General features: G+C 61.9%; 57 protein-coding genes (2 of these 57 running past the window's edge). 25 read left to right on the forward strand and 32 right to left on the reverse strand.

Going from position 1 to position 57,029, the window contains the following annotated elements:
- Positions 1–408, forward strand: partial view of a glycerol-3-phosphate 1-O-acyltransferase PlsB gene (gene plsB / locus ISS99_RS07190; protein WP_204630916.1) — the 3' portion only. 2,262 nt of this gene lie to the left of the window's left edge; the window shows 408 of its 2,670 coding nt (coding positions 2,263–2,670); its start codon lies beyond the left edge, outside the window; it ends in the stop codon at positions 406–408.
- Positions 409–477: 69 nt separating this feature from the next.
- On the opposite strand, the gene ISS99_RS07195 is transcribed toward plsB, so the two are convergent.
- Both ISS99_RS07195 and ISS99_RS07200 read right to left on the reverse strand, forming a co-directional pair.
- On the reverse strand, positions 478–1,506 hold the full coding sequence (locus ISS99_RS07195) for a hypothetical protein (RefSeq protein ID WP_204630917.1): 1,029 nt from the start codon (positions 1,504–1,506) through the stop codon (positions 478–480).
- A 425-nt stretch (positions 1,507–1,931) separates the two neighbouring features.
- Positions 1,932–4,646: a S8 family serine peptidase gene (locus ISS99_RS07200; RefSeq protein ID WP_204630918.1), complete on the reverse strand. Its 2,715-nt coding sequence runs from the start codon at positions 4,644–4,646 to the stop codon at positions 1,932–1,934.
- 7 nt (positions 4,647–4,653) lie between these two features.
- Here ISS99_RS07200 and ISS99_RS07205 point away from each other — a divergent pair, with 7 nt between their 5' ends.
- A complete protein-coding gene (locus ISS99_RS07205; RefSeq protein ID WP_204630919.1) occupies positions 4,654–4,914 on the forward strand; it encodes a hypothetical protein in 261 nt (86 codons plus the stop codon).
- A 593-nt stretch (positions 4,915–5,507) separates the two neighbouring features.
- Here ISS99_RS07205 and ISS99_RS07210 read toward each other — a convergent pair.
- The 6 genes from ISS99_RS07210 to ISS99_RS07235 form a co-directional block, all read right to left on the reverse strand.
- Positions 5,508–8,204 (reverse strand): S8 family serine peptidase, encoded by a 2,697-nt coding sequence (locus ISS99_RS07210; RefSeq protein ID WP_239537795.1) that lies wholly within the window; start codon positions 8,202–8,204, stop codon positions 5,508–5,510.
- On the reverse strand, positions 8,194–8,538 hold the full coding sequence (locus ISS99_RS07215) for a hypothetical protein (RefSeq protein WP_204630921.1): 345 nt from the start codon (positions 8,536–8,538) through the stop codon (positions 8,194–8,196). The genes ISS99_RS07210 and ISS99_RS07215 overlap by 11 nt, the downstream gene beginning before the upstream one ends.
- A gap of 594 nt (positions 8,539–9,132) precedes the next feature.
- On the reverse strand, positions 9,133–10,065 hold the full coding sequence (locus ISS99_RS07220; RefSeq protein WP_204630922.1) for a c-type cytochrome: 933 nt from the start codon (positions 10,063–10,065) through the stop codon (positions 9,133–9,135).
- Complete coding sequence (locus tag ISS99_RS07225) at positions 10,062–10,721, reverse strand: c-type cytochrome (RefSeq protein WP_204630923.1); 660 nt, start codon at positions 10,719–10,721, stop codon at positions 10,062–10,064. The genes ISS99_RS07220 and ISS99_RS07225 overlap by 4 nt, the downstream gene beginning before the upstream one ends.
- Positions 10,718–11,668, reverse strand: a complete 951-nt coding sequence (locus tag ISS99_RS07230) for a substrate-binding domain-containing protein (protein WP_204630924.1) — start codon at positions 11,666–11,668, stop codon at positions 10,718–10,720. Before ISS99_RS07230 ends, ISS99_RS07225 begins: the two co-directional genes overlap by 4 nt.
- A 15-nt stretch (positions 11,669–11,683) precedes the next feature.
- Positions 11,684–12,223 (reverse strand): DsrE family protein, encoded by a 540-nt coding sequence (locus tag ISS99_RS07235; protein ID WP_204630925.1) that lies wholly within the window; start codon positions 12,221–12,223, stop codon positions 11,684–11,686.
- A gap of 137 nt (positions 12,224–12,360) precedes the next feature.
- On the opposite strand from ISS99_RS07235, the gene ubiE reads away from it, so the two are divergent.
- Positions 12,361–13,110, forward strand: coding sequence for a bifunctional demethylmenaquinone methyltransferase/2-methoxy-6-polyprenyl-1,4-benzoquinol methylase UbiE (ubiE, locus tag ISS99_RS07240; protein ID WP_204631007.1), 750 nt, complete (start codon positions 12,361–12,363; stop codon positions 13,108–13,110).
- 83 nt (positions 13,111–13,193) lie between these two features.
- On the opposite strand, the gene ISS99_RS07245 is transcribed toward ubiE, so the two are convergent.
- From ISS99_RS07245 to ISS99_RS07255, 3 genes are read right to left on the reverse strand one after another with little or no spacing between them, the layout of a single operon-like run.
- Entirely contained in the window at positions 13,194–13,889 is a 696-nt protein-coding gene (locus tag ISS99_RS07245; RefSeq protein WP_204630926.1) for a glutathione S-transferase family protein, read from the reverse strand.
- A gap of 28 nt (positions 13,890–13,917) precedes the next feature.
- Positions 13,918–14,214: a cupin domain-containing protein gene (locus ISS99_RS07250; protein ID WP_204630927.1), complete on the reverse strand. Its 297-nt coding sequence runs from the start codon at positions 14,212–14,214 to the stop codon at positions 13,918–13,920.
- Positions 14,211–15,140, reverse strand: coding sequence for a DMT family transporter (locus tag ISS99_RS07255; protein WP_204630928.1), 930 nt, complete (start codon positions 15,138–15,140; stop codon positions 14,211–14,213). Before ISS99_RS07255 ends, ISS99_RS07250 begins: the two co-directional genes overlap by 4 nt.
- A gap of 116 nt (positions 15,141–15,256) precedes the next feature.
- On the opposite strand from ISS99_RS07255, the gene ISS99_RS07260 reads away from it, so the two are divergent.
- Entirely contained in the window at positions 15,257–15,763 is a 507-nt protein-coding gene (locus ISS99_RS07260; RefSeq protein ID WP_204630929.1) for an Lrp/AsnC family transcriptional regulator, read from the forward strand.
- Between the two features lie 54 nt (positions 15,764–15,817).
- On the opposite strand, the gene ISS99_RS07265 is transcribed toward ISS99_RS07260, so the two are convergent.
- Positions 15,818–17,578, reverse strand: coding sequence for a DUF3300 domain-containing protein (locus ISS99_RS07265; RefSeq protein ID WP_204630930.1), 1,761 nt, complete (start codon positions 17,576–17,578; stop codon positions 15,818–15,820).
- Positions 17,579–17,882: 304 nt separating this feature from the next.
- On the opposite strand from ISS99_RS07265, the gene pip reads away from it, so the two are divergent.
- The 6 genes from pip (at position 17,883) to ISS99_RS07295 (ending at position 24,399) form a co-directional block, all read left to right on the forward strand.
- Positions 17,883–18,833, forward strand: coding sequence for a prolyl aminopeptidase (gene pip, locus ISS99_RS07270; protein ID WP_204630931.1), 951 nt, complete (start codon positions 17,883–17,885; stop codon positions 18,831–18,833).
- Positions 18,834–18,920: 87 nt separating this feature from the next.
- On the forward strand, positions 18,921–20,213 hold the full coding sequence (locus ISS99_RS07275) for an SDR family oxidoreductase (protein ID WP_204630932.1): 1,293 nt from the start codon (positions 18,921–18,923) through the stop codon (positions 20,211–20,213).
- Complete coding sequence (locus ISS99_RS07280) at positions 20,210–20,686, forward strand: DUF2269 family protein (protein ID WP_204630933.1); 477 nt, start codon at positions 20,210–20,212, stop codon at positions 20,684–20,686. Before ISS99_RS07275 ends, ISS99_RS07280 begins: the two co-directional genes overlap by 4 nt.
- Positions 20,687–20,758: 72 nt before the next feature.
- Positions 20,759–21,400, forward strand: a complete 642-nt coding sequence (locus ISS99_RS07285; protein ID WP_204630934.1) for a glutathione S-transferase family protein — start codon at positions 20,759–20,761, stop codon at positions 21,398–21,400.
- A gap of 75 nt (positions 21,401–21,475) precedes the next feature.
- Positions 21,476–23,332, forward strand: coding sequence for a M1 family metallopeptidase (locus ISS99_RS07290; protein ID WP_204630935.1), 1,857 nt, complete (start codon positions 21,476–21,478; stop codon positions 23,330–23,332).
- 77 nt (positions 23,333–23,409) lie between these two features.
- Positions 23,410–24,399, forward strand: coding sequence for an alpha/beta fold hydrolase (locus ISS99_RS07295; RefSeq protein ID WP_239537765.1), 990 nt, complete (start codon positions 23,410–23,412; stop codon positions 24,397–24,399).
- A 71-nt stretch (positions 24,400–24,470) separates the two neighbouring features.
- Here the strand turns inward: ISS99_RS07295 and ISS99_RS07300 are convergent, their stop codons facing one another.
- From ISS99_RS07300 to ttcA, 5 genes are all read right to left on the reverse strand, one after another.
- The gene (locus ISS99_RS07300; RefSeq protein ID WP_204630936.1) at positions 24,471–25,049 is read right to left on the reverse strand and encodes a methyltransferase family protein; all 579 of its coding nucleotides are present in this window, start codon (positions 25,047–25,049) and stop codon (positions 24,471–24,473) included.
- A 71-nt stretch (positions 25,050–25,120) separates the two neighbouring features.
- On the reverse strand, positions 25,121–25,888 hold the full coding sequence (locus ISS99_RS07305; RefSeq protein ID WP_239537766.1) for a M48 family metallopeptidase: 768 nt from the start codon (positions 25,886–25,888) through the stop codon (positions 25,121–25,123).
- 180 nt (positions 25,889–26,068) lie between these two features.
- Positions 26,069–26,977, reverse strand: coding sequence for a recombination-associated protein RdgC (locus ISS99_RS07310; RefSeq protein WP_204630937.1), 909 nt, complete (start codon positions 26,975–26,977; stop codon positions 26,069–26,071).
- Positions 26,978–27,131: 154 nt separating this feature from the next.
- Entirely contained in the window at positions 27,132–28,331 is a 1,200-nt protein-coding gene (locus ISS99_RS07315) for an amino acid aminotransferase (RefSeq protein ID WP_204630938.1), read from the reverse strand.
- A 52-nt stretch (positions 28,332–28,383) separates the two neighbouring features.
- Positions 28,384–29,265: a tRNA 2-thiocytidine(32) synthetase TtcA gene (gene ttcA / locus ISS99_RS07320; protein WP_204630939.1), complete on the reverse strand. Its 882-nt coding sequence runs from the start codon at positions 29,263–29,265 to the stop codon at positions 28,384–28,386.
- A 106-nt stretch (positions 29,266–29,371) separates the two neighbouring features.
- Here ttcA and ISS99_RS07325 point away from each other — a divergent pair, with 106 nt between their 5' ends.
- Both ISS99_RS07325 and ISS99_RS07330 read left to right on the forward strand, forming a co-directional pair.
- Positions 29,372–29,578, forward strand: a complete 207-nt coding sequence (locus ISS99_RS07325) for a YdcH family protein (RefSeq protein WP_204631010.1) — start codon at positions 29,372–29,374, stop codon at positions 29,576–29,578.
- Between the two features lie 63 nt (positions 29,579–29,641).
- Entirely contained in the window at positions 29,642–30,259 is a 618-nt protein-coding gene (locus ISS99_RS07330) for a GNAT family N-acetyltransferase (protein ID WP_204630940.1), read from the forward strand.
- Here ISS99_RS07330 and pssA read toward each other — a convergent pair.
- Positions 30,243–31,640 carry a CDP-diacylglycerol--serine O-phosphatidyltransferase gene (gene pssA / locus ISS99_RS07335; RefSeq protein WP_204630941.1) on the reverse strand — a complete coding sequence of 466 codons (1,398 nt, stop codon included), beginning with the start codon at positions 31,638–31,640 and terminating at the stop codon, positions 30,243–30,245. The two genes, ISS99_RS07330 and pssA, sit on opposite strands and share 17 nt — an antisense overlap.
- Positions 31,641–31,715: 75 nt before the next feature.
- Positions 31,716–32,219 (reverse strand): MarR family transcriptional regulator, encoded by a 504-nt coding sequence (locus ISS99_RS07340; RefSeq protein WP_204630942.1) that lies wholly within the window; start codon positions 32,217–32,219, stop codon positions 31,716–31,718.
- 586 nt (positions 32,220–32,805) lie between these two features.
- Between ISS99_RS07340 and ISS99_RS07345 the strand changes: the two genes are divergently transcribed.
- From ISS99_RS07345 to ilvA, 11 genes are all read left to right on the forward strand, one after another.
- Positions 32,806–34,455, forward strand: a complete 1,650-nt coding sequence (locus ISS99_RS07345) for a 2-isopropylmalate synthase (RefSeq protein WP_204630943.1) — start codon at positions 32,806–32,808, stop codon at positions 34,453–34,455.
- Positions 34,452–35,387, forward strand: a complete 936-nt coding sequence (locus ISS99_RS07350) for a branched-chain amino acid transaminase (RefSeq protein WP_204630944.1) — start codon at positions 34,452–34,454, stop codon at positions 35,385–35,387. The genes ISS99_RS07345 and ISS99_RS07350 overlap by 4 nt, the downstream gene beginning before the upstream one ends.
- Positions 35,384–36,796 carry a 3-isopropylmalate dehydratase large subunit gene (leuC, locus tag ISS99_RS07355; RefSeq protein ID WP_204630945.1) on the forward strand — a complete coding sequence of 471 codons (1,413 nt, stop codon included), beginning with the start codon at positions 35,384–35,386 and terminating at the stop codon, positions 36,794–36,796. Before ISS99_RS07350 ends, leuC begins: the two co-directional genes overlap by 4 nt.
- Positions 36,793–37,377: a 3-isopropylmalate dehydratase small subunit gene (leuD, locus tag ISS99_RS07360; protein ID WP_204630946.1), complete on the forward strand. Its 585-nt coding sequence runs from the start codon at positions 36,793–36,795 to the stop codon at positions 37,375–37,377. The genes leuC and leuD overlap by 4 nt, the downstream gene beginning before the upstream one ends.
- On the forward strand, positions 37,374–38,465 hold the full coding sequence (leuB, locus tag ISS99_RS07365) for a 3-isopropylmalate dehydrogenase (protein ID WP_204630947.1): 1,092 nt from the start codon (positions 37,374–37,376) through the stop codon (positions 38,463–38,465). Before leuD ends, leuB begins: the two co-directional genes overlap by 4 nt.
- An 11-nt stretch (positions 38,466–38,476) precedes the next feature.
- A complete protein-coding gene (gene ilvD / locus ISS99_RS07370; protein ID WP_204630948.1) occupies positions 38,477–40,189 on the forward strand; it encodes a dihydroxy-acid dehydratase in 1,713 nt (570 codons plus the stop codon).
- Positions 40,186–41,199 (forward strand): ketol-acid reductoisomerase, encoded by a 1,014-nt coding sequence (ilvC, locus tag ISS99_RS07375; protein WP_204630949.1) that lies wholly within the window; start codon positions 40,186–40,188, stop codon positions 41,197–41,199. The genes ilvD and ilvC overlap by 4 nt, the downstream gene beginning before the upstream one ends.
- A 75-nt stretch (positions 41,200–41,274) precedes the next feature.
- Complete coding sequence (locus ISS99_RS07380) at positions 41,275–41,589, forward strand: VOC family protein (RefSeq protein WP_204630950.1); 315 nt, start codon at positions 41,275–41,277, stop codon at positions 41,587–41,589.
- An 82-nt stretch (positions 41,590–41,671) separates the two neighbouring features.
- On the forward strand, positions 41,672–43,540 hold the full coding sequence (gene ilvB / locus ISS99_RS07385; protein WP_204630951.1) for a biosynthetic-type acetolactate synthase large subunit: 1,869 nt from the start codon (positions 41,672–41,674) through the stop codon (positions 43,538–43,540).
- A 30-nt stretch (positions 43,541–43,570) separates the two neighbouring features.
- Positions 43,571–43,810, forward strand: coding sequence for an acetolactate synthase small subunit (ilvN, locus tag ISS99_RS07390; protein WP_204630952.1), 240 nt, complete (start codon positions 43,571–43,573; stop codon positions 43,808–43,810).
- Entirely contained in the window at positions 43,807–45,372 is a 1,566-nt protein-coding gene (gene ilvA / locus ISS99_RS07395; protein ID WP_204630953.1) for a threonine ammonia-lyase, biosynthetic, read from the forward strand. Before ilvN ends, ilvA begins: the two co-directional genes overlap by 4 nt.
- A gap of 103 nt (positions 45,373–45,475) precedes the next feature.
- Here ilvA and ISS99_RS07400 read toward each other — a convergent pair whose 3' ends face one another.
- A complete protein-coding gene (locus ISS99_RS07400; protein ID WP_204630954.1) occupies positions 45,476–45,862 on the reverse strand; it encodes a VOC family protein in 387 nt (128 codons plus the stop codon).
- Positions 45,863–45,990: 128 nt separating this feature from the next.
- Between ISS99_RS07400 and ubiA the strand changes: the two genes are divergently transcribed.
- Complete coding sequence (gene ubiA / locus ISS99_RS07405) at positions 45,991–47,010, forward strand: 4-hydroxybenzoate octaprenyltransferase (RefSeq protein ID WP_204630955.1); 1,020 nt, start codon at positions 45,991–45,993, stop codon at positions 47,008–47,010.
- Between the two features lie 106 nt (positions 47,011–47,116).
- Here the strand turns inward: ubiA and ISS99_RS07410 are convergent, their stop codons facing one another.
- From ISS99_RS07410 to ISS99_RS07435, 6 genes are all read right to left on the reverse strand, one after another.
- Positions 47,117–47,554 (reverse strand): hypothetical protein, encoded by a 438-nt coding sequence (locus tag ISS99_RS07410; protein WP_204630956.1) that lies wholly within the window; start codon positions 47,552–47,554, stop codon positions 47,117–47,119.
- A 263-nt stretch (positions 47,555–47,817) separates the two neighbouring features.
- Positions 47,818–48,480 (reverse strand): DUF799 domain-containing protein, encoded by a 663-nt coding sequence (locus ISS99_RS07415; protein WP_204630957.1) that lies wholly within the window; start codon positions 48,478–48,480, stop codon positions 47,818–47,820.
- Positions 48,477–48,893, reverse strand: a complete 417-nt coding sequence (locus ISS99_RS07420; RefSeq protein ID WP_338081584.1) for a DUF4810 domain-containing protein — start codon at positions 48,891–48,893, stop codon at positions 48,477–48,479. Before ISS99_RS07420 ends, ISS99_RS07415 begins: the two co-directional genes overlap by 4 nt.
- The gene (locus ISS99_RS07425) at positions 48,875–49,522 is read right to left on the reverse strand and encodes a CsgG/HfaB family protein (protein WP_204630958.1); all 648 of its coding nucleotides are present in this window, start codon (positions 49,520–49,522) and stop codon (positions 48,875–48,877) included. The genes ISS99_RS07420 and ISS99_RS07425 overlap by 19 nt, the downstream gene beginning before the upstream one ends.
- Before the next feature lie 240 nt (positions 49,523–49,762).
- Entirely contained in the window at positions 49,763–50,038 is a 276-nt protein-coding gene (locus tag ISS99_RS07430; RefSeq protein ID WP_204630959.1) for an XAC0095 family protein, read from the reverse strand.
- Positions 50,039–50,144: 106 nt separating this feature from the next.
- Positions 50,145–50,477 (reverse strand): hypothetical protein, encoded by a 333-nt coding sequence (locus ISS99_RS07435; protein WP_204630960.1) that lies wholly within the window; start codon positions 50,475–50,477, stop codon positions 50,145–50,147.
- 416 nt (positions 50,478–50,893) lie between these two features.
- Here ISS99_RS07435 and ISS99_RS07440 point away from each other — a divergent pair, with 416 nt between their 5' ends.
- Positions 50,894–51,139: a hypothetical protein gene (locus ISS99_RS07440; RefSeq protein WP_204630961.1), complete on the forward strand. Its 246-nt coding sequence runs from the start codon at positions 50,894–50,896 to the stop codon at positions 51,137–51,139.
- Between the two features lie 283 nt (positions 51,140–51,422).
- Here the strand turns inward: ISS99_RS07440 and ISS99_RS07445 are convergent, their stop codons facing one another.
- The 6 genes from ISS99_RS07445 to ISS99_RS07470 all read right to left on the reverse strand — a co-directional run.
- Positions 51,423–51,851 (reverse strand): hypothetical protein, encoded by a 429-nt coding sequence (locus ISS99_RS07445; protein ID WP_204630962.1) that lies wholly within the window; start codon positions 51,849–51,851, stop codon positions 51,423–51,425.
- Between the two features lie 156 nt (positions 51,852–52,007).
- The gene (locus ISS99_RS07450; RefSeq protein WP_204630963.1) at positions 52,008–52,256 is read right to left on the reverse strand and encodes a hypothetical protein; all 249 of its coding nucleotides are present in this window, start codon (positions 52,254–52,256) and stop codon (positions 52,008–52,010) included.
- Positions 52,257–52,491: 235 nt separating this feature from the next.
- Positions 52,492–52,806 carry a hypothetical protein gene (locus ISS99_RS07455; protein WP_204630964.1) on the reverse strand — a complete coding sequence of 105 codons (315 nt, stop codon included), beginning with the start codon at positions 52,804–52,806 and terminating at the stop codon, positions 52,492–52,494.
- 586 nt (positions 52,807–53,392) lie between these two features.
- Positions 53,393–53,932: a hypothetical protein gene (locus ISS99_RS07460; RefSeq protein WP_204630965.1), complete on the reverse strand. Its 540-nt coding sequence runs from the start codon at positions 53,930–53,932 to the stop codon at positions 53,393–53,395.
- Positions 53,914–54,768, reverse strand: coding sequence for a hypothetical protein (locus tag ISS99_RS07465; protein ID WP_204630966.1), 855 nt, complete (start codon positions 54,766–54,768; stop codon positions 53,914–53,916). Before ISS99_RS07465 ends, ISS99_RS07460 begins: the two co-directional genes overlap by 19 nt.
- Positions 54,768–57,029, reverse strand: partial view of a hemagglutinin repeat-containing protein gene (locus tag ISS99_RS07470; protein WP_204630967.1) — the end only. 7,143 nt of this gene lie beyond the right edge of the window; only the last 2,262 of its 9,405 coding nucleotides appear in the window; its start codon lies beyond the right edge, outside the window; its stop codon occupies positions 54,768–54,770. The genes ISS99_RS07465 and ISS99_RS07470 overlap by 1 nt, the downstream gene beginning before the upstream one ends.

Raw genomic sequence — 57,029 nt, forward strand, 5'->3', positions numbered from 1 at the left:
GCGCAACGCCTGAGCCTGCTCAGCGAACCTTCCGCACCGGAGTTCTTTGACAAGGCGCTGTTCCGCGGCTTCATTCAGAAGCTGCGCGAAGGCCGCGTGGTGTGGACCGACGACAACGGCAAGCTCGACTACGACAGCGCACTGGAAGGCATGGTGCGCGACGCGCGTGTCATCCTGGCGCGCGAAATGCGCCACTCCATCCTGAAGATCACGGGCGGCGATCCGGAGAAGGAATCCGCACGCCCTGCCGCCAAGCAAGCCGAAGCCGCGCAATCGCCCGAACCGGATCCTTCCGCCGAACAAGGCGAATTGCCGCTCAATACCAGCGAAGAGCTACACGAGCGGCACGTGATCGTCGAGCATCGCGAACACGATCACGTGGCAGCCGATCACGACAAGCACGTATGACATCCGGGACGACAGCCTTCCGGCTCTCGTCCCGCCATGCAAGAAGAGGCCGTCCCTGGCCTCCTTCCGTCAATAAAAGACCGTTACGTCCGTCGGCGACGCGGCAGTCTGATAGCTGCATTGCACGTCTGACGAAGGTGCATCGACCTCGCCGGCAAACGGCGGGGAAGCGATCAGGTTTCCGTTGATGTCAGTGACCGATATGTCATAGAAATCCACCGATGTACTCGCTGGAAATTGCGAGCAATCGCTGATGTTGTACGCCTCCAGCACCCCGCCGAACACCCAGTACAGCGGATCGTAGGCATCGGTCTGGTAAGCCAGGCTTTGATTGTTGGTCAGGTCGATGGACGTCACCGTGGCGCTGTTGTTGTCGCATGGATCCTGCGAACAGGTCGAAGCCACGATGCCTTCGATGGTGTCGCCCGTGCTCACGTTGAATGGACCGTTGTAATAGTCCTGGCCGTTGAGGCAGCAGTTCCAGTTGGTCATGTGCCAGCCTTCGCCGAAATTGCCCCAGTCCAGCACGGGCTGGAGAATGGTGGCATTGCTGTCGGTATCGGACTGCTCCAAGCCATTGAAGAAGAAGTTGATGGCGTCGCCCGGATTGCTCGGTGCCGACGGCACCACCCAATACGAAGTGATATTGCCGATGGCGACATTGCTCTCGTAGTTCGCATCGTCAACCCAGCCGTTGACGGCCTGGGCAGCGCGGCGACGCAGCGACTGAAACGCGGGCCGGGTGACCGCGCCGTTCGGATCGATCCGCGTGCCGTCTTTCGTGTAGCGCGGCTGCGTGCACGGAGCTACGGTGCGGTGGCTGCCATCTGCCGCTTGAATGCTGCCGTCGTGACGCAGACTTTCTCCCGGCAACAAGTGATGCACACAGGCGGCGGGGAAAAATCCCTGCGGCGTGACGACATAATCGGCGGGCACGTCCGCCGGTCGCGCATTGGCGTCCAAAGATGCCACGGTGCGCAGTTGCGGCGCGGATGCATCGGCCGCTTGCGCCGTGATAGCGGTCGTGCCCAGCAAAACCAGGGCAGCAACCATCAAGCCGCCCATCCACGGGCGGCGTTTATGCTTGAACGAAGCCATAGATCGCGTACTCCTAATCTCTGAAAGATGGAAGCGCGCTCCCTCGCTGACGAAGAGCCTTTCTTCGCAGGCGTCGCGGATATAAAGCCCCAAGTATCGGCCCTCTCCAACGCGTCCCCCGGACACGTGCTTTGCATGCAAAGCACGCGCAATGTCGCCACCGCATCGTGCAGCGAATGTGAAGCATCAGAGGTCGATTTGAATTGTGCGAAGCTCCTCACAGAGGCCTTTCAGATGCGCACAAACACCCTTTCATCACGTGACGAAGTCGTCATCGCGGCGCGATGATCGCGAGAAGATTATTGCGCTGCCGGACGGAACGAATTGCCTCAACCGATGCTATTGACGAAGACCGCGGCGTCGGTACAAACACCGCTGCTTGATTGAGCAAAGGCAACGGCTCCGTGCCAATGACCATACGGGTTTCAGAAACGCAAACGGAACCCAGCGCTGACCATGGCGGCATTGGTGCGCCCCCCAGTAAGTTGGCCGTTGAGATTCACAAACCAACTCCAGCGCTTGCCGACCTGCGTGTTGACGCCGACACCTACCCAGCCACTGTTGCGCGGCGAGTTGACACCTTCCAGTTGGAACGTGGCCGTGGGCGCTCCCGCGTATGCCGCGGGAAAACTCAGATTGCTGCCGCTCATCAGGCGTTGGTACAACGCATAGGCCTGCAAGGTGGTTTGCCCTCCTTCCCAATTCCAGCGATAGGCCACGCGCGTACCGATCTGGCCGTCCGTCTGATTGAAGGTGGCCGAGGGCGAGGCGATGCCGTAGCCGCCAGCCCCTTGTTCCGCGATGCGGCCGCGATCCAGGCTTTCCAGGCCCAGCGACGCGAATGGCGTTACGCTCCATTGCGGACCGCGGATCACGTAGCCTGCTTCGCCATAGAGCGAAGTGAGATGATCCTTGCGCACGCTGGCAATCGCTTCGCTGCTGTTGCCAAGCACGGCCCAGCGGCTGGTGTTGCTGGTGATCCAGTCTTCGCCGGCGCTCGCAGCGACATACGCCTGGCCCACGTCATAGCGACCGTACAGCATGCCGCCGACGGCGCGCGAACTGCCGCTGCCGGCCTGAAGATCGTAATCGGCGCCGAGGCGATTCCAGTTCACGCCGAAGCCGGCGGACACGTGGTCGCCAATGGCAACGTCGTATCCACCCACCGATCCGCCGCCGCTGTATTTGCCGGTGGCGTAGCCCGCCTGTCCAATGTTGCCGCCGGCACCGATGGCTTGCAGCCATGCGCCATGCTGAGCGGGAGCGTCGTCCACATCAACCAGGCGATCGGCCACCGAACGATTGACGATGCCGCTCTGCTCGAAGGTCAGCGCCTGCGAGGAAACCAACATCTGGCCGGAGAGCGAATCGATCGAAGTCTGCGCCTGCTCGATCGAGGTGACGTGCAGGAATTGTCCTTCCGCCTGCAGGAAGGTGGGGCTGCCCGATGCACTGGCCGCCGTGGGCGAGTAGGTTTGGTTCAGCGCGGTCTGGATGTGCTGCGCCGTCTGTTGCGTCGTTGCGGCATGGGGCATCGTCGTCTGCGCGACACCGGCCACCGATGGACCGCTGAGCGTGACATTCACCTGGGTCGGCGTGTAGCTGGCCGAGCCGCTGCTGAACACGCTGCCTTGCACGACCAGCGCACCGAACTCGCCTATGAGTCCACCCACTGCCTGCAACACCACGCCAGTCACTTCGCTGGCCGCGTTGCTGATCACCGTAAGGGTGGAGCTGTGGAGCGATGCCTGCCCGGACACCTTGATCGGCGAGCCCATCTGCACCACGGTGTTGGCAGTGGACGATGCCGTGTAGTTGCCCTGCACCTGCAAGCTTGCCGATGAAGAGGCCGGCGGTGTGCCGTTGAGCACACCTGCGTTGGCAATGTTGCCGGCAATCACGCCGGTCGCGTACAGCGCCGCCCCTTGCGCGACATTGATCGCCGGCACGGTCAAGGAATTGCTGGTGGTGAACGAACCGCCGTTGACGCTGACGCTGCCGTCGAAAGTATCCGTGCCGGTGATGGCGAGATTCCCGCCGTTGATGGTGATGCCGGCGAAATGGTCGTTGCCGGTAAGCACAAGGTTGCCATTGCCGTCCAACTGCAGCGTGCCGGCTCCGCTCATCGTGTTGGAAAACACGCCAGAATCGCCGGCGGGTATGTTGACGTCGAACACACCCCAATCCAGCGCACCGGGACCATTCACCGCCGCCGCCGCATTGACCAGGCCATAGCCGTATAGCGATGGATCACCCAATGACGTTGCCGTTCCCAGCAAGGTCTCCTGCACATTGTTGCCGGTGAAATAAGGAAACCGCTGCCACACCAATGCTGCAGCACCCGTGACAATCGGCGCTGCGAATGACGTGCCCTCGCCCGCGCCCGAGGAAAAGGACGTGCCTGTTACCGGCGAAAAAGTGAGATTGCCCGGCGCCGCCAGGCACCATGACGCCGCCACGCCGCACGCATTGGACGGTTCCGCGCCGTGATCCAGGCTCACCACCTGGCCCGAGGCATTGATGGTCACATTGACCACCGCCAACCAGCCTTTTTGCAGCGAGGGTTCGAGATAAGGAAGTCCGGGCTCCACATCCGGCTGGCTGTTGCCGCTGTTGCCCGCTGCCCACACCAGCAACCCGCCGGCATTCACGGCCGGCTGAAAATACGCTTGCTCCTGTGCCACCAGCGAACCGCTGCCGGTGCCTTGCGACGTGATCGGCTGTTCCACGTTGTAGGAATTGTTGAACAGCCGTACGCCCTGATTGAGCAGATCCGTATACGCCTGCGGCACCAGGCTCAAATTGAAGCTCGCGTTGGCATCGCCGACACGCGCGACGTATAGCGACGACTGCGGTGCGACGCCGCCGTAGAAGGGATCGCCGATCGGACCGTCACTGTTGGCGCTACCGCCGAGAATTTCCGCCACCACCGTGCCATGCCCCGAGGGATCGGCAGGCGAGGTATTGCCCGGGTCCACGTAATCCTTGAACCAGCCGATGCGCCCACCCAACGCAGGGTTGCTGGCCTGTGCGCCGGTATCGACGATGCCGACCTTTACGCCCTGGCCTTGCACACTCGTCGAGGAACCGCCGGAAGCCCACGCCGCGGGCACGTTTTCCGGATCCAGCTGCAAACGCAACTCGGCATTGACCTGTGCCGCGGTGATCGTGGAAGTAGGCGAAGGCGATGGCGTCGCTGACGGCGACGACGAAAGCGAAGGCGAAGAGGATGGCGATGGCGCTGGAGCGGTCGTTGCCGCCGAAGTCGAAGCCTGTGTCGAGTTCAGCGACGCGGACGCAGGTGCAACACTGGACGGTTGCACATTGCCATTGCCGCCACCGCCTCCACCGCATGCGCTCAACGAAAGCGCCAAGCTCAATGAAATCGAAAAAGCCAATACGTTTTGACGCCCCATCACCACAACCCTGCCCGTTACACATCGAGACAAAACTCACCGCGCAGCCGGGTGCACGCACTCGGCCTGATATTTGGATGTGCAGTTCCCACGTGCTTGCGCGCAAAGCGCCTTCACGCTGCGTGGGCAGAAAAATTGCTGAAGCGTTGCCAGCGAGCTCGATTCAAAAAACGCGCACCGCGGCGTCGAAAGTCGAACCGCTCGCGGTGCGTGAACGCGTACACCCCTGATCTAGGCACCCATCAACTATCTAGACTGCTAAACCCGATGACAGTCGAAGCAAGACGAATGCCAGCCTTTTTTCAGACCTTTTTGTTCAGCTCGTTCAGGTCCGTGCCTGAAGAGGAGGCCAAAATGCCTTCACGCCAGCGTGAAGGCGCTCGGCGGAAGGCCTAGGCGCCGGATGGAGAAGCCCATGTCTCACCGGGGCTTAAGCGATTCTTCTTAGCAAGATGGCGCACAACGATCTCACTACGCGCTGAGCTGCGCCGAGTGACGCAAGCGTCGGAAGAATGACGCGGTGGCGTCACCCTGACGCCACCGCACAAACCTGCGATCAGCGCGGCAGCGTGCCGTGCCGGCGAATCAAAACTGGTAACGCACGCCAGCACTCAGCGTTCGGGCCTTGTTACCGCCACTCGCGAATTGCCCGTCCAGATTCAGGAAGCCTGACCAGTGATTGTTGATCACGGCATTCAACCCGGCACCGACCCAAGCGCTGCTGCGCGGCGAGTTTACGCCTTCCAACTCGAACGTTGCGTTGGGGGCGCCTGCATAGGCCGCGGTAAATCCCAGATCGCGACCACCCAGAATGCGCTGATACAAAGCATATCCCTTCAGCGAGAGTTGCCCTGCGCCCCAGTTCCAGCGATAGGCCAGACGTGTACCGAGTTGTGCATAGCTTTGGTTGAAATCTTCGCTCGATGCCGCGATGCCAAAACCGCCCGCGCCCTGTTCGTTGATCGCACCGCGATCTAGATGCTCATCGCCCAGCGACGCGAACGGCGTAGTGGTCCACGCGTCGGACTTCACATCGTAACCGGCTTCCAAATAGGCCGAGGTCATTTGGTCATTGCGCGAACTGCTGATGGCGGCCGGCATTACACCGAGCACACCCCAGCGACTGGTGTCGCTGTGTATCCAATCTTCGCCGATGCGGCCCGACACGTACGCGTTGCCGGCCAACCATTTGGCATACAACATCGCACCTGTGCTGCGGGATGTATTGTTGCCGCCTTCCAGGCTGTAGCTTGAGCCAAGATGATTCCAATCCAGCCCCACACCCAGCATGAAGTCATCGGCAAGCCTCACGTCATAGCCGGCCACGGAGCCACCGCCACTGTAGCTGCCCGTAGCGTAGCCGCTGCGTGCGATGTCGCCATCGGCACCAGTGCCCTGGAACCAGGCTCCCTGCCGTGCATTGCCGTCACCTAAGTCCACCAGGCGATCTGCCACCGTGCGATTGACAATGCCTGCCTGCTCAAAAGTCAGCGCTTGTGAGGACGCGAGCAGCTGACCAGAGAGGCTGTTAATGGACGCCTCCGCCTGAGGGACGGAGTAAACACTGTAGAAGGCATCGGCAGCGGCGGCGAATGACGACCCACCAGAAGATTTCGATGGTGTTGCAGGGTTTACAGTCGCCAACGCCGTTTGAATGTGCTGCGCCGTCTGTTGCGTCGTTGCAATGTTCGTCATCGAACTGGCAGCAACCGAAGAAACCGATGATTGTGTGAGCGCGGCAAACACATCATTGTTGTTGTAAGACAAAGTTCCCGTCGTGTACACGCCACCATTGAGAGTCACTGTGCCGAACATGCCCAACAAGGTTGTTGCGTTTAACACCAACACATTGGCTGACGCTTGATAGCCAGGCGGTATATAGAGGATCAGGTTGGAACTGTTTAGGTTCGCCTGCCCCAATACTGCCAGCGCGTCACCTGCTTGTATGATGGTCGTCGCCGAAGATGCAGCGGTGTAGTTGTTTTGAATAATTGGCAAGTTGGGATTGGGCTGAGTGGAGAGCCTGGCATCTAACGTACCGTTATTGATGACGCCGCCAGAAATCGACCCCATCAACTCCATCGTGGCGCCCTGAGCGATCGTTACCTGACTTGCCGCCAAGTAGCCTCCCATGACGAAGGTGCCCCCATTGATCTGGGCATCGTTATCCAAAGTGTCACTGCCTGTCAGCGTAAGCGTTCCGCCATTCTGTACGATGCCACCGAAGAGTCCTCCGCCGCTCAGCGTAAGCGATCCGCTACCATCCAACTGCAGGCTTCCTGCCCCGGCAATGTAGTTGGAGAACGTGCCCGACTCATTTGCTGGAATATTAACGTCGAATACACCCCAGTTCAGCGACGCCGGTCCATTGACGGCAGCAGCTGCATTAACCATTCCATAGCCGAACACAGCGGCATTGCCTCCGGACGTGGCCGTTCCAAGCAAAGTCTCCTGGACATTCGAAGCAGTAAAGAATGGGAATCGCTGCCAGACGAGCGCAGCGACACCGGTGACGACAGCCGTCGCATTTGATGTTCCATATGCGTAACCAGTGGAAAAATCCGTTCCCGGCACCGGTGAAAGATATGTCGCGCCCGCTGCAGCGAGGCACCAGCCGGCAGCAACACCGCATTGATTGGACGTTGGATCGAGCTGAGTTGGCTGGCCGCTCGCATTGACATCCACATTCACGACCGCGAGCCAATTGTGCTCAAGCGAGGGATAGTAGTACGGCACGCCCGGCTCAACATTCGGCTCCGTGTTACCGTTATTGCCGGCAGCCCATACCATCAGCTGACCATTTCCCATTACTTGCGAAAACTGCGCATAGCGAGTCGCGGCAACGCTTTGTCCATTGGTCGGATCGGTGATCGACAGGTCTACGCTGTACGAGTTATTGATCAGCTTGACGCCCTGCGCATTAAGGTCCGCAACGGCCTGACTTGCCAAGTTGAATTGATAACCGTCGCCAGTTTCGGCAATTCTCGCGATGTACAGCGATGATTGCGGTGCAACGCCACCATAGTTGTACATGCCATTGGGGCCATCTGGATTGGCGGTGCCACCTATGATCTGCGCCATCAAGGTTCCGTGGCCTACGGTATCTGTAGGCGTCGTGTTCGACGGCTCCACGTAGTCTTTGAACCACGTTATGCGATTGAGCAGCGCTGGGTTACCGAGCTCAACACCCGAATCAATAATTCCCACCTTGACGCCTTGACCTTGATTGCTGGTCGAGCTGCCGCCGACAGACCAGGCTGTCTGAACATTCTCAGGAGTCAGCTGGCTTGGGTTGTAACCCGCCGGAACGGGTGCGGGTGCGGGTGCGGGTGCGGGCGTTGGTGTTGGTGTTGGTGTTGGTGTTGGTGTTGGTGTTGGTGTTGGTGTTGGTGTTGGTGTTGGTGTTGGTGTTGGTGTTGGCGTTGGCGTTGGCGCCGGCGTTGGTGTTGGTGTTGGTGTTGGTGTTGGTGTTGGCGTTGGCGTTGGCGTTGGCGTTGGCGTTGGCGTTGGCGTTGGCGTTGGCGTTGGCGTTGGCGTTGGCGTTGGCGTCGGCGTGGACACACCAATGGTCGGTCGCACGTTGCTGTTGCCGCCACCACCACCACCGCCACCACAACCGGCCAACGTTGCCGCCAGCGCCAGGCTCACTGAAAGGGCCAACACATTTCGACGATCCGACTGACGCATCAGCACAACTCCAAGTTGTATGAAATATCCGCGCACGAGCCCGCCACGCCAGCTCGACGTTGTCCAAAGTCAGTTCTGCAAAAGGTTGAGGAGGTACGTGCGGCGCATGCAAATAACGCGCGAATGCCGCACGACGGAGCACTCACTCTCGCGCATTTGTCACGACATCGATTTGCAACAGCCATCATCGATCCATCGAGCCCCTGATGCTTCCCGCAACAACCGGACACGTCATCGTCCGGTTCTTCTGTCAGGGAGCTGGTCGCCGCGTGACGTCGACATTGGACGATTTCGGCAAAATAACTACGCTGCGCGCGCACGCGAACAGCTTCACCGCGCGTCACCCAAAGCCACCGCCGTAGCGCTGCTGGTCGAAAGCCCCTGTACTGAAATGCTAAGCGATTTCAGCAGACATTTGCAGATGATTTCGACGCGTCACGGCACTTGAACGCCACCCAGATGCATCCTTGCGCATCAGCGCAAAATTTTGCGTCCGTCAGCACGAAGCAAGACTCCGTACATCTCACGGACGAGCAGCGACCCCGCGCCCCAACAATTGTCCGTTTACGGTCGCCCCATAAAGCGATTCGGGCGTGTCGTGAAACGCTGCTCGCGTAGCCGGAATCGAGCCGGTGTAGCGCGGATCCTGCGGCCGCTCGTGTGCATCCATGAAATACGCCACGTCCCACGCATCCTGGTCGCTCAACGTATTGCCCCGACCTAGCGGCATATTGGCCTTGATGAAGCCCGCAGCGTTGTTGACCTGCTCCATGCCGGCACCCCAGTTGAAGGATTGCGTGCCCCACAATGGCGGAAACACCGTGCGTCCTGCTGCCTGCTGTCCTTGCCCGTCGTCGCCGTGGCACAACGCGCAATCGCGTTTGAACACGGCTTCACCCCGCGTGTAATCGGGTGCTATGGCTGGCTTGGGCAGTTTGGGATAGCCGTGACCCGGCGGCGCCACGCCGATCGGTTCGCCCTTGGACATCCAATACGCGTAGCTTTCCAGCGCCACCAATACCGCATCGCCTTGCGGTGGCGCCTTGCCGTTCATGCTGTAGTTGAAGCATCCCTGCAGGCGCGCGGCGAAGGTGCTGACATCGTGCGTCTTGCTGCGATACGCCGGATACATCGGATAAGCGCCCCACAGCGGCGCGGAATGCGCGAGGCGACCCGCGTCGAGGTGGCAGTTTTCGCAGCTGAGCGCATTGCCGACATAGGCCTTGGCATAGCGACCCGGATCGATGAATATCTGCCGCCCCAACGCCACCTGCTTGCCGAAATCATCGCTGGGTATGGCCGATTCCGGCGGCGGCACGAATAGAGCGGCTTTTTTGGGCGCACTCGCCGCTGGCGCCGGCGTTTTTGCCACCGGCGCGACCGCTTGCGGCGCCGAATGATTGCAGGCCGACAACGCCAGCGCAGCAACGATCAACGACAGACAAGCGGCTTTCATGGTTGCTGCTCCTTCGGCGCCATCGGCTGCGCTGCGTACCACGTGCTGATGGCGGTGATATCAGCATCACTCAAGTTTGCGGCAACGTGCTGCATCAATTGCAGCGGATCATTGTGCCGGGAGCCTCCTTGCCAGGCATGCAGCTCGTTGGCGATATAAGTCGCCGATTGCCCTACCAGCGGCGGGAAGTGATCACCCACGCCGATGCCGCCGGGCCCGTGGCATTGTTCGCAGGCAGGAAGGTTTTCCGACCAGCGGCCTCGCGTTGCCAGCATCTGGCCGGACTGCGCCACGTCATTCTTCAACGGCGGCGCCGGAACCTGCGCCGGCACCGGCAGCTTGCTGTAGTAGTCCGCCACGGCATCACGCTCGTCATCACTCAGCGACTGCGCGACCGGTTGCATGGTGGCGTTGGCGCGCGACCCGTTCGCGAAATCTTCCAATTGCTTGCGCAGGTACGCATCCGGCAGGCCCGCCAGGCGCGGAAAGCCCGCAGCGGCCATGCCGCCGCCGTTGGGCGCATGGCAGGCCATGCACGGGGCAGCACCATGGCCATTGCCTCGTTGCGCAAGCGTGGCGCCGTCGGTTGCCGCGGCCGACACGATACCCACATACGACACCGCGACAATCAGGCTGACAGTGCGCAGATATTTCATGGCTGCGGCGGCTGGAAGCCGTATTTGCGATAAATGGCCTGCGCTGGCGCAGACGTCATGAAAGCCAGGAAATCCTTGGCGGCCTGTGCGTGCGGCGCGTCTTTCATGCGTGCGGCGGTGTAGGTGGCGGTGACGTTCTGCTCGGCCGGGATCGCTACGGTTTCAACCGGGCGGTGCAACACCTGCTGCTGGAAATACGCCTCGGTCGACCACACCGGTGCCGCATCCGAGTCACCCTGCAAGACGCGCAACGGCGATTCACGATGATGGATGCGCGTGAGATAGGTGCTGCCATCCTTCACCTTGGCGTCCATCACGGCATGATCCAGCGCATCCCCGCCAGCTTTGCGATAGCTGGCTTCGATCTGCTTGGCGATGCCTTCCCATTGCGGATTAGGCATGCTGACTCGCACGTCATCGCGCCCCAGATCCTTCAACCCCTGCACGTGCTTGGGATTGCCCTTGGCCACCAGGATGGCGAGCGGATTGCGCGCATAGTCGGCGGTCTCGGCAAACCAGCCATGCTGTTTTTGCAGCTGGGCGACCGAGCCTTTGCCGGTAGTGAAAATATCCGGCTTGAGGGCAATGCGCAGATTGCCCATCACCAGCGACCCCGTCTCGATCTGCTTGGCCAGGATGCCAGGCGGCAAGGTTTCCACGTAGATGCGCTGATATTGCGGATGGCTTTGCTTGAAGGCTTCGACCAGATCGTGCACCACCATGAACTGGTTGCCGGCGAAAAACACGGTGAGCTGCGGATCGACGATGTCGCCGTGCAGATCGGCAATCGCGTCGAACGGCGGCACGGCAAACGACACGCCGCCGGTCGGCGGCGGATTCCACGGCGGCAGGTAATCCGTCTGGCCTGCGCTGGCGCTGCCGCATGCGGCAACGAGCATTCCGGCCAGCAGCGCGTGCAACCAGCGGCGGTTCGTTCTTGACGACATGGATCGGCTCCTGCGTTACAGCGGCATCAGGGCGTAACCCTGCTGCTCCAGTTCGGTGATGGTGGTGAGCGCGGACAAGCTCAGGGTCACGTCCTTGGACGCCCACTCCGCCGGGTAGTGATGCTCGGCCATCGCCTGCCCACACACCGCCACGTCCACACCGGCCTTGTGCAATTGGCTGATCACGGCGAGGTTGGGATTGGTCGTGCCAAACTGCGCCTTGTAGTGCGCATCGTCCAGCACCAGGCTGGTGGCCGGGCCATAGGCCACCGCAACGAACTTCAGGTGATCGAGCGGGACGCCGGCCGCCGCGTAGAGGTTCACCGTGCGCGCCACACGCTGAAGCGCAGGGTTGACCTGATCGGGCTTTTCGCTGGCCTTGGTCATTGCGAACACCACTTTGTAGGTGGCATTGCGGTCCGGCTGGTAGGCCGCCTTGGGCAGCGGTTGATAGGCGCCGGCAGCCGTGATCGCCTGCGGAGCGCCTTGCGCCGCGGCGACGCCGCAAGCGAGCAGGCCGGCTACGCAGGACAACAACAAGGTCGAGTGCTTCATGCTTTCCATCCCGTCAGGCAACGCTCGGTTGCGTCAGCGGGAAGGCTACGCCGCCAACGCCCATCAGGCCACTTCGCTTTGTGTATATGACAGATAAGATTGCCTTATCCGTTCCCGGCATCCTGTACCATGCCGGCATGAGCGAGCAGTCCACTACCCATTTCGGCTTCCGCGACGTCCCCGTCGGCGAGAAGCAAAAGCTGGTCGGCCAGGTATTCACCTCGGTGGCCCGCAATTACGACCTGATGAACGACCTGATGTCGCTCGGCGTCCATCGCTTGTGGAAACGGCATTTCGTTGCCATCAGCGGCATCCGCCGCGGCGATCGCGTGCTGGACCTGGCCGGCGGTACCGGCGACATTGCCGCGCTGATCAAGCCGGTGGTAGGCGAGGAAGGCGACGTGGTGGTGGGCGACATCAATGCCGCCATGCTCAACGTGGGCCGCGACCGGCTCACCGACCGGGGCCTGGTATCGGGCCTGCGCTGGGCGCAGCTCAATGCCGAGACGTTGCCCTTCCCGGACAACAGTTTCGATGCGGTGACCATGGCCTTCGGCCTGCGCAACGTCACCGACAAGGACAAGGCGCTGGCCGACATCTGTCGCGTGCTCAAGCCCGGCGGCCGCGCCCTGGTGCTGGAGTTTTCCAAGGTGCAAAGCGAGCTGTTCGGCAAGCTCTACGATTTCCACTCCTTCCAGGTCCTGCCCAAGCTAGGTCGCCTGTTTGCAGGGGATGCGGACAGCTACCAGTACCTGGCCGAGTCCATTCGCAAGCACCCGGACCAGGAAACGCTGAAGAGCATGATGGAACAGGCCGGTTTCGGTCGCGTGGAAGTGCGCAATCTCAGCAACGGCATCGTGGCGATCCATCGCGCCTACAAGCTCTGAGCGCGCGCAAATTCAGAAGCTGACATGCGCCGGAAGCAGGACAGGCATCCGGTGCCTGCCCTGCCGATTCGCCAGCTCAGGCCTCAAGCAAGTCTTGCGCGCAGGTCCTGCAACAAGGTGCCTTGACGCAGCGTTTCTTCCTCGTGATCGGGGTCACGCCAACTTTCTTGCAAAGCCGTTTCGTACCAATGCTTCATCGCTGGCAAGCCAAGCAGCTGCTGCGCATAAGTGCGGCAAGCTTCGTCGACCGGCAATTGGTAGCTTTGGATGCGGAACGCCACCGGCGCAAAGAACGCATCCACGGTCGTGAACGCAGCTCCGGCAAGATAAGGCCCGCCGAATAGCGTCAAGCCTTCGTTCCACAACTCCTGCAAGCGTGTCAGGTCGCGCATCAACGCAGCGGGCATCGTACCCAATTGCATGCGAATGCCGCAGTTCATCGGGCAATGCGAACGCAGTGCGTCGAATCCCGAGTGCATTTCCGCGGCAGCACTACGCGCCCACGCACGCGCGCGCGCATCGGTCGGCCATACCCCTGGATGGCGCTCAGCGAGGTATTCGGCGATCGACAGCGAATCCCACACCGCGATGTCGCCGTCGTGCAGGCACGGCACTTTGCCGGTTGGCGAAAACGCACGAAACGCCGTCCAGCTCGATGAAGTGCCGTGCCCGAACGGCGTGAGCTTTTCCTCGAAAGGAATGCCGAGCTGGGTCAGCAGCACCCACGGACGCAGCGACCAGGAAGAGTAATTGTGATTGGCAACATAAAGCGTGTACATGAGGGCCTCTTGAAGAATCAAACGACAATCAGACGTCCAGAATGACCAAGGTACCTTTGCTGCCGGCCCCTACGCCATGCGCAACGCCGGCGGGAACGACATAGATTTCACCGGCACGCACGAGGATGTCCTGCCCGCCGATTTGCAGCACCATTTCGCCATCCAGCACCAGCAGGCCTTCGTCGTAATCGTGACATTCTTCCGGATAGGCGGCGGCGTCCATGCGCAGCAGTTTCATGCGGGCGCTGCCGAATTGCGCCACGATGCGCGAAGTCCACGTTTGCGGCAGCTCGCGTGCCGATTCGATCAGTTTGTGGTGACTCATGAACGGGCGTGGTGGGTGTTAGCGGGGGCCGTCGACGCGGGCGCGACCGGAGTTTTGCGCCTGGCGTTGGCCAATGCCACACCACCCACGGTAATCACGCCACCGATCAACGTCAGCCAGCCCGGCTGCTCGCCCAGCCACACCCAGCCGATGAATACGGCGATCGGCGGCGAGAAATAAATGAAGCTGGACACCTGCGAGGCCGATGCGCGACGCAACGCCGCATTCCAGGTGAGGTAGCCCACGAAGGTCGGCGCAATGCCCAACCAAATCAGGGCTGCTATGTGCGACCACGGCGCCAGCAGCAAGGCATGGGGCAAGCCCAGCCCGAACGGCACCGTTCCAAGGGTTCCGGCGAAAAAGCCGAAGGCAGTCACGCCGACCACGTCATTGCGCGCAAACAGCGGCTTCTGCCCGACAAAGAACACCGCCGAAGCAATCACGCTGACCAGCACCAACGCAGCCATCGGCTGAAACTTCACTTGCTTGCCGCTGGCCAACACCACCAGCACGACACCCAGCAACGCAATCCCAAGGCCGAGCATGCGGCGCGCGCTGATGTGCTCGCCAATCCACAAGGCCGACAGCGTGGCCGTCACCGCCGGTACCAGTGAAATCAGGATTGCCGCGGTACCGCTGGCGATGCGCGTTTCGGCGTAGTTGAGGCAGACGTGATAGGCGGTAAGGCCGATTACGCCCAGTACGGCTATTTGCGGCCAATCCCTGCGTTGCGGCAACGGCGCGCGCCTGATCCACAACAGCAAGGCAAAACACAGCGAACCGATGGTCAATCGCGCCAGCGCGACCTGCCCCGGCGTGAACGAGGCCAGGGCATAGGCGATGGCGGCGTAGGCCGATGACCAGGTGACCAAGGCGATGCCGATATAAATCAAAGCGCGCCCGTCGAGGCGCTCCGTGCTGTCCATAAATCGATTCCACGTGGGGAAAGGGAACGTGCAAATGCTAGTCTCGCGCCGATCCGCGAGGAATAATGGCCCCAAAGCCCGTCTGCACGTTTCGCCATCGAACGAAATATCAATCCATGCCCACAACCTACGAATCGAAACCCGATTGGGATGCCAAGGATTGGCAACTGTTGGAAGCCCTGCAACACGACGCTCGCCTGGGTTATGCGGAACTGGGCCGCAAGGTGCGGCTGTCCGCGCCGGCCGTGGCCGAACGCGTGAAGCGGCTGGAGGAAGCCGGCGTGATCACCGGCTATCGCGCCGTGGTCGAGCCCAAGCGGCTGGGTTATGGCATCGATGCGATGGTGCGCTTGCGCTGTGACGGCGGCATTTGCGCGCGCATCGGCAAAATTGTCGAGGGCGTGCCCGAAGTGCTGGATTGCCGCCGCCTGGCCGGCGAGGATTCCGCGCTGCTGCGCGTGGTGGCCATGTCGATCACCCACCTGGAAGCGGTGCTCGACCGCCTACTGAAAATCCATCCCAGCATCAGCACCACCACCTTGATCGTGCTGCAGACGCCGCATGCCAACCGACCGCTGACCCGCGCCATGTGGGACGCCGCCAAGTCGCTGCCCGAGGATTGATACCGCGCTCGGAAACCAAAACCCCCTGCCGACGCAGGGGGTTTTGTTGGTCCGTCAATGCGATTCGTCTTTCTTTTTCGGCGGAGGCGGCGCCGGGTGCGACGGGGCCGGATGGGCCTGTGGCTGTGGGTGCTGCTGCGGTTGCGGCGCAGGGTGATAAGCCGGCTGCGGGCGCTCCTGCGGTTGCGGTGCCGGATGGTAGGCCGGCTGCGGGCGTTCCTGCGGCTGCGGCGCCGGATGATAGGCCGGCTGCGGACGCGCTTGTTGCTGCGGTGCCGGGTGATAGGCGGGTTGCGGACGCTCCTGCGGTTGTGCCGCCGGGTGGAACGCCTGCTGCGGACGCTCTTGCTGCTGCGGTGCCGGATGGAATGCCGGCTGCGCACGCTCCTGCTGCGCCGCCGGATGCGGCGCCTGCGGTGCCGGCTGTCGCACCGCCTCCTGCTGCCGCGGCGCAAACGCCGGCCGCTCTGCAGCCTGGGCCGGTTGCGGATGCGCGGCGTTGAAACGCGCCGCCTCGGCCGGACGCTCCGCTGCCGCGGCCTGCGCCGCATGCGGCGCGGGTGCCGACTGATACCCGGCACGCGCAAAGTTGGGCATGCTCATCTGCTGTGCCGGCGGATGATTGTTGACGGTTTCGTTGGTGACGTTGCGATTGAACTGATTGCGATTGTTCGTCACGTTGTTGGTGACGTTGTTGTTGTTGACGGTACGGTTGTTGTAGTTGTTGATCGTGCCGTTGTTGACGTTGCCGTAGCGATTGTTGGTGATGTTGTTGGTCACGTTGGTGTAGCGATTGATCACCGTGGTGGAACGCGACACGTAGGTCTGGTTGTTGTAGACCACTGCCGGGCGATGCCAGCCGCCACCGCCGCCACCGTTGTAACCACCACCGCCGTTGTAGCCGCCACCGTTATAGCCGCCGCCCCAGTTCATGCCCCAGGAATGCCAGCCGCCGCCGTCGTGGTGATCGTGACCACCGATCAAGGCTCCCACCAGGATCGCCGCGCCGAACGCCACCGCACCCACCGTGACCACTTCGCCGGTGGTATAGGTCGGTTGCTCATACTCGTAAGACGGGTAGACCGGCACCTCGCCGCCGTAGACCGTCTGCGGATCGTAGCTAGGCACATAAACCGCGTCGGACTGCGCCGGTTCGATCTGGATGATCTGCGCCGGCGCCGGCACCACGTCGGGGCCGGAATACACCGGCGGCGCTTCGCTATTGACCTCGTAGCCGGCCGCCTGCTCGCTGGCCTGCGCCTGCTGCACGGGCTGCACGTTGACCGCCTGCTGCGAGGAATTCTGCAGATTGCCCTGCGCACGCGCGCGCTGGCGCATCACCTGGATGGCGTTGAGCACGTCGGTGGGATCGTTGACGTAGGCCTCGCCCAGCGCGGTGGTCCACTGGATGTTCTGCGCCATCTGGCCGAGCACTGTCGGGAACTGGGTCAGGCCCTTGACGCTGGCGTCCCAGCTTTGCGGCTGCACGGCAGCCTGCAGCATGTCGCCCTTGAGGTTGGGGTTCTGCGTCAGCAGGTTTTGCGCCGCGGTGACCTGGTCCGGATAGGTGGAACCGGCCAATACCTGCGCAACGAGTTTGTCGGGGAACAGCGCGATCGGCGCCACCATCTGGTAAAGCTGGTCGGCCGTCGGCGGCGTGTAGGCCTGCTGCTGTTGCCCGGCGGCGGTAGCGGACGAGGCCGGCGCATTGGCCTGATCCTGGGCTGACGGCTGTTGATTGCAGCCCGCCACGATCAGCATGCTTGCGCAGATGCCTGCGGCGATCGCCATGCCTAGAGAATGTTGCTTGACCACAGGGCCACTCCTTCGCGATATCTGGTCACGGGAAACCTCTCGGTTTTCCACCTCGGTGCCGTGGACGCCGCGCAGGCTGCGGATCACCCCGCGGGGTAATCCCGGACCTGTCGCGACCATCCAAGGATGCGAGCGCAGTATGCCTTTGCCGTCGTTGCATTTGGGCTAATGGGCGATAAACATTTCCCGCGTTTTGTCGGCGTTAGGCTAATCGGTAAGCTTCACGTCAGCTCAATCCACCGCCACCCGGAAGGAATCGGCCCTCGCGTCGATCCCGTCACACATTCAATGGGATGCCTAGACCATGCGCACGCTGTACCCCGAGATCGAGCCCTATCGCACGCACCGGATCGCGGTGGACGATCGGCATACCCTGTATGTCGAAGAATGCGGCAATCCCGACGGGCTGCCAGTGATCTTCCTGCACGGGGGACCCGGCGCCGGCCTGGCACCCTACCACCGGCGATTCTTCAACCCGGCGCGCTACCGCATCATCCTGTTCGACCAGCGCGGCGCCGGGCGCTCGACGCCCTTTGCCGACCTGACCGACAACACCACCTGGCACCTCGTTGCCGACATCGAAACGATCCGCGAGCAATTGAGCGTGGAGCGCTGGGTGGTGTTTGGCGGCTCGTGGGGCTCCACGCTCGCGCTGGCGTATGCGCAAAAACACCCCGAGCGCGTGCTCGGCCTGGTATTGCGCGGCATCTTTTTGTGCCGGGAAGAAGAAGTGCGCTGGTATTACGAAGAAGGCGGCGCATCATGGATTCTTCCGGAAAAATGGCAGCGCTACATATCGGCCATTCCCGCCGAGGAACGCGGTCAGATGCTGGAAGCGTATTGGCGCCGCCTGAGCAGCGAAGACGAGGCGGTGCGCCTGGCCGCAGCCAAGGCGTGGGGCGCCTGGGAAGGCGGCGGCATCACCTTGGAAGAAAGCCCGGAAACCGAAGCCAGCTTTGCCGCACCGGAAGTCGCGCTGAGCCTGGCCCGCATCGAGGCGCACTACTTTCGCAACCACGCCTTCCTGGAACCCGGACAGCTGCTGCGCGACGTGGAAAAACTGCGCCACATCCCCAGCACCATCGTGCACGGCCGCTACGACATCATCTGCCCGGTAAAAAACGCCTGCGACCTCGCTGCCGTCTGGCCAGAGGCGGACCTGCACATCGTGCTGGCCGGCCATGCCGCCTCGGAGCCGGCGATCGCGGATGTATTGGTGCAGGCAACCGACCGGCTCGCCGATCGCTATGTCTGATGCATCGACGCCGCGGTGACGCGCGGCGTCCATGCACGTCTGCGCAATCGGCGAAAAAAAGGGCATAACCAGGGGGCCAGGAGATTCATGCGCGTATTGGTCACCGGAGCGTACGGCTTCATCGGAGCGCACGTCACCGCAGAGCTGACAAAAGCCGGTCACGAGGTAACTTGCGCGGTGCGCGGCGCCCGGGTCGACTCCCGCTTTCCCGGTCTCGCGGCCGTCGCCTGCGACATGGCTCGCGATACCGCTGTCGAAGATTGGCTGCCGCGACTGGCCGGCATTGACGCGGTCGTCAACTGTGCCGGCATTTTGCGCGAAACGGCACAGCAGACATTTCAAGCGGTGCACGAACGAGCGCCTGCCGCGCTCTTTGCCGCTTGCGCGCAATTGGGCATACGACGCGCGGTACAGATTTCCGCCCTGGGCGATGCCTCGGATGGCGAGTTCATCGCATCCAAGCATCGTGGCGATCTCGCGCTTGCAGACCTGCATCTCGATTGGCTGGTTTTCCGCCCCTCGCTGGTCTACAGCGCAAGCGGTTCCTACGGCGGCACTTCCTTGCTGCGCGCCTTGTCAGCGCTGCCCGGCTTGCTGTTTTTGCCGGGCAAGGGAGGCCAACGCGTGCAACCCATCTCGGCCGAAGACGTGGGAAAAGCCGTGGTGAGCGCCCTGGCCGCATCGGCACCGGTACGGCAAACGATCGAACTTGTGGGCCCCCAGGTCACGACCTTGCGCGAGTATCTGCTGCTTTGGCGGCGCTGGCTCGGCTTTGCAGAGCCCCACGTGATCGAAACGCCGAATTGGCTGGCGCATGCCGCATCGACGTTAGGCGAGCGCTTCGGCAACGGCCCGCTCGGACTGACCATGGCTCGCATGCTGGAACGCGGAAACGTCGGGAGCCCCAATGCGCTGGAGTATCTGCAAGAAAGCCTGGGGTTCGCACCCAAGCATCTGGCCCGCGTGCTGGACGAATCGCCCAGCCACGTCCAGGACCGTTGGCACGCGAGGCTCTATTTCATGCTTCCAGCATTGCGTATCGCCGTAGCCATGCTCTGGATACTATCGGGCGTGGTCGGCTGGATGCTTCCCGCCGAGGCCGTGGCGCAATCCACGGCAGGCGTCAGCTGGCCGGCAACAGCGATGCTTGCGCTCGCACGCGGCACGGCTACTGCGGATATCGTGCTCGGCGGCCTATGCCTGCTGCGCTGGCGCTCGCGGCTGGTGTTGTCGTTGATGCTGCTGATGGTATTTGGCTACACGGTGGGTATCGGCACATTGTGGCCCGTTCACTGGCTCGACCCTTTCGGCGGGCTGCTGAAGAACCTGCCGTTGCTGGTCGTGCTGTCATTGTTGATTGCCACGGATGAGCGTCGATGAATGCTTATGTCTGGTTGAAGACACTGCACATCCTGTCTTCCACGCTGCTGTTCGGCACGGGCCTGGGTACCGCTTTTTTCATGTGGTTTACCCATCGCACCGGCAACGTGACGGCTATCGCCACGGCGGCACGCTTGACCGTGCTCGCCGATTTCCTGTTCACCACGCCGGCGGTGATCGTGCAGCCCGTCTCGGGCTATCTGCTGATGCGGTTGATGGGCCTGGATCTTCATGCCGGCTGGTTGCAAGCCGCCTTGGCGCTCTACATTCTTACCGGTCTGTGCTGGTTGCCGGTGGTATGGCTGCAATGGCGCGCATCCCAATTGGCGCTGGCCTCTTTGCGAAGCGGCATGCCCTTGCCGCCGATCTACTACCGCACGATGCAGGTCTGGTTTGCGCTGGGCTGGCCGGCATTTCTGGCCGTGTTGGCCATTTTCTGGCTGATGGTAGCCAAGCCGGCACTAAGCTTCTAAAAGCACGTGTAACGGATATCGCAACGACGACGCCCGGCGAAAACTGTCGGCAGCACTTCATCGGACACGCTCATGCTTACCCTTTTCGACTACCCCGCTTCCGAAAATGCCTGGAAGGTACGACAACTGCTGCATCACCTGCAGTTGCCGTATCGCAGCGAGAAAATCAGCATCTTCGAAGGCGAGGGGCGCACGGCAGATTATCTGCGCATCAGCCCCACCGGCACGGTGCCGGCCATCCGGCTGGATGACGGACGCACGCTGTCGGAATCGGGAGCGATCCTGTTTTTCCTCGCCACCGGAACGCCCTATCTGCCGGACGACGCCTTTGGCCGTGCCAAGGTGCAGCAGTGGCTAAGCTTCGAGCAAGAGCGGGTGGAGTCGGTGATCGGTTCGCTGCGCTACTGGACGCTTACCGGAAAACTGGATCGCCGCCATCCTGCGCTGGTGGAAATGAAGCGCAGCACCGGGCAGCAGAGCCTGCAGATCCTCGAACGGGAACTGGCCGCGCGCCCCTTCCTTACCGATCACGGCTACAGCATCGCGGACATCGCCCTGTTCGCCTACACCAGCCATGCGGAAGAAGCCGGTTTTGCGCTGGCGCCCTTCCCTCACCTGCGCGCGTGGGTCGAACGGGTGAAGTCGCAGCCTGGCTTCCTGGCCACTACGCACCCCTATTCCGACGATCCTTTCAGCGCTGGCGAACTGCCCTGACAAACTTGCGCCATGGGCGGGAAAGCGGGCAGCGGTGGCATACTCGCCGCTCTCCAACCCACCGGAAGCCGCAAGATGTCCCCGCTTCGAACCCTGGCCCTCGGCGCCCTGGCGCTCCCCCTGGCGGCCCACGCCAATGACCCCTATTCCTATGCCCAGCCGGACGAGGTGCGCGTCACCCACCTGGATCTGAAGCTGAAGATCGACTTCCCGCAGCGCCAGCTCGATGGCCAGGCGACGCTCACGCTGGACTGGAAGGACCCCAAGGCCGCCGCGCTGGTGCTCGATACGCGCGACCTCAGCATCGCCAGCATCGAATCGGTCGATGCCAGCGGCAAGACGGCGCCGCTGCACTACGCGCTGGCGGCACGCGACAAGCAATTGGGCAGCAAGCTGACGATCCAGGCGCCGCAGCACCCGCACGAAGTGCGCATCATCTACACCACTGCTCCCAGCGCCAGCGGCCTGCAATGGCTGCCGCCTGCGCAGACGGCGGACAAGAAGCAGCCCTTCATGTTCTCGCAGTCCGAATCCATCCATGCTCGCTCGTGGGTGCCGCTGCAGGATTCGCCGGCGATCCGTTTTACCTACGATGCACAGGTGACGGCGCCGCAGGATACGCGCGTGGCGATGAGCGCACCGAACGATCCTAATCATCCGTTGAACGGCAGCTTCAGCTTTACGCAGACGCATCCGATCCCGTCTTACCTGCTGGCGATCGCCGCCGGCGATCTGGCTGTAAAGGAAACCGGTCCGCGCTCGGCGGTGTATGCAGAACCGTCGGTAGTCGGCAAAGCCGCGCACGAGTTCGAAGACACCGAGAAGATGATCCAGACCGCCGAGAAGCTGTACGGCCCGTATCGCTGGGGCCGCTACGACATCCTGGTGCTGCCCCCGAGCTTCCCGTACGGCGGCATGGAAAATCCCAACATGACCTTCGCCACGCCGACGGTGCTGGTGGGCGACAAGAGCCTGGTTTCGCTGGTCGCGCACGAGCTGGCGCACTCCTGGTCGGGCAATCTGGTGACTGCCGCATCGTGGCGCGACATCTGGCTCAACGAAGGCGTGACCACCTACGTGCAGGGCCGCATCACCGAAGCGCTCTATGGCGAGCGTCAGGCCAACGAAGAAGCCTTGCTCTCGATCCAGTCCCTGCACAAGGAACTGGCGCGCCTGCCGGAGAACGGCCAGCGCCTCGCACCGAAACCCGGCAACGTCGACGCTGACGACACGCTCACCGACGTGGCGTACAGCAAGGGTTCGTGGTTCCTGCGCACGTTGGAGCAGCGCTATGGCCGCGCCACGTTCGACAATTACCTGAAGAGCTACTTCGACCACTTTGCGTTCCAGAGCATCACCACCGAACAGATGCTCGACTTCCTCAAGCCGAACCTGATCGACAAATACCCCGGCAAAATGAGCTGGGATGAAGTGAAGGAATGGGTCTACGGCACGGGCGTTCCCAAGGATGCGCCGGTGCCGGCGTCGCCGAACTTCGCCACCATCGACAAGGAACGCAGCGCTTTCCTCGCCGGCACGCTGGACGCGGGCAAGCTCGACGCCAAAGGCTGGAATACGCAGGAATGGATGTATTTCCTGGACGGCATGCCGGATGCGCCGCCGCTCGCGAGGATGCAGCAGCTTGACGCCGCATGGCACCTGACCGGCACGCCGAACGCGGAAATCGGCATGCGCTGGTACGTGCATGCGATCAACGCCGGCGACAAGGCGGTATGGCCGGCGGCAGCGGAACATGCAACGCGTATCGGCCGCCTCTATCTCACCATGCCGATCTATGCAGCACTGGTGAAAACGCCGGACGGACTGGCTTTTGCGCAACAGGTGTATGCCAAGGCGAAGGACGGCTACCACCCGCTGACCCAGCAAGCCGTGGAAGCGCTGTTTGCCAAGGCCAAGGCCGGCATGCACTAAGCCGACGATAAACCCGAGCGCATCGCGTCGGCCCTGCCGGCGTGGTGCGCGAGAAGTCGCCCATCGCGAGTCATCCCATGAGTTCACCCGCAAATTCCAATCCCCGCCCACTCTGGCAGCGCCTGCTGATCCGCCGGCTTAAATTTATCGGCATCGTCGTCACGCTGCTAGTCGTACTGCTTGGCGGCAGCTATCTGTTTGCGCCGCAGTGGCTGCTCAAGGCCAACGCCATGCGCGAGGCCATGAACGCCGGACTTGAAAAACATTCCGTGCAAGCCGGCGACACCCAATGGGTGTACTACGAAGGCGGCCAAGGGCCCACCATCGTGCTGCTGCACGGCTTTGCCGCCAACAAGGATGTCTGGCTGAAAGTGGCGCCGATGCTCACCGCGCATTTCCGCGTGGTCATTCCCGATCTTCCGGGCTGGGGCGAGTCGTCGCGCAACCCCGGCGCCAGCTACAACATCGACAATCAGGCCGAGCGCCTGAACGACTTCGTGCAGACCCTGCATCTGCAGCATTCGTTGCTGGTCGGCCATTCGATGGGCGGTGCGATTGCCGGCGTGTACGCTGCCGCGCATCCGCAGGACGTGGCCGAACTGGCTCTGGTCGACAGCTTCGGCTTGAAGTTCAAGGAAAACGCATTCGCCAAGGAAGCGATGGCCGGCCACGATCCGTTTGTCTATGACGACCGCGCCGGCTTCGAACGCGCCACCGCGCTGGCCTTCGAACAGGTGCCGCACATTCCGGGTCGCTTCATCGACGTGTTCGTGCAGAACAACATCAAGAACCGCGCCTTTATCGAGAAGACCTTCAACGAACTGCGCGAGCCTGCGCAAACCACCTCGCTGCAGGATCGGCTCGACAAGCTGACCATGCCGACCCTGGGGATGTGGTGCCACGACGACAAGATCATCGACGTGTCCGCGCTGGACAATCTGCGCAACGGATTGACCCACGCCCCGGCGATCAGCACCAGCATCATCAACGGCTGCAATCACATGCCGCAGATGGAGAAGCCGAAAGAGTTCGCGCAGATCCTGACCAGCTTCGTGCTGGCGCACTGACCTTGCACGATTTTGCGTGGCGATTCCCGCAATCCGCGGGAATCGCCACGCAGTTCGAAATCAGCCGCGGCTCACAATAGCCACGGCACGAGCGCTTTGACGCGAAGCATGTAGCTTCGATACTGCTCGCCGAACAACTCGCACAACCAACGCTCTTCCAGGCGCAGCTTGCGCCAGAACGAAATGCCCACGATCAGCATGGCGATCGGGCCCCGCCATTCGCCCAGGGCCAGCGCACTCCCCAGGAATGCAAGCAGAAGACCGCTGTAGATGGGGTGGCGCACGATGTTGTAAGGGCCACGCACGATCAGCTCGTGATCCTGCTTGAGCTGTACGACGCCGCTCCAATTGCGCCCGAGCGTGACACGCGCCCAACAGGTGAAAGCAAGACCGGCCACGGTCAACAGGAAACCCAGCCACACGATCCACAGCCGGTCCGGCACGAACCGCTCGACGAGAAAGGTGCCTTGCAGCCATTGCCGGTTCCAGAACAACAGCACGGCGACCATCAGCGGCAACGCGTACTTGCCGAAACGGGAGACGTTCGACTCCACGCGCACCGCAGCTTTCACGCCAATCGCACTGATGCCCCAATAGGCGAGCCACACGAGCCAGACCAGGGTAAAGAGATAGCCAAACGACATCGTCATGAGCCATTCCTTGCTTGGAGTGGCCGCAGTGTATCCCCGTTGCTGTCGCCATGAGCTGACGACGGGTGCGTTCAGTCCGCGACGTCGGCGATCAGGCGATCCAGCTCGGCTTTCAACGTGGCGCCGTTCTGGCGCAGCCAATCGCGCTGCTCGCGCCAGTCGGGAAAGATCGATTCCACGTGCGCCCAGAAACGCGGCGAGTGGTTGCGCACTTTCAGGTGGCAAAGTTCATGCGCCAGCACGTAGCGCAGCGCGGCCGGCGGCGCGAGTGCCAGGGCGAGATCGAGGTTGATGCGATCGCGCGTATCCAGGCTGCCCCACAGGCTTTTCATGGGACGGATGCGCAGGGCGGTCGGCGCCAGCCCCAACTGCGGCACGTAGCCGGCCAGCCAACGCGATACGTCGCGGCGGATCTGGTTTTCGAAATAGGAAGCGAGCAAACCGCGCGCCACGGGCAAGGCCCGGCTGTGCGGGCGCGGGATCTCCAAAGTCACGCCGCCCTCGCAGGCGACGACACGCGGATAAGCACCCTCGGCCCAATCCAGCGTGGCGATCTCTCCGCGCAGGGGAAATTCGATCGGCACGCCCAGGCGCAACGGCGGCAACGGCTCGATCACCAGGTTCAGTTCGTCGAGCTTCTTTTCCAGCCAGTCGGCGTTGTGGCGCAGGAAGGCGTTCACCTGCGACGGATGCGTGCCTTGCGGATAGGTGATGCGCGCGCCTTTCGGCGACACCGTCAGGCGCAAGCGCCGTGCACGCGGGTGCGATGCTTTGAGCACACGAATGGTATTGCCGCTGGGTGTCGCCAACTCCAGCCAATCGCCGTCGAGGTACGCCATGATCCTGCCTTCAGAACTGCCACCAGGGGGCCAGAATGACCCTCCGGCCCAAGCAGGATGTGGGGCTACAGGGGGCTTGTGCAAGAGCCTTTTTGCCCTACCCCCGGGAAGCCCCGTCTGGCGCGAATCTCAGCTGACGTGGGACGCCCCCGGCGGCCCGGAAGGGCGCCGGCTGGCGTCTCATTCCGGGCGAGGCAGGCCGAACCACTCTTCCAGCTTGCCCAGCAGGCGCTCCAGTTCCAGGGTCAGCAGGGCGAAGCGCGCGTCCATTTCCGCAGCGGCATCCTGGCTGTCACCCAGTTCGTCGAGCACGGCATCGAGGAACTTGAGCTTGCGCAATACCAGGTCTTCGCCCAACACGAAACTGATGCGGTCATCGAAGACCAGGCCAAGCTGGAACACCTGCTTGCCGTTGCGCAGATGCTCTTTCACTTCCTCGGCATCCAGGTCTTGGCGACGACAGCGTGCGATCGCGCCGGTGGCGGTGGCCGGATCGCGCAGTTCGCATTCGTCGCCCAGCACCAGGCTGCCCGGCAGATTGCCGTTGGCAAGCCAATCGGTCATCAGCACGCGCGGCCCTTCTTCCGGCGCCAACGGCACGGCGGGGAAACTGCCGAGCGCTTCGCGCACTTGGGTCAAGGCGTTTTCTGCGGATTTGCGGCTGGAAGTATCGAGCACCAGCCAACCGTGCTTGCGGTCGACATAGGCCGACATGCGCGAGCTGCGCACGAAAGCGCGCGGCAACAGTTCGGTAAGCAGGTCTTCCTTGATGCGCTTGCGTTCGCGTCCGCCGACTTTGCGGCCTTCTTCTTCGGCGATCTTCTGCACCTTGCGCTGCAGTTCGTCGTTGACCACCGCCGACGGCAGCAGCTTTTCTTCGCTGCCGACCGTGAGCAAGGTGCAGGACTTGACCACGTGCGTCATCGCCGCCTCGTCGCCGCGGCCGACCGGCGGCACGAAGCCGCGCGTCCCCATTTCGAGCGGGCCGCAGGGACGCAGGCGATGCTCGCCCAGCGCTTCTTCTAGGCGATCCAGATCTTCGGCAACGGAGGGAGAAAAGCGGAACAGCGTGAGGTTGCGAAAAAACATGCAAGGTCCGATGAGAAAGTTCAACTCACCCTGTCACACAGGGGAGGCGTAAAAGAGTTATCAGCGTTCGTCGCAAGCCGCCGGGCTTCGCTCCACTCCAGCCCTCCCCTGCTTCAAGCAGAGGAGGGCGTCGTTGCGTCGCCTGGCCAAGAGGTCAGCGAATGACCGCCGTGACAGCCGCAACCACGTTGTCGAGATTGCCGCGATTGAGCGCAGCCACGCAGATGCGGCCGGTGCCGATGGCATAGATGGCGTGCTCTTCGCGCAGGCGATCCACTTGTGCCTTGCTCAAGCCCGAGTACGAGAACATGCCGGCCTGCTTCTGGATGAAGCTGAATTGCGGCGCACCGTTTGCGGCCAGCTTTTCCACCATGCCGGCGCGCATCGCGTGAATGCGTTCGCGCATTTCGGTCAGCTCCTGCTCCCACAGCGCACGCAATTCCGCGCTGTTGAGCACGCCGGCCACCAAGGCGCCGCCGTGCGTGGACGGGCTGGAATAGATCGAACGGATGATGCGCTTGACCAGCGACTGCACGCGCTGCGCTTCTTCGCGATTGGCGCCGACGATCGACAACGCACCCACGCGCTCGCCATACAGCGAGAACGACTTGGAATACGAGTTGGCGACCACGAACGATTCAATGCCCGATTCGGCGAACAAGCGCACCGCGGCGGCGTCCTGGTCGATGCCCTTGTCGAAACCCTGGTAGGCCATGTCGATGAAGGGCAGCAGGCCGCGATCCTTCACCAGCGCCACGACCTGCTTCCACTGCTCGACCGTGAGATCGACGCCGGTGGGGTTGTGGCAGCATGCGTGCAGCAGCACCACCGTGCCCGGCTCCAGCTTGCCCAGGTCGGCCAGCATGCCGGCGAAATCCAGGCCGTGCGTTTGCGCGTCGTAATAGGTGTAGTCCACGACCTCAAAGCCGGCCGCGTTGAACACCACGCGATGGTTTTCCCAACTGGGGCTGCTGATGGCCACCTTGGCGTTGGGCAGCGCCTTGCGCAGCAGATCCGCGCCGACGCGCAGTGCGCCGCTGCCGCCCACGGTCTGCGAGGTGGCAACGCGGCCCGCGGCCAGCAGCGGGGAGTCGGGGCCGAACACCAGCTTCTGGGTGGCCTGGGTATAGGCCGGCAGGCCGTCGATCGGCAGGTAGCCGCGCGACTTGGCTTCGCGCGCCAGTGTTTCTTCCACTTCGCGCACGGCGCGCAGCAGCGGAATGCGGCCGGTTTCGTCGTAATAGATGCCCACGCCCAGATTGACCTTGCCGGGGCGGGTATCGGCCACGAAGGCCTCGGTGAGTCCCAGGATCGGATCGCCCGGGGTCATTTCAACGGATGCAAAGAGGGACACGGCTTTACTCGATTCGAATGGGGAGAATGGACGTCTGGACGTCCGCCTGACTTTAGTGATTGTCGCCTTCGTTTCCTGCCAGCCAACCGTGGACATCGGCCCGTGCGGCTCCTTCGCGGGACCCTAGCGAGGCAAAGTCGAACAGCTGGCGATCGGCCAGTTGCGAGGGCGCCACGTTCCCCAGCGCGCGAAACATGGTCTCGCTGCGCCCGGGATGCTGGCGCTCCCACTCGTGCATCATCTGGCTTACTGCCTTGCGCTGCAGGTTTTCCTGCGAACCGCAGAGATTACAGGGAATGATCGGAAACTGCCTGTACGTTGCATATTCCGCGATGTCACTTTCTTTGCAATAAGCCAGGGGACGAATAACCACGTGGCGGCCGTCGTCCGAGCGCAGCTTCGGCGGCATGGCCTTCAGGCTGCCCTGGTAGAACAGGTTGAGGAAAAACGTGCCCAGCAAGTCGTCGCGATGATGGCCGAGCGCGATCTTGGTGACGCCGTTGGCGGCCGCCCAGTGATACAGCGCGCCGCGCCGCAGGCGCGAACACAGGCTGCACATCGTCTTGCCCTCGGGAATCACCCGCGTGACCGTGCTGTAGGTGTCCTGTTCGATGATGTGAAAAGGCACGCCGCGCTCAGTGAGGTACTGCGGCAACACGTGTTCAGGAAACCCCGGCTGCTTCTGGTCCAGGTTCACTGCAATCAATTCGAAACGTACCGGTGCCTTGGCCTGCAGGGACAGCAGGATGTCCAGCATCGTGTACGAATCCTTGCCGCCGGACAGGCACACCATCACCTTGTCGCCGTCTTCGATCATGTTGAAATCGGCGACCGCCTGGCCAACCTGGTGGCGCAGCCGCTTGGCCAGCTTGCCGGCCTCATAGGCCTGCTTGCGGGCGGTTTCTGACGGGATGACCTCGGTTTGGGCGGACATGGCGTGCGGTATCGAACGACGGGCAAGCGCCCATTGTACCCATCCCACCCACCCCGGTCCGGCGCGCTACAATCTCTGTCTCTACCGCCCCTTGCGATTGCCCGTCATGCAGGCCCAGGATCCGACCCAGATCGCCCACCTTCTGGCCGAACTACGTCAGGAACATCGCGATCTGGACGCCGCAATCGAGAAGCTGGTGAACACGCTCGGTTGCGACGAGTTGCAGATCACCCGCATGAAGAAGCGCAAGCTGCTGCTGAAAGACACCATCGCACGCCTGGAAAGCCGGCTCATTCCCGATCTCGACGCCTGAAGCACAATCTTGCCTCGAGCTTGTGCTATTTCTTGGCTCCCCTTCCCCCGCCTGCCACCGGATATGCCCTCCCTCACCCCTGTCTCCCTCCAGGACGAGCACGTCCTGCTCGAACCGCTGAGCCTCGACCACATCCCGGATCTTGAAACGGCCGCCGCCGATGGCGAGCTGTGGGAGCTGTGGTTCACCAGCGCCCCGCCTCCGGGCCAGGCCAGAACTTATGTCGAAAAGGCGCTCGAGGGCCAGGCGGCGAAAGTGATGCTTCCGTTTGCGGTGCGCGAGAAAACCAGCGGAAAGATTGTCGGCACCACCCGCTTTTATGAATTCAGGCCGGAGCTGCCGCGCGTCGCCATCGGCTACACCTGGTACGCCAAGCGCTGGCAAAAAAGCCACCTCAACACCGCCTGCAAGCAGCTATTGCTCAAACACGCCTTCGAAGCACTGGGGTGCGTAGCGGTCGAATTCCACACCGACCGGCGAAACCTCGACTCGCAGCGCGCGATCGAGCGTCTTGGCGCGCAGCGCGACGGCGTCCTGCGCGCACACGCACGCCGCCCGGACGGTTCGCTGCGCGACACCGTGTGCTACTCGATCATCGCCAGCGAATGGCCCGACGTGCAGCGCTGGCTCGACATGCGCCTGGCCCGGCTCGCCGCGCAGGGCGTCAAAGCAGCCGGTTGAGCAAACGATCCAGGCGGACCCGGCTCAGGCGGCGCAGCAGCTTGCGCACTTCGGCCGGGTAGCGGCGGGGATTGTCCAGCGCGTGATAATCGGCCAGCCGCGTTGCGTGATGCCGAAGCGATGCCCACTCGGCTTCGTGCTGCGCAATCAGCTGGCGCGACGGATCACGCAGCAGCAGGCCGTTCTCCAGATCCAGCACCCAGGCGCGCGGATTGAGGTTGTTGCCGGTGATCACCGCCAGCTCGTCGTCGATCAGCAATCCCTTCACGTGATAGCTGTTGTCGCCATCGCGCCACAGCCACAGGTTGAGCTGCCCCCGCTCGACGTGCGCCCGATGGCTGCGCGCAAAACGTCGCAAATTGCTCTCGTATAAATACGGCAGCAGCCCGATCTTGCGAAACGGCTGCCCGGGCGGGATGTAGAAATCATTCGCCGTCTTGTCACCCACCATGATGTCGATGGTGCAGCCTCGGCGCAGCAGATGGCCGATGGTCGCGCGCACCGGCCTTGGCAGGTTGAAATACGGCGTAAACAGCACCACGCGGTGCCGCGCGTGGCGCAGCAGCATCAATAGCGTGTTGTTGAGCCGGTTGTCGTTGCGGCCAAAGCCCAGCATCGGCGTGATGGCTACGCTGCCCGCAGGCACCGGCTCGTGCGGCAACGTGTACTGCGCGTGTTGCAGTTGCTTGCGCAGGTGGCGGATCTCGAGCAACAGGTCGCGCGTGGCGGGCAGCGGCGCGCGATCCAGGCGTCGTACCGCTTCGCTATCGCGCAAATGCCGGCCCACGAAATCGGCCATGCTGCCGGCCAATCCTGCGTGGCGGACCAAATGGTAGCGATCCAGCCGGTATCGACCGTGCCGACCAAGATAGACGTCGTTGATGCTGGCGCCGCTGTACAACACGGCGTCATCGATCACGAAGCCTTTCAAGTGCAGCACGCCGAACAGTTCGCGGTTCTGCACCGGCACGCCGTAGACGGCGACGCCATCGCCCAGCCGCTCGGCATAGTCGCGATACATCGCCGCATTGCCTTCGCTGGCCGCCTTGCCGATCAGCCCCCGCCGGGCTCGATGCCAGTCCACATAGACTTCGATCTCCAGCTCCGGCCGCGCCGCGCGCGCGGCATACAGGGCGTCGAGCACCTCACGGCCGGCCTGGTCGTCCTGCAGGTAGAGCGCCACCAGCACGATGCGTCGCCTGGCCTGTGCGATCAAATCGAACAGGGCCGCCCGGAAGGCAGCAGGGCCCTCCAGCGTGGTTATGGCATCAGCAGGCACGGCGAAGGCAGGCAGGCTCTCCGGCCCGCCCTTCAGGCGGCGGCCCAGAGGAAGCAATCGCCGCGCCAGGCGACGGGCGAGTGGTGGGTGAGGGGATTCCATGCCGGCATGGTACCGGGTTCGGCCGCACGGCCCATCGCCCGCCCGGATGACATCGGAGACAGGGACCTGCCCCGGCTATCTCAGCCCCTGCATGGTCTTCTCCAGCAATCGCAGCAGCTCGGCTAGCTCGCCGGGCTCAAACGACCGGACGTAGTCGCTGAGCATGCCGCTGACGGCAGGCAGCACGGCCTCCACCAGCCGCGCACCCTCGTCGCTGAGTGTCACGATCACCTTGCGTCGGTCGCACTCGTGGGAATCGCGCGCGATCAAGCCCCTCCGCCCCAGCAGATGAAGAAACCGCGTGGTGTGACTGGGCGTCTCGCCGATCACCGCGTGCAGTTCCGTCGCCGGCATGGCCCGGCCCTCGCTGCCGTAGAGCGTGGTCATGATGTGATATTCGGGATAGCTGATATCCCACGCCTTCAACATCGCATTCGCGACACCGATGGCATGGGACACCACCAGCTTCATCATCCTGATCGCGATCACCCAATCCTTGGGAAATTCCGCCTGGCTGCACGAGATGCACGATAGATTCCGATCGAGCTTGGCCAGTACATCGGATGATTTGGGGCACATTTGAGAGCAGTTCTAAGGGAGCCATCCCTATCTTCATCGCTCAATGGCCACTCCGTTAATAAAGGAATGGTGCAAAGTCGTGTGGGCCTACACCGCGACGTAGTACTCACCTGACTTGCTACAAATCTTGAAGGCATGCGCCTCTATTAGCGGCCACTAGTAGGAATACGACTCCGAAAATTTGTTTCTTATGAAACGAAACTAACGAAATCACCCCTATCCGTTTGGACGTCCATCCTTCTAATCCCATCAAAATCAACCGAAATCGACAGTTCGGAAAATTTCTCATAAAAAAAAGATTGACACGGCGCAACAGCGTGCCGTACGGTCAACGACATGCCGCAACGCAACAGCCACCGCCACATGACCTGCGCGATCCGACCTCCCTCGGACATCGGCATGCTGCAGCTCGGCGGCCTCCTTCTTATTTCCCTTGTACTCGTACTCCTTATTACTAACGGAGGTGCGGGCTGAGGGCGCGTGTCCAGGTAAAGCAAAACTAACCTAGATACCCCAAAGAACCCCGCACCCGACCAGGATGCGGGGTTTTTTGTTGCCCTCGGCACCACCCAAAACGGAGCCAGGCATGACCACCGAAACAGCAGCATCGAACGACCAGGGCGAGCGCGCCGAAAGCGCCGAAGATCGCGTACGCATCTTCGACACCACCCTGCGCGACGGCGAGCAGGCACCCGGTTTCTCCATGGACCGGCGGGCGAAATTGTGCATGGCACAAGCCCTGGAAGCCCTCGGCGTGGACATCCTGGAGGCCGGTTTTCCGCAGGCTTCGCCCGACGATTTCGCCGCCGTGGACGAAATCGCACGCACCTTGCGCAATACCACCGTGTGCGCACTGGCGCGATGTCAAAGCGGCGACATCGACACCGCCGCACGCGCACTGGAGCGCGCCAGGCATTCGCGCATTCACCTGTTCCTGTCTACCAGCCCGCTGCATCGCGAACACAAGCTCGGCATGAGCAAGCAGCAGGTGCTGGACACCGCCATCGCTTCCATCGAGCACGCACGCAAATACTGCGCCGACGTGGAATTCTCCGCCGAAGACGCGCTGCGCACCGAACCGGAATTCCTGGTTGAAATCTTCAGCGCCGCGATCGCCGCCGGCGCCAGCACGCTCAACGCTCCCGACACTGTGGGCTATACCACGCCCGCCGAAATGGTCGAGCTGTTCACCTATCTGCGCCGCAACGTGCGCGATGCCCACAAGGCGGTGTTTTCCAGCCATTGCCACGACGACCTGGGCATGGCCGTGGCCAACAGCCTGGCCGCGGTGAGCGCCGGCGCCCGGCAGGTGGAATGCACCATCAACGGCATCGGCGAACGTGCCGGCAATGCCGCGCTGGAAGAAATCGTGATGGCGCTGAAAGTGCGCGCGCCGCACTTCGGTCTGCACACGCGCATCGATACGCGCAAGCTGTTCCCCACTTCGCGCTTGCTGACCCAGCTCACCGGCCAGGCCGTGCCGCGTAACAAGGCCGTGGTGGGCGACAACGCGTTTGCGCACGAGTCGGGCATCCATCAGCACGGCATGCTCAAGCATCGCAGCACCTACGAAATCATGCGCCCGCAGGACGTCGGCATCGCCGAAACCACGCTGGTGCTGGGCAAGCATTCGGGCCGCCACGCTTTGCGCCAGCGCCTGGAAACGCTGGGCCACACGGTGGACGACGACGCCATGGAAGGGATCTTCAAGCGCTTCAAGGCGCTGGCAGACCGCAAGCGCGACATCCGCGACGAGGACCTGGAAGCCTTGGCCCTGGGCCAGGACCCGGATGCCGCCGGTCCCTGGCACATCACCCAGCTCACCACCAGCTCGCACCTGGGCAGCGGTGCATCGGCCACGGTGAAGCTGAGCCACGAAGACGGCCGCGAAGTCGGCGAGGCTGCCATCGGAGACGGCCCGGTGGACGCCGTGCTGCGCGCCATCGAACGCGCCACCGGCACCGAGATGACGCTGACCCGCTTCAATGTCCGCGCGATCAGCGAAGGCGGCGACGCGCAGGGTCAGGCGCAAATGACTGCCCGCCACGCGCAACGCGACTGGAACGGCAGCAGCGTGAGCACCGACATCATCGAAGCCACCGCGCACGCCGCACTGGCCATCGTCAACCGCATCGAGCGCCAGGCCGAGCGCAGCACGACCGATGAGTACAGCCAAGGCAGGCCGCTTTTTGACTCGCGCGCACGAGGACACGCGCAACAGGAGACCTCCGCATGACCACGCCCTTCCTCTGGCACAACGGCCGCATCAAGCCCTGGGCCGACGCCACCGTCCACGTCAGCACCCACGCGCTGCACTACGGCTCGTCGGTATTCGAGGGCGAGCGCGTGTACGCCACGCCGGATGGCCCCGCGTATTTCCGCCTGGCCGATCACACGCAGCGCCTGTTCGAGTCGGCGCGCGTGTATGAAATCGACATCGGCTACAGCGAGGAACAAATCAACCAGGCCTGCCTGGAAGTGATTCGCGCCAACCGGATGGCCTCGGCTTATGTGCGACCCATCGTTTTTCGCGGCGCCGGCGGGCTCGGCGTTCTCCCCAGGGACGGCGCACCCGTCGACGTCGCGATCTTGGCGCTGGAATGGGGCGCATACCTTGGCGATGCCGCGGAAGTGGGCGCCGACGTGTGCGTGTCGTCCTGGCATCGCCCCGCGCCGAACACCATTCCCAGCTGGGCGAAGGCCGGTGGCAATTACCTGAGCAGCCAGTTGATCGGCCTGGAAGCGCGCCGCGGCGGATTCGACGAAGGCATCGCGTTGGGCCACAACGGCCTGTTGAGCGAAGGCGCCGGCGAAAACCTGTTCCTGGTCAAGCGCGGCAAGCTGCTCACGCCGCCCTCCAGCGCCGGCATCTTGTCGGGCATCACGCGCGACACCGTCATCACGCTCGCCGGCGATCTGGGCATCGCCGTGGAAGAGCGCGATCTGCCGCGCGAAGCGCTGTACACCGCCGACGAAGTGTTCATGACCGGCACCGCGGCGGAAATCACCCCCGTGCGCTCGGTCGACCGCAAGCAGGTCGGAGAAGGCAAGCCCGGCCCGATCACGCGCACCTTGCGCGAGGCGTTCTTCGGCCTGTTCAACGGGCGCACCGCGGACCGCTACCACTGGCTGACACACGTAGAAAACGTCGAGGAGATTGCAGCATGAGCGCTCGGACCCTGTTCGAGAAAATCTGGGCGTCGCACGTCGTCGCTGCCGAAACCGCCGATACGCCGGCAGTGATGTACATCGACCTGCACCTGGTGCACGAAGTGACGTCGCCCCAGGCGTTCAGCGAATTGCGTTCGCGCGGACTGAAACTGCGCCGGCCCGATCGCACGCTGGCAACGCTGGATCACTCCACGCCTACCCTGCCCGCACAAGCCAATGGCGAGCGCCCCTATGCCAACGCCGAAGCCAAGGCACAGGTGGCGCAGTTGGAAGCCAACTGCCGCGAATTCGGCGTGCAGCTCTACGGCTGGGAAAGCAGCGACCGCGGCATCGTGCACGTGATCGGGCCGGAGCTCGGCGCCACCCAGCCCGGCATGACCATCGTCTGCGGCGACAGCCACACCTCCACGCATGGCGCGTTCGGCGCGCTGGCGTTCGGCATCGGCACCACCGAAGTCGGCCACGTGATGGCCACGCAGTGCCTGCTGCAACGCAAGCCCAAGACCTTCGCCATTCACGTCGACGGCCAGCTGCCGCGCGGCGTCGGCGCGAAGGATTTGATCCTGCACATCATCGGCGAGATCGGCGTGGACGGCGGCACCGGCCACGTCCTGGAATACCGCGGCGAAGCCATCGAAGCACTGTCGATGGAAGAACGCATGACGGTGTGCAACATGTCGATCGAAGCCGGTGCGCGCGCCGGACTGATCGCACCGGACGACACCACCTTCGCCTGGCTGAAAGGTCGCTCGCGTGCGCCGCAAGGCGCCGCCTGGGACGCCGCCGTACAACGCTGGCGCGACCTGCGCAGCGACGAAGGCGCCGTCTACGACCGCGAAGTGCGCATCGACGCCAGCCAGATCCGCCCCACCGTCACCTACGGCACGCATCCGGGCATGGCCATCGCGATGGACAAGCCCGTTCCGGCGGCCCGCAACGCGGTGGAGCAGCGGGCGCTCGACTACATGCAGGCCAAGGCGAACCAGCCGATGCAAGGCACGTCGGTGGACGTGGTGTTCGTCGGCAGCTGTACCAACTCGCGCCTGTCGGACCTGCGCGAAGCCGCCAACGTCTTGCGCGGACGTCAAGTCGCCAAGGGCGTGCGCATGCTGGTAGTGCCCGGCTCCGAAGCGGTGCGCCGCGATGCCGAAAAAGAAGGCCTGCACGAAGTGTTTCTGGCCGCCGGCGCGGAATGGCGCATCCCCGGCTGCTCGATGTGCATCGCCATGAACGGCGACCTGGCGCAACCCGGCCAACTGGTGGTGAGCACCTCCAACCGCAACTTCGAAGGCCGCCAGGGCAAAGGTGCGCGCACGGTACTGGCAAGTCCCGCCACCGCCGCCGCGTCGGCGATCGCCGGCGCCATTGCCGACCCGCGCCAATATTTCACGGAGGTGGCCGCATGAAGCCCATCACTCGCATCCACTCGCGCACCGCGGTGCTGCACGACGAAAACATCGACACTGACCGCGTCATTCCCGCGCGCTTCCTCACCACCACCGAGCGCAGCGGCCTGGGCAAGTATTGCTTCCAGGATTGGCGCTATGCGCAGGACGGCAGCGACAACCCTGCCTTTCCGCTCAACCAGCCCGAAGCGCGCGGCTGCGGCATCCTGGTGGCCGGCCGCAACTTCGGCTGCGGCTCTTCGCGCGAGCATGCGCCCTGGGCCTTGCTCGACTACGGCATCCAGGCCGTGCTGTGCAGCGAGATCGCCGACATCTTCCGCGGCAACGCGCTGAAGAACGGCCTGCTCGCCATCGTGCTCGATGAAGCCGAGCACCGCTGGCTGCTGCAAAACCCCGGCATCGAACTTTCCATCGACGTGCGCGAGCAAGTGATCCAGCTTCCCGACGGCGGCCACATCCGCTTTCAGCTGGAACCGTTCGCGCGGCATTGCCTGCTCAACGGCGTCGACCAGCTCGGCTTTCTGCTCCAGCACGCCGAAGCCATCACCCATTACGAACAGCAACAGGAGAAGGCGGCATGAAGGCTCGCATCGTTACCCTGCCCGGCGACGGCGTAGGTCCGGAAGTTACCGACGCGGCCGTGGCCGTACTGCAAGCCGTTGCCGAGCGCAGCGGGCACACGTTCGAGTTTGCATCGCATGCGATCGGCGGTTGCGCCATCGATGCCACCGGCGAACCGTTGCCGGCCGCCACGCTGGAAGCGTGCAAGAAGGCCGATGCGGTGTTCCTCGGTGCGGTCGGCGGTCCGAAGTGGTCCGACCCGCAGGCCAAGGTTCGCCCGGAACAGGGCTTGCTGGCATTGCGTGCCGGACTGGGCGTGTTCGCCAACCTGCGTCCGCTGCAGGTGCACCCTGCCTTGGCCGCGCTGTCGCCGCTGAAGAATGAAAAGCTGAAGAACGTCGACGTGCTGTTCGTGCGCGAACTGACCGGCGGCGCGTACTTCGGCGCCAAGACGCGCACCACCGATACCGCCACCGACGAATGCAAATACACCGTCGCGGAAGTCGAGCGCGTCACCCGTCGCGCCTTCGAGCTGGCGCGCGAACGCCGCCAGCACGTCACCTCGGTGGACAAGGCCAACGTGCTGGAAACCTCGCGCCTGTGGCGCAGCACGGTTACGCGCGTTGCCGCCGAGTATCCGGACGTGAAGCTGGAGCATCAGCTGGTGGACTCGATGGCGATGCTGCTGTTGACCCAGCCGGCCCGTTACGACGTGATCGTTACCGAGAACCTGTTCGGCGACATCCTTACCGACGAAGCCGCCGCATTGGCCGGTTCGCTCGGCTTGTTGCCGTCGGCGTCGCTGGGCGAAGGCAAGGTCGGCCTGTACGAACCCATCCACGGTTCCGCACCGGATATCGCCGGCAAGAACGTTGCCAATCCGCTGGGCGCCATCCTCTCCGCGGCATTGCTGCTGCGCCACTCGCTGGAGCTGGAAATCGAAGCCACCACCATCGAGGCGGCCGTTGCACACGTCTTGAACTACGGCCCGCACAGCCGCGACATCGGCGGCACGGCCAGCACCAGCGAGATGCGCGACGCCGTGATCGCGGCACTGGATGAAGTGGCCACGCCCGCCTTTTTGTGCGGTCTGCGTGCGTGCGGCTGAGCGAGGATACGATGCGTAGCGATCTCATCAAAACCGGACCCGACCGCGCACCGGCGCGCGCCATGCTGCGCGCCACCGGCCTCAAGGATGGCGACATCACCAAGCCGCTGGTCGCGGTGGTGCACACCTGGTCCAACGTCAGCCCGTGCAACCTCAACTTGCGCGAATTGGCCGAACACGTTTCCGCCGGCATCCGCGCCGCAGGCGGTACGCCGATCGAATTTAACACCATTGCGGTGACCGACGGCATCGCCATGGGTACGCCGGGCATGCGGGCATCGCTGATCAGCCGCGAGGTGATCACCGATTCGATCGAGCTGGCCGTGGACGGCCACTGCCTCGACGCGATGGTGGTGCTGTGCGGCTGCGACAAGACCATTCCCGCCGCAGCGATGGCCATGGCGCGCCTGAACATTCCCGCGGTCGCGCTATACGGCGGCAGCATTGCGCACGGCAACCACAACGATCACCCCATCACCATCCAGCAGGTGTTCGAAGCGGTCGGCGCATACGGTGCGGGCAAGATCGACGATGCCGAACTCACCGCCGTGGAAAAGGATGCCTGCCCGGGCGCCGGCGCCTGCGGCGGCCAGTTCACCGCCAACACCATGGCGATGGTGTTGCAGACGCTGGGCCTGTCGCCGATGGGCTTCAACGACATTCCCGCCACCCATCCGGCCAAGGCGCATGCCGCTTTCCGCTGCGGCGAACTGGTGATGGATTGCCTGCGCGAGCAGCGTAAGCCGCTGGACATGCTCAACGTCACCGCGTTCCGCAATGCCGCGCGCATGGTGGCCGCCACCGCGGGCTCCACCAACGCGGTGCTGCACTTGCTGGCGATCGCTCGCGAAGCGAACGTGCCGTGGACGATCGAGGATTTCGAACCGGCTTCGGTGCACACGCCGGTGATCGCCGACCTGATGCCCGGCGGGCGCTATACCGCGGTCGAACTGTTCGGCGCCGGTGGCAGTGCGCGCGTGGCGCAGGAACTGATCGCCGCCGGCATGCTGGACGATGCGCTTACCGTGACCGGCCGCAGCCTGTACGACGAATGCGCCAAGGCACCGCGCGCCGAACAACAGGATGTGGTGCATCCGGTCGGCAAGCCGCTGAAGCCGCGCGGCGGCTATTCGATCCTGTACGGCAATCTCGCGCCGGAAGGCTGCATCCTGAAACTGGCCGGCAAGGACACCAACCATTTCGAAGGCGTTGCACGCGTATTCGAAAGCGAGGAAGAAGCCTTCGCCGCCGTGCAGGGCGGCAAGATCCAGCCCGGCGACGTGATCGTGATCCGCAACGAAGGCCCCGCCGGCGGCCCCGGCATGCGCGAGATGCTCGGCGTCACCGCCGCGCTGGTCGGCCGCGGTCTTGGCAACGACGTGGGATTGATCACCGATGGCCGCTTCTCCGGCGCCACGCACGGCTTCATGGTCGGCCACATCGCTCCCGAAGCCGCACGCGGCGGTCCGATCGCGCTGCTGCGCGATGGCGACCGCATCTTCATCGACGGCGATCGGCGCGAGCTGCGCACCGACGCCGACCTGGAAAGCCGCCGCGCCAGCTGGCAGGCCCCGCCAGCGAAAGTCACCCACGGCGCGCTCGCCAAATACGCACGCCTGGTGGGCTCCGCTTCCGACGGTGCCACCACCCAACTTCGCGACACCGCTTCATCCCCCTCTTCCATCCAACGACACACGTCAGAAAAAGCAGGAGTTACCGCATGAGTACCGCTACCACCGAAACGCTCGCCAAGGCGCGCATCGCCGTCCTCGGCTACGGCAGCCAGGGCCGCGCCCACGCCCTCAACCTGAAAGACTCCGGCCTGGATGTCGTGGTTGGCCTGCGCCCCAACGGTCCGACCTGGAGCAAGGCCGTGGCTGACGGCTTTCACGTGGTCGAAGCGGCCGAAGCCGTGCGCGGCGCGGACCTCGTCGCCGTGCTGACGCCGGACATGGTGCAGCCCGCGCTGTACAAGCAGGCCATCGAGCCGAACATCAAGCCGGGCGCCGCACTGCTGTTCGCGCACGGCTTGAACGTGCACTTCAAGATGATCGAGCCGCGCAGCGATATCGATGTGGTGCTGGTTGCGCCGAAAGGTCCGGGCGCATTGGTCCGCACTGAATACGAACGCGGCCGCGGCGTGCCCTGCATCTACGCCGTGCATCAGGACGTGAGCGGTCACGCCGAAGAAAAGGCCACCGCTTACGCCGCCGGCCTGGGTGGCGCACGCGCGATGCTGATCAAGACCGACTTCAAGGAAGAAACCGAAACCGATCTGTTCGGCGAGCAGGCCGTGCTGTGCGGCGGCGCCAGCGAACTGGTGATCAAGGGCTTCGAGACCCTGATCGAAGCCGGCTACCAGCCCGAGATCGCCTATTACGAAGTGCTGCACGAACTGAAGTTGATCGTGGATCTGTTCTACGAAGGCGGCATCACCAAGATGCTGGAGTTCGTCTCCGAGACCGCGCAGTACGGCGACTATGTCAGCGGCCCGCGCGTGATCGACGCCGGCACCAAGGAGCGCATGAAGGCGGTGCTGAAAGACATCCAGGACGGCACCTTCACGCGCAACTGGGTCGCCGAATACCAGGCCGGCCTGCCGAACTACAAGAAGTGGAAGCAGGCCGACCTGGATCATCCGATCGAGCAGGTCGGTGCACAACTTCGCGCACGCATGGCATGGCTGCAGAGCGGCAGCAAGGCGGCGCAACCGGCTTTGAAGAAGGCAGGTTAAATCCATGCGGCGCTCTCCTTCCCCCCCATCCTCCGGCGGGAGAGCGTCGCATGGTCCTCTACGGGAAATCAGTCGATGAAACGTTTTCACATTGCGCTTGCCGTTCGCGACCTCGATGCATCCATCGCCGACTACAACGCGCGCCTCGGCCAGCAACCGAACGCCGTGGTGAGTGGCAAGTACGCGATGTGGCGCACGGACCTGCTGAATTTCTCGATCAATCAGAACCCCGAACGTGCCGGTGAGCTACGGCACGTCGGTTTTGAAGATGACGGCGCGGAAGGCTTTACCAGTACCTCCGATGTCAATGGCATCGAATGGGAACATTTTTCGAGCACCGCTCAGGACGAGCGGATCGTGGCGATGTACGGCGTACCCGTGAACGCCTGATGCGCAACGCCTGCCTGCATTGCTCCACAACAAACAAGAACGCGACACGCGCTTTGCAAACCACCAAGGGAACGACGTGAACATGCCACTGCTGAAACCTTCATCCGCCGCCGATGCCGATACAGGCACCGCGCGTCACCCGCTTGCAGGCCAGGACCTCAGCGGTGCGGATGTCGTGGTACAGGTATTGGCGGAGCAAGGCGTGGACGTATTGTTCGGGTATTCCGGCGGCGCGATTCTGCCGGTGTACGACGCCATCTTCCGGTTCAACGCGGAGCATCCGCTGCCCGACGGCGGCGAACCGATGCCGCTGATCGTGCCGGCCAACGAACAAGGCGCCGGCTTCATGGCGTCCGGCTATGCGCGCGCGTCGGGCAAGGTCGGTGTGGCGGTGGTCACCTCCGGCCCCGGGGCCACCAACATGGTGACGCCGGTGCGCGATTCCACCGCCGATTCGATCCCCATGGTGGTGATCTGCGGCCAGGTCGCCACGCAGGCGATCGGCAGCGATGCGTTCCAGGAAGCGCCAATCAGCAACATCATGGGATCGTGCGCCAAGCACGTTTTCCTGGTGACCGATGCTTCGCAACTGGAAGCCACCATGCGCACCGCGTTTACCATCGCGCGCAGCGGGCGCCCCGGCCCGGTGGTGGTGGACGTTCCCAAGGATATCCAGAACGCCACGTTGTGCTTCAAGGGCGAAGGCGAGCTGCCGCTGCCGGGCTACCGCGCCCGCCTGCGCGCAGTCGAGCAGGCCACGTTGAGCGACACCGATTGCGCCAACTTTTTCGATGCGCTGTCGCGCGCCAAACGTCCGCTGATCTATGCCGGAGGCGGCATCGTGGGTGGTGGAGCTGCACCGGCCTTGCGTGCCTTCGTTGACGCGTTCGGCCTGCCCGTCACCACCACGCTGATGGGTATCGGCGGCTTCGACACCACCGATCCGCTGGCCCTGCACATGCTGGGCATGCACGGCACCGCCTATGCCAATTACGCGGTGGAAGACTGCGATTTCCTGCTGGCACTCGGTGCACGCTTCGATGACCGCGTCGCCAGCGTTCCCAGCCAATTTGCACCGCAGGCAAAGTTCATCGCGCACATCGACATCGATCCGGCCGAGATCGACAAGGTGAAGCAGACGCAGTGGCATCACATCGGTCCACTGGATCGCGCCTTGCAGCGCCTGACGCAGTACGGCCTGGAACATCATCGGCAAGCGCCACGCACCGACTGGCACACCCACGTTGCAGCGCTCAAGCAGTTGCACGCCATGAACTATGACCGCGACAGCGCCTTGATCCAGCCTTATGCGGTGTTGGAAGAGATCAACCGCCACACGCAGGGCCGCGCGATCATCAGCACCGGAGTCGGCCAGCACCAGATGTGGGCGGCGCAATACCTGGATTTCCGCGCACCGCGGCATTGGCTCACTTCCGGCTCGATGGGCACGATGGGCTTCGGCCTGCCCGCCGCGATCGGCGCGCAATTCGCCAGACGCGATGCCTTGGTGATCGACGTCGACGGCGACGCCAGCATCCGCATGAACCTGGGCGAGTTGGAAACCGTCACCACCTACGGCCTGCCGCTGAAGATCGTGGTGCTCAACAATGTCGGCGACGGCATGGTGCGGCAGTGGCAGAAGCTGTTCTTCAAAGGCCGCTTCGCCTCGTCGGATAAAAGCCTGCATCGCAAGGACTTCGTGCGCGCCGCCGAAGCGGACGGCTTTGCCTGGGCGCGCCGGCTGGAGCGCCACGAGGAACTGGCCGGCACCATCGCCGATTTCCTGGCTTTCGACGGCCCGGCTTTCCTGGAAGTGATGATCGATCCGGATGCCGGCGTGTATCCCATGGTCGGTCCCGGCGCCAATTACTCGCAAATGATTACCGGCGATTTCATTCCTTCGCGTGCGGCGACGCACGCCAGCGAAGCTGCTGCCTCCGACAGCTTCTGACCTTCACCCGCGACCGATCTGGATCCTGCCATGCAACACACGCTCTCCATTCTTCTGCAGAACGAAGCCGGCGCACTGGTGCGCGTGGCGGGCCTGTTCGCCGCGCGCGGACACAACATCGACACGCTGACCGTCGCCGCCACGCCCGATCCGGCCGTATCGCGCCTCACGCTCACCTTGCGTGGCGACGATGCGTCGCTCACGCAGATCCTGCAGCAGACCCGCAAACTGGTCGACGTGCTGCAGGTGGAGCATCCGGCGCAAGCATGAACGCCTATCGCGTGCCAGGCGATCACGATCCCCTGCCCACGGCCGCCGCCGTGCTGCGCCGGGCCGAAACCGCGCGCGTGTATGAAGTGGCGCATCACACCGCGCTCGAACCGGCGCCACTGCTCTCCACGCGCATCGGCGCCAGCGTGCTGCTCAAGCGCGAAGATCAGCAGCCGGTGTTTTCGTTCAAGCTACGCGGCGCTTACAACCGCATGGCGCAACTTAGCGTCGCCGAACGCGCGCGGGGCGTGATCGCCGCTTCGGCCGGCAATCACGCGCAGGGTGTGGCCTTGGCCGCTTCACGCCTGGGCATCCACGCGACCATCGTGATGCCGATCACCGCGCCGCAGGTAAAGGTGGATGCCGTTCGGCGCTTCGGCGGAGCGTTTGCCGAGGTGGTGCTGGCCGGCGAATCGTATAGCGACGCGCAGGCCGAGGCGCAGCGTTTGCGCGAGGCGTTGGGCGCCACGTTCGTGCATCCGTTCGACGATCTGGACGTGATTGCCGGACAGGCCACCGTGGGCCTGGAAATACTCGCCCAGCACGCGGAACCGCTGCATGCGGTGTTCGTGCCGGTCGGCGGCGGCGGCCTCATTGCGGGCGTGGCGTCGGTGATCAAGGCGCGGCGCCCGGATGTTCGCGTTATTGGCGTGCAGGCGCGTGATGCCGATTCGATGGCGCGCGCGCTGGATGCCGGCAGTCGCGTGTCGCTGGATGAGGTAGGGCTGTTCGCCGATGGCACCGCGGTGAAGCAAGTGGGCGCACTGACCTTTTCGCTGTGCCAGCAATATGTGGATGAAATACTGCGCGTAGACACCGATGCCATTTGCGCGGCCATCCGCGACATCTACCAGGACACGCGCAGCATTCCGGAACCTTCCGGCGCCCTGGCGTTGGCGGGCCTCAAGCAATACGTCGCCCAACGCGGCCCTTGCGATGGAGCACTGGCGGCGGTGGTTTCCGGCGCCAACATGAATTTCGATCGCCTGCGCTTCGTCGCCGAACGCGCCGAAGTGGGCGAGCAGCGCGAGGCGGTGTTTGCCGTGACCATACCCGAGCAGCGCGGCAGTTTTCGCCGCTTCTGCGCGGCGCTGGGCCAACATGCGATCACCGAATTCAACTACCGCATCGGCGATGCCCAGGCGGCGCACATTTTCGTAGGCGTGCAGACCGCTCGCAGCGGCGAGCGCGAAGCCTTGGCCGATGCTTTCCGCGCGAACGATTTCGGCGTGCTGGATCTCACCGACGACGAACTGGCCAAGCTGCACCTGCGCCACATGATCGGCGGCCGCTCGCCGCTGGCCCGCGATGAGCGGCTGTATCGCTTCGACTTCCCGGAACGCCCCGGCGCCCTGGCGCGCTTCCTCGACCGCATGCATCCGGACTGGAACATCAGCCTGTTCCACTACCGCAATCACGGCGCCGACTACGGCCGAATCCTGGTCGGCATCCAGGTACCCGCCAGCGAGCACGCCTTGCTGCGACAGTTCCTCGCGAGCCTTAGCTACCCCTACGTAGACGAAAGCGACAACCCGGCGTATCGCCTGCTGTTATGCGCTTAGCGCGGCTGCGCAGAGGGGCGCGATCCCTTCCCTGCGTGCAGTAGGGGAGGGCCGGGGTGGGGTGAAGCCCACCTCAAGAGGCAAGCAACGTGGAGCAAGCAGCTCAGACCAACGAAGCCCTGCCCAGCGCCACATTGATCGCCCCCGCCGCATCCAGCTCGAACACGTGGTTGTCGTAATCCATGAAGTACAACGCCGTATCTTCGCGCGCCATGAAGTGCTCGACGTCGAACGTCGTCAGCTTGTCCGCGCAGGTGCGCAGGTCATTACGGCTCACTTCCAGCGAGATGTGATCGCCATTGCGCCGCGTGGGGCCATCCCCCTTGCGCAGCACGAACCACATGCCGCCCAGCTTCGCAAAGCTTTGCGACCGGCCCTCGTGATCGGCCTGGTCGATGACTACCTGGGCGCCCAGCACGCCCGCAAGCAGCTCTGCCGTGCGCGCAGGATCGCGCACGATCAGTGCTATGTGACTGACAGATGCCAACATGAATGACCCCGACCCCGAAGCGGTGGCCGATCCTAAAACGATCCCACCTCAGCGGCAATGTGCCATAGCAGGCCAACGGGGGCATGCAGCACGGTTTCCCACCCGGCCGGTCACGTTAAACTTGCGGGATGGCCCCGACCTCTCGCAAGCGCCCACGGCGCAATCCCCCTGCGCCAGCCACCAGCCGCGCGCGCGCCACCGCTCCCGCGGCCAAGCCGCCGCGCCCGGCCGACAGCTCCACGCGCGCCGCGCGCGTGCTGGACGCGCTGCTGGGGAAATTGCCTGAACGCTATCGCCAGAAAGCTCACGACATCCTGGTGCTTACGCGCATGGACCGCCCGATCGGCACCCTGCTCCTGCTGTGGCCGACGTGGTGGGCGCTGTGGCTGGCAGCCCGGGATTTTCCGCCGTGGAAGCCGCTGGTGATCTTTACGCTCGGCGTGTTTGCCATGCGCGCCGCAGGCTGCGCCATCAACGATTATGCCGACCGCAACCTCGATCCCCAGGTGGCGCGCACGGCCGGCCGCCCGATCGCCGCGGGCCGCATTACGCCACGCGAAGCCTTGATCGTCTTCGGTGTCTTGTTGCTGGTCGCCTTCCTGCTGGTGCTGCTGACCAACCCGCTGACCATCAAGCTGTCCTTTGTCGGCGCGGCGCTGGCAGCGCTCTATCCGTTCACCAAGCGCTACACCGATCTGCCGCAGGTGGTGCTCGGCGCCGCGTTCGGCTGGTCGATCCCCATGGCTTTCGCCGCGGTACAAAACCAGGTGCCGGCGGTAGGCTGGGTGTTGTTTATCGCGAACATCCTGTGGTCGGTGATCTACGACACCGAATACGCCATGGTCGACCGCGACGACGACCTCAAGGCCGGCGCACGCTCTACTGCCATCCTGTTCGGCGACGCCGACCTCATGATCATCGGCGTGCTGATGGGCACCTTCCTCACCGCGATGGTGATGGTGGGTACGCGCGCGCACCTGGGCTGGCCGTACTGGCTGGCCATGGTGGTGACGGCAGGATTGTTCGGCTGGCAGCAATGGCTGATCCGCCATCGCGAACGCAACGCCTGCCTTGCCGCTTTCCGCCACAACAACTGGCTGGGCTTGACGTTGTGGATAGGCATTGCGTTGGCGTTGGCGGTGCGCTGACGCGCCCGGCGAACGCCTTGGCGCAACTCGCCAAACCAAGCTGAAGAGCTACAACAACTTGTTCGCCGCAGCCATCCCGGGCAGGTGGCTGCAGCGACTTTTGGCATCACGGATAAGCTGCGTAGATCAACGTTACGTTCGCTTCCGCGGCGATCTTTGACAGATCGCGCTGAAACTTCTTGTCGCCTATGAAGGCAACTTCCCCGACAGCGCCTCCCTTACCCTTCAACTCTCTGAGCGCACGCCGCAATGTAGCCGCAGCTACTGCATCGTTTCGCCCCAATACAGCAAACGGCTTGGATGACGGCTGAAGCAGCTGCCCTACAATTTGCTGTGCCGCATCACTACTGCTCCCTGCATTGAGACTGACAATCAGCATTTTGTTGGCAATGAAATCATGGGCGTCTGGAACATCCATCAGCACAAAACTTCTATCTGGCACCACGCCAGCAAGCGCAACAATCTTCTTGTCGATATCGCTCGCAACCGCAGTCGCCGCGAACGCAAAGGCCAAAAGCCCAATAGATGTCATTCTTCCAAGCATTGCCACTCCTTATGGTTTGACCAATGGCCCCAACCCCATAGACGAACCATGTTGAATTGGCCGAAATGCTCCGAAAGACAGCGATGATCGCCACACGCTGACATGCGCAAGGGAAATCCCCACACGGATGCGTAGCGTGATGGAACCACTTTTGCGTTGGGGATCTGCACTTAGGCGCTAAAGCACGTGCGTGCCGCAGATCCATTCATTGGCACCAGAGAATCACGACGCCATTTTTTGCCTGCCAACCAAATGGATACGCATCAGTCAGTTTGGTATTTCGGATTGTATGGACCATACAACAGCCCGTTTGGTCGCCCGGCGGAAAGCAACCGAATGCTCGTTACGTCGGCGGTGGTATGGCTGTCGTCGGCGACGTTGTGCACGACCTGATCGATAGCCGCGCCGATCAGCGCCCCTATAAGGCCGCCGTTATTGTAATTCTTGTTTTCATCGCTTGAAGCCTTGGCCGACCCTGACCAGAGCACGGCCCCCGTGCGAAGATCGACGAGTTTTGCAGATGCCTCCACTTCCACCACGCTGCTGATGACTCGATAGCTGGTGCCGTATTTGCTTACCGTTATATACAACGCCGAATCCGCGCCGAAGATATCCCTGAGCTTTCCCGCAGGTATTTGCTGGGCATCATCCGCCGTTGTAACGCCGTTTTGCTTGAAGGTTTCATTCACCAGCGCCACCGGCATGACGTAATAGCCCGCCTCCGCCAGAGGCTCCGTGGTGACCGACAGCATGCTCAGGCTGGCATTGACGTCCGGCGACTGGTTGACCGGCGGAAGCACCAGGATGGATCGCGGCATACTTTCCTTGTAGGCGGAATAATCGCGGCCGGCGGGCCTGTTGGCCGCACAGGCCATCATCAATGCGCAGACCACGGCGATCGCACTTACCCGGAAAAGGTTTTTCATTGGGAACCTGCCTTGCCCTTGTACTTGTTCAACAACAAATCCATGTAGTGCGCCGACTCCGGATATTGGGATTTTTCGGCCAGAAAGTTTTCCGCGGCTTTGCCGTCATCTCCGGTTTCGGCGTACAGCAGGCCCAACTGGGCATGGAAGCCCGGCGGGGCGACTTGGCCTTTTCCGCGCATTTTTTCCAAATCCTGCTCCAGCGCCGCAATCTGCTTTTCCTGGCCGCTACCTTTGAAGTAACCGTACACCTGATCCTGGTAGCTTCCCCATTGGTATAGCGGTTGCGGCTTTGTACCGGCATTGCAGCCAGCAAGCATGGCCACCAGAGCGAGCGTTAAAGCACACTTCGTGCGGTAATTTTCCATCGGCATCTCCTCAACTATTTGCGGCCTCAAGGTGCCGGCTTCCACGTTCCGGCATCGATGGCGCTGGCCAGATTGCCGACGGCTTCGCGGATGGCGAGATCCAGCACCTTGCCGTTCAAGGTCGAGTCGTAGCTGGCCGTTCCGCCGAAACCGACGACCTCCCTGTTGGACAAGGTGTACTCGCCCGCCCCTTGAACGGAAAACACCACTTCAGCGGTGCGGCTACTGACAATGTTGAGGCTTACCTTCGCATACGCGACTTGTTGCTTGCCGCGCCCGAGAATGCCGAACAGTTGCTGATCGCCCACCTCTTTGCGGCCAAACTCGGTGACGTCGCCGGTCACGATGAAATCCGCGCCTTTCAGTTGCTGGATCTGCTGCTTGATCGATGTTTCCCGGAGCGTCTCGTCCAGATTGTCGCGGTCCATGACATTGAAGCGATTGGACCGCTGAAGATGGGTAATCAGGATGGTTCTGGCCTGGCTGCCCAGCCTGTCCACGCCATCTGAAAACAAGCCGCTCATATAGCTTGAGCGGTTGTCGAACTTGCCTACGGCTATCGGCGTGCGCGGACCTGCGTAGGTTGAAGCCGCGGTCGGCACGCTTTGCACCGGGATGTCCCGATGGCTTTCCGTTGCACAGCCAGCCACCCCTATGGCGATAGCTGCTGTCATCAAGATGGATTTTATGAATTTTCTATACGTGAACATGGGTGATCTCAAGATTGGCAGCCAAGGAAGTACAGACTCCCCGCACCGGATTGCAGCGAAGCATCCCGGCGTCGAAGCTCGATAAGGGCCCTACGTTCTCTATGCTATGACGCGCGTAGAAAAAGCCGCCGTCAGCGAAATCTGTATTCGATGAAAGGAAGTGCTGAAGCAGCACTTCCAGTCAAGCGAAGCGATTGCCACTTTTTACTGCCCACGCTTAACCATGCCAGCGGACCCCGCAGGCGTCAGGCAAGCCTGTATCACCTCATCGATCTCTAAGGCGACGCGCGCGAAGCATTGGGACAAGGCCGTGGACGACAGCTGCACGGTCTCTTCTTCGCCGCAGCAATGACGCACAGTGAGGTGAGCCAGCACATCCAGTTGATCGCGGATCTCACCCAGCATTTCACGCGCGGATTCCGGCAGCCGGTAATACACCTCGTCGGCGTGAAGCACGGCGGTTTTGGCTTTTCCTGCCATAGTCGTATTTCCTATTCGTACAGATGATTGCCCGCACGCTCGCACCAGGTGCGGCACACCACCTCCAGGGGGGTGCCGCGGTAACGATCATGCAGACCCTGGCGCGTTACCCGTGCGCATCACGCCGAAGCATGAGCGCGCATTCGTCGAGGAAGCGAATGGCCACCAGCAGGCTGCCGTAAACCATTGCTGGCAACGGCCACAAGCGTGGAGACGTATCACGACCACTTTCCAACACTTCACGAAAGGCATCGCTGTCGGCGAGTAGGCACGTGATGACGTGCTTGACATCCTCGATGCCTGCGATCGCAGAGTGCAGCTCCAGTAGCTCATCCTCAGTCATGTCCGCCCCGTCCGGCGGAGCGCCGGGAAGATGGGTGAACAGGTGGTCGGGGAGACCCGACAGGCGCGACAGTGACGTATGATCTGGCTCAGCCATATCAACTAGTCTCCTTAGTTGGCTTGGTTAGCGGAGCGTGGGAGTTATGACCTCTCACGTTCCGCGCTCTACACAGCATTGCTGCCATGGCCATCGATGTCGCCACACAAGCCAGCATCGATGACACGCCAAAGGTAATGAGATGCGAAACGCACGTATGTAGGCGATTGCCGCTTCGTGAGCGACTGAAATGAGTCGGTGCTCAATGGCGTGATTGCTTCAGAACCGCGAGTCGGTCGAAGCCCTCACGGAATGCACGTGGCCGCACACCGCTTTCAGGAACGCCGGTCGAGCCAAACTACGCTTGCGCTGTATATCCGTGTCGAGGGCCTGCATAGTGAGAGACAGTCGAGCTGGGCCCGCACCATGGCAGTATCGCCCTTCACATACTTCAGATAGGGATAGCGAGGCACAGCATGGAGCTTTCAGCTTATACGCTAATGATGGTCATCAAGGCCATGCAGCGAGAGATTGCGCATTTTGAAGAGCAGCCGCGAAGAGAAGACGTGCCCGAAGAGCTGGCCGGCGACTACGGCGAGTACGCACTGGATATAAGACGATCACTCAGCGAGACTAGCCATGCGTATGAGCAGGTGAAGGCTGGCGAACCAGAGTCACTTCCTTCCGCAGAAGAGCTGATGAAGAGTGATAATTGGGGATGACGAATCGGGCCGGAAGTGTCGTTCGTGCACAGCGCAATTAGCAAGGCTGGACAGGTCAAACGCCCGCGAAAATGAGACATCGCCGGCGCAATCCAGAATCGTGCAGCACGAATCGCCACACTAGCAAGTCCCTTCCGTTGCATAGGAAGCATCCCTGACGATGCTCACTAAATGGCTAGCCAAGCCTCGCACTTTCGAGCGAACCGAAAGTACGAGGCGCTTAAACGCGCAAACCCATCTACACGCTTGGATCCAACCAACCAAATTCAGCATCGCAAAATCGTTACACATCAAGAGGGCTGCAATGCATGGCAGCCGATGCTTTTTGCGCACGTGATCGCACCGGAATCAGCACAAGCAGCGCAGCGTTCAAAAGCAATGCAACAAAGCCAAATCTCCCCATGAGTATCGCTACTACGGAAAGGAGAATCGTGATAACGGCTGGAACAGCAATGAGCCATCCATTTGGCTTCGGCTTGAACCACACCTGGTGAGCCGCCACCGCATACAAGACACCAAGTACAACCCCGATAACACTATCGACAACGTGACTGCCTCCCACCAAGCGGATCACACCAACGATCAGATTCATCACGGCCGAGTATCCGGTAATTCCAAACATCGCCATCATCAACTTGCGATCGCGCTCTTCCAGATGTCGACGCTGATTACGCCGCGCGATTTCTGCCCTGCGATTGTCTTGAGTGTCCACGAGATTCCTTTCCAGTTGATTTAGCCGAATTAAAGCGGCGACACCATACCCACAGTATCCATGGGTGACTGGCCGGCCGCCATTCACCCGACCGCCGCCGATTTCCAGAGCAAAGCAAACTAACTAAGTCCGGCACCAGCTAGTTCACCCCATTTCCTATTTACACCGATAAGGGCTTTCGCTGGATAGTTCTTTGTCGGTGGCGATATCAACGATCGACACCGTTGCACCGGGATGCGCCGAGCAGATGGCATTACGCGCCGAATAGATGCTGGAACCTTCCGCGCGCATGACCACGTTGACAGGTGTTCCGTCCTTTTCTACGGCAGTCACCTTATACGACCCCGACATGGTGACACACCCCGCCAGACAAAGACCCAAACCTGCAACAACCATCTTCTTCATGAGAATTTCCTTTCTCTTGGTAATAATTCGTACAACGTCATCAACCGCTGCGCTGTGAAATGCAAGGAAGATCGAGTCGTGTTGGCGGATCACGTAGATAGTGAGTGCGGGGTGGCACCAGCGAAGCTCGGACCCACCGGACACTAATTACTTTGCAGCCCATATGCTCCAACCACATAAGAAGTGGGCTTTGCCCCGTTCGCCCATTCGTTCGCCTCCATTCGTTGCTACTGTCTTATTTTTCTTTCTCATCAGCGCGTCGCTTACCTTCTTGATACCAAGCCTGCGACACCCAATCCTCAAGAGCACACACAAAAGCTGATTCCGCAGAGAAAAAAGGGCTGCTCGGCTCATAAAATGGACTATCCTTTCCCAGTGCGACGCGGTATTCGTAATAGCACGAAGAAATCACTTTTCCATCCTCTATATCTTTAAATAGTGGCGTAAGCCATGTCAGAAGCAAATTAGCATCCATATTATCTCTTGCATGGCCCTCAAGAAGGGCGCGAAATGACTGGGCCTTTTCGCAAAGAACTTTTACTTTGTCCACGATTATCGATCTCGCAGTGAAGATTTATTTATTAGCGCTGGAGAGGTCCACTGATTACGATTCGGCACAATCGTCTGCTGCGCACCACCTGGCGCTCCTGCAAAAAACTAACGACTTCTCACAAAAAACGCCCGTCATAGCTGCAGCACAAAACACCGCTCCTTTTACAATGTATCTAGCCATTTCTTTGTGAGGCCGCTGTAATTCCGCCGACAACGACATCATGGGCCTTTATTTCGCGCTCCGGACTTTGAGGCCACCCCAAGCCCGCATTCACACCAGCTCCAACCAAATCGGCCCCTCTCAAGATATCGCCGCACCTGAGGGCTATCGAAGCGGTCAAACCCGGTCACGATTGGTGACAAGCTCACTTATCGCGAAGAACTGGAATTAGACCTCGCGACGAGCTCCAGTATCGCAATAAGGCAACCGACAACCATTCCACCCATCAATCCACCATGTAACGCAATATCAAATATGTACGGAATTCCCTTAAGGAGGCATTCGACATAAGAAAAGGCAATCACAATCAACGCGACCGCAACGAAAGCAATTGCCCCAGATCGCAGAGCGAAGAATATTCGCCTCACTTATCACTCACTCCACTTTCTTGATCATCATTACTCATATTACTAATAGACCAATTGATAAATTCTGACGCTCCATTTCCGATGACACCTACCCAGACAATCGGTTTTAGCGATGTAAACGGCCCGGTGACTGGCCTGCTGCCGATGGCATCACCTAACTTAAACCCGATCGCCGTTGCCGCGCCATTCGCAATGCCTCCCAGTAGGATGCTGTCGTTTTTTCCGTAGTACAGGTTATTCGCCTCTGTTTGCGCCATACCAACACCCGTGCCAACAAGACCATTCCAGACCGCACCGCCGCCATAGCCAAGATAGCCACCAGTCACTGCAGCTCCCACATCAATGTAGTTAACTTGGCCAAAGTGGCCACCATTCTGAACGAGCTGAGATACCAGATTTGTCGTTCCGCCCGTGGCTGCCGAACCACCGCGCGACGCCAAAATGATTTCCGCTAGTGATCCGGTTTTGGATAGCACCCGAACGCCACAGACGCGAGCAGACATGTCATACGGATGCGTCAATGCTTGCGCTTCCAATCTTTCTTGTCCTGCTCGACCTGTTGCCGATATTGGGCGACCGAAGCATCAACTTCATCTTGCGTCATAGGCTCGATGTGGACAGCCTGCACCAATCTAAGGAGCAAATTGCGACGCGCAGCTATCCATTCAGGATCAGCCACGATCATCGCATCGTAATGCGCTTGGCGTCGAAGTATGTGGGCTTCGTCGATGACGTGCTCGTAGACTTCCTTCCATTCGATAAGCTCGCCCTGCGTGGGCCGAGAAGGATTCGTTACTTTATACATTGCCAAAAGACGGTGATTCCAAACCAGGCCATTGATGGTAATGACCTCACTCTGCCTGACGACATCCGCGTAGGAGTGGCCGAATTTCGTAAAGATCTCCTTATTATTAGACGCATCCAATTGCGCCTTTTCTTCCTCCTCCTTCATATCTTTGGCGTTGAGCAATTGGTTCTTATAGGCCGATGATGCGAAATAGCCATTTCCTGACATATCCAAAGTCATCCAGCCGTGGATACCCTGCGGATCTGCATTGAAGCTATCCGTCAGTGTCATAGCTGGACGGGATGGCTTCGACGGATTAAGGGAGCAACCATTCGCACGCGGATCGCGCTTTCGCAACGACATAACCTGCATGGGGTCTGGCAATCCCGCACCATAAATACGAAGCCGCAAAGGAACAACAATCTCACCTGCGTCTACACCAGGTATCGACTGGCAAATCGGAAAGTCCAGTGGATATCTCACTGGCAGCCCCTGAGGATCTGGCGATCCAATGACGCGATATAACTGTTCGTTCGTGCACGAGGAAAGCGCCAATGCGAGTAGGCCGGCAAGCAATGATTTCATCACTCACTGCCCCCCGGCGTTTTTTTGTGCCAAAGCTCTGCTTTCTCGAGGCTCCAGTTGTAGTCCGTCCCAGCACAATTGAGCCCATAGCAACTGTGCGGATTGATCGCCCCTTCAAATACCGATCCTATGCCGGCCAATGCACCCCATAGCTGACCAGGTGATGCGCCTGGCAAATGCTGCGGTGAATTGCTATCGAGGTAGGTATAAGGAGGAAACAATGTGCCACCCACGAATGCGGCCACTGGATCTTTGGGACTCGTGAGATACAAGAGAGCTGGCTTCACGCCTTTCTTCTTGTCCTCATCTGACAAGAATACTCTATCGTGCCCTGCAATCTTGACCATCGAACTCGTCAACCCGCCAGGCCTCACTGCAGCACCAAACACACCTGTCGTCAGGCTCGAATTGGCATAACCATCCCCTGCGAGAATATTTAGTACATTGCGCGTAACGATGCTTCCCCAGCTATGGGCATAAAGACTCACCTCAGCACCATCACCTTGACGCCTCACCGCATCGACCACAGCCAAAGTGGTGGCGGAATAATCCCCATTGATCGGCGAGACAAATTTGTCATAGCCGGCCTGCATCAGATCCGAAGCGCCACCCTTTGACGCGTTATATTGAACGTAATAAGTTACGTTGTTAGCTCCATCATTTTCCTGTGAAACGTGCCCAATTTCCACGTGATCTGCACGAGCTTCGTCGTTGAGGATTCCGTTGATGGTGATGTTTCGCGCCCCTTCAGGAATTTGATCAACGAACGTAATCTCCATGCCGTTATCGCGCAGATACTGAATGCGCTGGTCGCTCGATAATCCATCAGGGATTCGGAGATTTGCGCATACCTGTGCCGTCATTTTGCAAGTCACCTTCATCGCCAGAGTTTCGTGGTGACCACGCATAGCCTTTCCTGCCTCTTCCTGCGTGTAACCAACACTGCCGCTAAGCGCGGTATAGCTCAGCCCCGAACTCAAGCTGATGTTGCCGCCCAACGCACTGATGGCTAAAGCACTGATGCTCTTGGCTATCGCCTGAGCATGGCCGCTATCGCGGTCGTCGCGCATTTGCGCGACCTGTTGATAGATTTCGCTGGCCTTCGCCGTATCACCTAACCGACTGGCTTCGTCCGCCTCAGCCTTCTTGGCGTCGATTTGCGCTTGTTGTTCGGCCAGTTTGGCGCTGTAGTAATCGTCGATGATCTCGGAGGCAAAGCTGCTCAATCCGCCCACAAAGGCTTGATCGTTCTGGATCTTGTCTAGATCGAATGGCTTCAATGCTTCGTCGCTCAACGTCGGCTGGCGATCCAACCCTGCGAGGTCGGTGTCGCCGTCGCGCGTAAGGATGAGGCCCTGGGCGACACCTGCCTTGGTTGTACTTTGCCTGCTATTGGATTGCGTCGGCGATAGAACGGGCGCGAAATGGCTGCCCCCGTTGTTACCCTTTGCGCTGCTGTAGCTTCCACCCAAACTGATCTGTTTGGCGCTGTAGCTTGCCTTGTTCTCGATATCGCTGAATGACAACGAGCCGGTGTCTAGCAGATTCTTGCTAGCATCCGCCGTGCTGGCGATAACCCCGCCAATCAGGTTCGTATTGCCACCGACGGACAGGTTGAAGCCACCGTCGCCCGCCTGAATACCGCTGATGCTCGTGACACTGGCGTAGTGGTTGTCGATCTTGCTTTGGCTATAACTGAAGCCGCCACCGCCACCCGCGCCGATGACCGCCTTGCCTCCAGCCTGCCATTGCTGACTGGCGTAGTCGTTGGTGTCCTGTTCGCTCTGTATCGCGAAGTTGTTGCCGATGGCGCCAGTGACCTGGTTTCCGGTGAGCTGGGCACCCTTGATCGTTGCATCGTTACCGCTAACCAGGGCGAGCGTGCCTTTGGCATCTACGGTGGTATCGGCATGGGTGATGCCGTTGCCGTGTTCCTTGGCCTGGCCGCCCGCGGCCTGGACGTAGATGCCGAAGCCACTGGTGCCGATCTCTACTCCCACACCCGCGCTCACGTTGTGGCTGTTGCTTTGCAGGCTGTGGTTTTCTTGTTGACTGAGTACGTTGAGATTGTTGGCTGCGGCCAGCGAGACATCTTGTCCGGCTATCTGGCTACCCACCACATTTAGATCGCCACCAGTGGCCGCAACGGTGACATTGCCACCGCTAACAATGCGGCTGCCGTAAGCCGTTTCATCATGCGCCGTGGTCGTGCTGCTGGCGCTGCTGCCGCCAATGCCCACCTGGAGGTTAATGCCGCCATC

It is taken from the genome of Dyella mobilis, from assembly GCF_016904945.1.
Taxonomy (GTDB): Bacteria; Pseudomonadota; Gammaproteobacteria; order Xanthomonadales; family Rhodanobacteraceae; genus Dyella_B; species Dyella_B mobilis.

Excerpts from the sequence above, each read along its gene's own strand:
- ISS99_RS07235 (WP_204630925.1), bottom strand. The coding sequence starts at position 12,223 with ATGAAGCACTCGACCTTGTTGTTGTCCTGCGTAGCCGGCCTGCTCGCT.
- ISS99_RS07290 (WP_204630935.1), top strand. The coding sequence starts at position 21,476 with ATGTCCCCGCTTCGAACCCTGGCCCTCGGCGCCCTGGCGCTCCCCCTG.
- ISS99_RS07380 (WP_204630950.1), top strand. The coding sequence starts at position 41,275 with ATGAAACGTTTTCACATTGCGCTTGCCGTTCGCGACCTCGATGCATCC.
- ISS99_RS07440 (WP_204630961.1), top strand. The coding sequence starts at position 50,894 with ATGGAGCTTTCAGCTTATACGCTAATGATGGTCATCAAGGCCATGCAG.
- ISS99_RS07245 (WP_204630926.1), bottom strand. The coding sequence starts at position 13,889 with ATGTACACGCTTTATGTTGCCAATCACAATTACTCTTCCTGGTCGCTG.
- ISS99_RS07350 (WP_204630944.1), top strand. The coding sequence starts at position 34,452 with ATGACCACGCCCTTCCTCTGGCACAACGGCCGCATCAAGCCCTGGGCC.
- pssA (WP_204630941.1), bottom strand. The coding sequence starts at position 31,640 with ATGGAATCCCCTCACCCACCACTCGCCCGTCGCCTGGCGCGGCGATTG.
- ISS99_RS07225 (WP_204630923.1), bottom strand. The coding sequence starts at position 10,721 with ATGAAATATCTGCGCACTGTCAGCCTGATTGTCGCGGTGTCGTATGTG.
- ISS99_RS07310 (WP_204630937.1), bottom strand. The coding sequence starts at position 26,977 with ATGTTTTTTCGCAACCTCACGCTGTTCCGCTTTTCTCCCTCCGTTGCC.
- ISS99_RS07465 (WP_204630966.1), bottom strand. The coding sequence starts at position 54,768 with ATGAAATCATTGCTTGCCGGCCTACTCGCATTGGCGCTTTCCTCGTGC.
- ISS99_RS07230 (WP_204630924.1), bottom strand. The coding sequence starts at position 11,668 with ATGTCGTCAAGAACGAACCGCCGCTGGTTGCACGCGCTGCTGGCCGGA.
- ISS99_RS07450 (WP_204630963.1), bottom strand. The coding sequence starts at position 52,256 with ATGAAGAAGATGGTTGTTGCAGGTTTGGGTCTTTGTCTGGCGGGGTGT.
- ISS99_RS07345 (WP_204630943.1), top strand. The coding sequence starts at position 32,806 with ATGACCACCGAAACAGCAGCATCGAACGACCAGGGCGAGCGCGCCGAA.
- ilvB (WP_204630951.1), top strand. The coding sequence starts at position 41,672 with ATGCCACTGCTGAAACCTTCATCCGCCGCCGATGCCGATACAGGCACC.
- ISS99_RS07220 (WP_204630922.1), bottom strand. The coding sequence starts at position 10,065 with ATGAAAGCCGCTTGTCTGTCGTTGATCGTTGCTGCGCTGGCGTTGTCG.
- ISS99_RS07285 (WP_204630934.1), top strand. The coding sequence starts at position 20,759 with ATGCTTACCCTTTTCGACTACCCCGCTTCCGAAAATGCCTGGAAGGTA.
- ISS99_RS07430 (WP_204630959.1), bottom strand. The coding sequence starts at position 50,038 with ATGGCAGGAAAAGCCAAAACCGCCGTGCTTCACGCCGACGAGGTGTAT.
- ilvN (WP_204630952.1), top strand. The coding sequence starts at position 43,571 with ATGCAACACACGCTCTCCATTCTTCTGCAGAACGAAGCCGGCGCACTG.
- ISS99_RS07305 (WP_239537766.1), bottom strand. The coding sequence starts at position 25,888 with ATGGCGTACCTCGACGGCGATTGGCTGGAGTTGGCGACACCCAGCGGC.
- ISS99_RS07330 (WP_204630940.1), top strand. The coding sequence starts at position 29,642 with ATGCCCTCCCTCACCCCTGTCTCCCTCCAGGACGAGCACGTCCTGCTC.
- ilvA (WP_204630953.1), top strand. The coding sequence starts at position 43,807 with ATGAACGCCTATCGCGTGCCAGGCGATCACGATCCCCTGCCCACGGCC.
- ISS99_RS07425 (WP_204630958.1), bottom strand. The coding sequence starts at position 49,522 with ATGACAGCAGCTATCGCCATAGGGGTGGCTGGCTGTGCAACGGAAAGC.
- ilvC (WP_204630949.1), top strand. The coding sequence starts at position 40,186 with ATGAGTACCGCTACCACCGAAACGCTCGCCAAGGCGCGCATCGCCGTC.
- ISS99_RS07295 (WP_239537765.1), top strand. The coding sequence starts at position 23,410 with ATGAGTTCACCCGCAAATTCCAATCCCCGCCCACTCTGGCAGCGCCTG.
- ISS99_RS07435 (WP_204630960.1), bottom strand. The coding sequence starts at position 50,477 with ATGGCTGAGCCAGATCATACGTCACTGTCGCGCCTGTCGGGTCTCCCC.
- ilvD (WP_204630948.1), top strand. The coding sequence starts at position 38,477 with ATGCGTAGCGATCTCATCAAAACCGGACCCGACCGCGCACCGGCGCGC.
- ISS99_RS07250 (WP_204630927.1), bottom strand. The coding sequence starts at position 14,214 with ATGAGTCACCACAAACTGATCGAATCGGCACGCGAGCTGCCGCAAACG.
- ISS99_RS07260 (WP_204630929.1), top strand. The coding sequence starts at position 15,257 with ATGCCCACAACCTACGAATCGAAACCCGATTGGGATGCCAAGGATTGG.
- ISS99_RS07300 (WP_204630936.1), bottom strand. The coding sequence starts at position 25,049 with ATGACGATGTCGTTTGGCTATCTCTTTACCCTGGTCTGGCTCGTGTGG.
- ISS99_RS07195 (WP_204630917.1), bottom strand. The coding sequence starts at position 1,506 with ATGGCTTCGTTCAAGCATAAACGCCGCCCGTGGATGGGCGGCTTGATG.
- ISS99_RS07325 (WP_204631010.1), top strand. The coding sequence starts at position 29,372 with ATGCAGGCCCAGGATCCGACCCAGATCGCCCACCTTCTGGCCGAACTA.
- ISS99_RS07340 (WP_204630942.1), bottom strand. The coding sequence starts at position 32,219 with ATGTGCCCCAAATCATCCGATGTACTGGCCAAGCTCGATCGGAATCTA.
- leuD (WP_204630946.1), top strand. The coding sequence starts at position 36,793 with ATGAAGCCCATCACTCGCATCCACTCGCGCACCGCGGTGCTGCACGAC.
- leuC (WP_204630945.1), top strand. The coding sequence starts at position 35,384 with ATGAGCGCTCGGACCCTGTTCGAGAAAATCTGGGCGTCGCACGTCGTC.
- ttcA (WP_204630939.1), bottom strand. The coding sequence starts at position 29,265 with ATGTCCGCCCAAACCGAGGTCATCCCGTCAGAAACCGCCCGCAAGCAG.
- ISS99_RS07275 (WP_204630932.1), top strand. The coding sequence starts at position 18,921 with ATGCGCGTATTGGTCACCGGAGCGTACGGCTTCATCGGAGCGCACGTC.
- ISS99_RS07280 (WP_204630933.1), top strand. The coding sequence starts at position 20,210 with ATGAATGCTTATGTCTGGTTGAAGACACTGCACATCCTGTCTTCCACG.
- leuB (WP_204630947.1), top strand. The coding sequence starts at position 37,374 with ATGAAGGCTCGCATCGTTACCCTGCCCGGCGACGGCGTAGGTCCGGAA.
- ISS99_RS07400 (WP_204630954.1), bottom strand. The coding sequence starts at position 45,862 with ATGTTGGCATCTGTCAGTCACATAGCACTGATCGTGCGCGATCCTGCG.
- ISS99_RS07415 (WP_204630957.1), bottom strand. The coding sequence starts at position 48,480 with ATGAAAAACCTTTTCCGGGTAAGTGCGATCGCCGTGGTCTGCGCATTG.
- ISS99_RS07410 (WP_204630956.1), bottom strand. The coding sequence starts at position 47,554 with ATGCTTGGAAGAATGACATCTATTGGGCTTTTGGCCTTTGCGTTCGCG.
- pip (WP_204630931.1), top strand. The coding sequence starts at position 17,883 with ATGCGCACGCTGTACCCCGAGATCGAGCCCTATCGCACGCACCGGATC.
- ubiA (WP_204630955.1), top strand. The coding sequence starts at position 45,991 with ATGGCCCCGACCTCTCGCAAGCGCCCACGGCGCAATCCCCCTGCGCCA.
- ubiE (WP_204631007.1), top strand. The coding sequence starts at position 12,361 with ATGAGCGAGCAGTCCACTACCCATTTCGGCTTCCGCGACGTCCCCGTC.
- ISS99_RS07255 (WP_204630928.1), bottom strand. The coding sequence starts at position 15,140 with ATGGACAGCACGGAGCGCCTCGACGGGCGCGCTTTGATTTATATCGGC.